Annotated in this window: 44 protein-coding genes and 2 tRNA genes; 23 read left to right on the forward strand and 23 right to left on the reverse strand. The window is 39.5% G+C overall.

Annotated elements, in window-relative coordinates:
- Positions 1-396, forward strand: a 396-nt coding sequence (locus FTV32_RS10755) for an IS5 family transposase (RefSeq protein WP_180028620.1), incomplete at its 5' end; no start/stop codon positions are given.
- A 3-nt stretch (positions 397-399) separates the two neighbouring features.
- Here the strand turns inward: FTV32_RS10755 and FTV32_RS10760 are convergent.
- Complete coding sequence (locus FTV32_RS10760; RefSeq protein ID WP_180028621.1) at positions 400-966, reverse strand: hypothetical protein; 567 nt, start codon at positions 964-966, stop codon at positions 400-402.
- Positions 967-1,019: 53 nt separating this feature from the next.
- On the reverse strand, positions 1,020-1,793 hold the full coding sequence (locus FTV32_RS10765; RefSeq protein ID WP_035264246.1) for a class I SAM-dependent methyltransferase: 774 nt from the start codon (positions 1,791-1,793) through the stop codon (positions 1,020-1,022).
- A 121-nt stretch (positions 1,794-1,914) separates the two neighbouring features.
- Between FTV32_RS10765 and FTV32_RS10770 the strand changes: the two genes are divergently transcribed.
- The 3 genes from FTV32_RS10770 to FTV32_RS10780 all read left to right on the forward strand — a co-directional run bounded on the left by FTV32_RS10770 (position 1,915) and on the right by FTV32_RS10780 (position 5,246).
- Positions 1,915-3,177, forward strand: coding sequence for a hypothetical protein (locus FTV32_RS10770; protein ID WP_180028622.1), 1,263 nt, complete (start codon positions 1,915-1,917; stop codon positions 3,175-3,177).
- Positions 3,178-3,481: 304 nt separating this feature from the next.
- On the forward strand, positions 3,482-4,174 hold the full coding sequence (locus FTV32_RS10775) for a TetR/AcrR family transcriptional regulator (RefSeq protein WP_180028623.1): 693 nt from the start codon (positions 3,482-3,484) through the stop codon (positions 4,172-4,174).
- A 118-nt stretch (positions 4,175-4,292) separates the two neighbouring features.
- On the forward strand, positions 4,293-5,246 hold the full coding sequence (locus FTV32_RS10780; RefSeq protein WP_180028624.1) for a 2-hydroxyacid dehydrogenase: 954 nt from the start codon (positions 4,293-4,295) through the stop codon (positions 5,244-5,246).
- 110 nt (positions 5,247-5,356) lie between these two features.
- On the opposite strand, the gene FTV32_RS10785 is transcribed toward FTV32_RS10780, so the two are convergent.
- From FTV32_RS10785 to FTV32_RS10795, 3 genes are all read right to left on the reverse strand, one after another.
- Positions 5,357-5,989, reverse strand: coding sequence for a hypothetical protein (locus FTV32_RS10785; RefSeq protein WP_180028625.1), 633 nt, complete (start codon positions 5,987-5,989; stop codon positions 5,357-5,359).
- Positions 5,990-6,363: 374 nt separating this feature from the next.
- A complete protein-coding gene (locus FTV32_RS10790; RefSeq protein WP_180028626.1) occupies positions 6,364-8,382 on the reverse strand; it encodes a CocE/NonD family hydrolase in 2,019 nt (672 codons plus the stop codon).
- Between the two features lie 476 nt (positions 8,383-8,858).
- Positions 8,859-9,242, reverse strand: coding sequence for a hypothetical protein (locus tag FTV32_RS10795; RefSeq protein WP_092766694.1), 384 nt, complete (start codon positions 9,240-9,242; stop codon positions 8,859-8,861).
- A gap of 100 nt (positions 9,243-9,342) precedes the next feature.
- On the opposite strand from FTV32_RS10795, the gene FTV32_RS10800 reads away from it, so the two are divergent.
- Positions 9,343-11,145, forward strand: coding sequence for an AAA family ATPase (locus FTV32_RS10800; protein ID WP_092766695.1), 1,803 nt, complete (start codon positions 9,343-9,345; stop codon positions 11,143-11,145).
- 51 nt (positions 11,146-11,196) lie between these two features.
- Here FTV32_RS10800 and glyS read toward each other — a convergent pair whose 3' ends face one another.
- Positions 11,197-13,266, reverse strand: coding sequence for a glycine--tRNA ligase subunit beta (glyS, locus tag FTV32_RS10805; RefSeq protein WP_180028627.1), 2,070 nt, complete (start codon positions 13,264-13,266; stop codon positions 11,197-11,199).
- On the reverse strand, positions 13,266-14,243 hold the full coding sequence (glyQ, locus tag FTV32_RS10810; RefSeq protein WP_035264216.1) for a glycine--tRNA ligase subunit alpha: 978 nt from the start codon (positions 14,241-14,243) through the stop codon (positions 13,266-13,268). Before glyQ ends, glyS begins: the two co-directional genes overlap by 1 nt.
- Before the next feature lie 314 nt (positions 14,244-14,557).
- Between glyQ and FTV32_RS10815 the strand changes: the two genes are divergently transcribed.
- Entirely contained in the window at positions 14,558-15,385 is an 828-nt protein-coding gene (locus FTV32_RS10815) for a transglutaminase family protein (RefSeq protein WP_180028628.1), read from the forward strand.
- Between the two features lie 198 nt (positions 15,386-15,583).
- Positions 15,584-16,693, forward strand: coding sequence for an HPP family protein (locus FTV32_RS10820; protein ID WP_035264211.1), 1,110 nt, complete (start codon positions 15,584-15,586; stop codon positions 16,691-16,693).
- Positions 16,694-16,761: 68 nt separating this feature from the next.
- Here the strand turns inward: FTV32_RS10820 and FTV32_RS10825 are convergent, their stop codons facing one another.
- The 3 genes from FTV32_RS10825 to FTV32_RS10835 all read right to left on the reverse strand — a co-directional run bounded on the left by FTV32_RS10825 (position 16,762) and on the right by FTV32_RS10835 (position 19,462).
- Entirely contained in the window at positions 16,762-18,171 is a 1,410-nt protein-coding gene (locus tag FTV32_RS10825) for a DASS family sodium-coupled anion symporter (RefSeq protein WP_180028629.1), read from the reverse strand.
- A 97-nt stretch (positions 18,172-18,268) separates the two neighbouring features.
- Positions 18,269-19,051: a sulfite exporter TauE/SafE family protein gene (locus FTV32_RS10830; protein ID WP_092766698.1), complete on the reverse strand. Its 783-nt coding sequence runs from the start codon at positions 19,049-19,051 to the stop codon at positions 18,269-18,271.
- Between the two features lie 147 nt (positions 19,052-19,198).
- Positions 19,199-19,462, reverse strand: coding sequence for a PspC domain-containing protein (locus FTV32_RS10835; RefSeq protein ID WP_035264203.1), 264 nt, complete (start codon positions 19,460-19,462; stop codon positions 19,199-19,201).
- A 270-nt stretch (positions 19,463-19,732) separates the two neighbouring features.
- Between FTV32_RS10835 and FTV32_RS10840 the strand changes: the two genes are divergently transcribed.
- Entirely contained in the window at positions 19,733-20,344 is a 612-nt protein-coding gene (locus FTV32_RS10840; RefSeq protein ID WP_092766699.1) for a hypothetical protein, read from the forward strand.
- 91 nt (positions 20,345-20,435) lie between these two features.
- Here the strand turns inward: FTV32_RS10840 and FTV32_RS10845 are convergent.
- The 4 genes from FTV32_RS10845 to FTV32_RS10860 all read right to left on the reverse strand — a co-directional run bounded on the left by FTV32_RS10845 (position 20,436) and on the right by FTV32_RS10860 (position 26,141).
- Positions 20,436-20,511 (reverse strand) — tRNA-Lys (locus FTV32_RS10845).
- Between the two features lie 19 nt (positions 20,512-20,530).
- Positions 20,531-20,606 (reverse strand) — tRNA-Lys (locus FTV32_RS10850).
- 130 nt (positions 20,607-20,736) lie between these two features.
- Positions 20,737-22,578 (reverse strand): long-chain-acyl-CoA synthetase, encoded by a 1,842-nt coding sequence (locus tag FTV32_RS10855; protein ID WP_092766700.1) that lies wholly within the window; start codon positions 22,576-22,578, stop codon positions 20,737-20,739.
- A 206-nt stretch (positions 22,579-22,784) separates the two neighbouring features.
- Positions 22,785-26,141 carry an Rne/Rng family ribonuclease gene (locus FTV32_RS10860; protein ID WP_180028630.1) on the reverse strand — a complete coding sequence of 1,119 codons (3,357 nt, stop codon included), beginning with the start codon at positions 26,139-26,141 and terminating at the stop codon, positions 22,785-22,787.
- A 758-nt stretch (positions 26,142-26,899) separates the two neighbouring features.
- Between FTV32_RS10860 and FTV32_RS10865 the strand changes: the two genes are divergently transcribed.
- Positions 26,900-27,865, forward strand: coding sequence for an RluA family pseudouridine synthase (locus tag FTV32_RS10865; protein ID WP_180028645.1), 966 nt, complete (start codon positions 26,900-26,902; stop codon positions 27,863-27,865).
- Between the two features lie 126 nt (positions 27,866-27,991).
- Positions 27,992-28,660: an HAD family hydrolase gene (locus FTV32_RS10870; protein ID WP_180028631.1), complete on the forward strand. Its 669-nt coding sequence runs from the start codon at positions 27,992-27,994 to the stop codon at positions 28,658-28,660.
- A 43-nt stretch (positions 28,661-28,703) separates the two neighbouring features.
- Here FTV32_RS10870 and hcaR read toward each other — a convergent pair whose 3' ends face one another.
- Complete coding sequence (gene hcaR / locus FTV32_RS10875) at positions 28,704-29,609, reverse strand: DNA-binding transcriptional regulator HcaR (RefSeq protein WP_035264195.1); 906 nt, start codon at positions 29,607-29,609, stop codon at positions 28,704-28,706.
- A gap of 681 nt (positions 29,610-30,290) precedes the next feature.
- Here hcaR and FTV32_RS10880 point away from each other — a divergent pair.
- A complete protein-coding gene (locus FTV32_RS10880; protein WP_180028632.1) occupies positions 30,291-31,412 on the forward strand; it encodes an MBL fold metallo-hydrolase in 1,122 nt (373 codons plus the stop codon).
- Between the two features lie 46 nt (positions 31,413-31,458).
- On the opposite strand, the gene FTV32_RS10885 is transcribed toward FTV32_RS10880, so the two are convergent.
- Both FTV32_RS10885 and FTV32_RS10890 read right to left on the reverse strand, forming a co-directional pair.
- Positions 31,459-32,979 carry a catalase gene (locus FTV32_RS10885; protein WP_035264193.1) on the reverse strand — a complete coding sequence of 507 codons (1,521 nt, stop codon included), beginning with the start codon at positions 32,977-32,979 and terminating at the stop codon, positions 31,459-31,461.
- Positions 32,980-33,405: 426 nt separating this feature from the next.
- Complete coding sequence (locus FTV32_RS10890) at positions 33,406-35,643, reverse strand: fatty acid desaturase (protein ID WP_257227619.1); 2,238 nt, start codon at positions 35,641-35,643, stop codon at positions 33,406-33,408.
- A 107-nt stretch (positions 35,644-35,750) separates the two neighbouring features.
- On the opposite strand from FTV32_RS10890, the gene FTV32_RS10895 reads away from it, so the two are divergent.
- The 6 genes from FTV32_RS10895 (at position 35,751) to FTV32_RS10920 (ending at position 44,137) form a co-directional block, all read left to right on the forward strand.
- Positions 35,751-36,770: an AraC family transcriptional regulator gene (locus FTV32_RS10895; RefSeq protein WP_218947405.1), complete on the forward strand. Its 1,020-nt coding sequence runs from the start codon at positions 35,751-35,753 to the stop codon at positions 36,768-36,770.
- Positions 36,771-36,921: 151 nt separating this feature from the next.
- On the forward strand, positions 36,922-38,571 hold the full coding sequence (locus FTV32_RS10900) for an acyl-CoA dehydrogenase family protein (protein ID WP_180028634.1): 1,650 nt from the start codon (positions 36,922-36,924) through the stop codon (positions 38,569-38,571).
- Positions 38,572-38,778: 207 nt separating this feature from the next.
- Positions 38,779-39,948 (forward strand): efflux RND transporter periplasmic adaptor subunit, encoded by a 1,170-nt coding sequence (locus tag FTV32_RS10905; protein WP_218947406.1) that lies wholly within the window; start codon positions 38,779-38,781, stop codon positions 39,946-39,948.
- The gene (locus FTV32_RS10910) at positions 39,948-41,861 is read left to right on the forward strand and encodes an ABC transporter permease (RefSeq protein ID WP_180028636.1); all 1,914 of its coding nucleotides are present in this window, start codon (positions 39,948-39,950) and stop codon (positions 41,859-41,861) included. The genes FTV32_RS10905 and FTV32_RS10910 overlap by 1 nt, the downstream gene beginning before the upstream one ends.
- Before the next feature lie 321 nt (positions 41,862-42,182).
- Complete coding sequence (locus FTV32_RS10915) at positions 42,183-43,742, forward strand: MBL fold metallo-hydrolase (protein ID WP_180028637.1); 1,560 nt, start codon at positions 42,183-42,185, stop codon at positions 43,740-43,742.
- 218 nt (positions 43,743-43,960) lie between these two features.
- Positions 43,961-44,137, forward strand: coding sequence for a hypothetical protein (locus tag FTV32_RS10920; RefSeq protein ID WP_180028638.1), 177 nt, complete (start codon positions 43,961-43,963; stop codon positions 44,135-44,137).
- 273 nt (positions 44,138-44,410) lie between these two features.
- Here FTV32_RS10920 and ptsP read toward each other — a convergent pair whose 3' ends face one another.
- Together ptsP and FTV32_RS10930 are read right to left on the reverse strand one after the other, a co-directional pair.
- Positions 44,411-46,705: a phosphoenolpyruvate--protein phosphotransferase gene (gene ptsP, locus FTV32_RS10925; protein ID WP_035264179.1), complete on the reverse strand. Its 2,295-nt coding sequence runs from the start codon at positions 46,703-46,705 to the stop codon at positions 44,411-44,413.
- 98 nt (positions 46,706-46,803) lie between these two features.
- Positions 46,804-47,274 (reverse strand): RNA pyrophosphohydrolase, encoded by a 471-nt coding sequence (locus FTV32_RS10930; RefSeq protein WP_035264177.1) that lies wholly within the window; start codon positions 47,272-47,274, stop codon positions 46,804-46,806.
- 183 nt (positions 47,275-47,457) lie between these two features.
- Here FTV32_RS10930 and FTV32_RS10935 point away from each other — a divergent pair, with 183 nt between their 5' ends.
- Both FTV32_RS10935 and FTV32_RS10940 read left to right on the forward strand, forming a co-directional pair.
- Entirely contained in the window at positions 47,458-48,108 is a 651-nt protein-coding gene (locus FTV32_RS10935) for an HAD family phosphatase (RefSeq protein WP_180028639.1), read from the forward strand.
- A gap of 184 nt (positions 48,109-48,292) precedes the next feature.
- Positions 48,293-48,544, forward strand: coding sequence for a DUF2789 family protein (locus FTV32_RS10940; protein ID WP_180028640.1), 252 nt, complete (start codon positions 48,293-48,295; stop codon positions 48,542-48,544).
- A 70-nt stretch (positions 48,545-48,614) separates the two neighbouring features.
- Here FTV32_RS10940 and FTV32_RS10945 read toward each other — a convergent pair whose 3' ends face one another.
- Positions 48,615-49,472: a LysR family transcriptional regulator gene (locus tag FTV32_RS10945; protein ID WP_035264171.1), complete on the reverse strand. Its 858-nt coding sequence runs from the start codon at positions 49,470-49,472 to the stop codon at positions 48,615-48,617.
- 131 nt (positions 49,473-49,603) lie between these two features.
- On the reverse strand, positions 49,604-49,840 hold the full coding sequence (locus FTV32_RS10950; RefSeq protein WP_035264169.1) for a DUF2061 domain-containing protein: 237 nt from the start codon (positions 49,838-49,840) through the stop codon (positions 49,604-49,606).
- 234 nt (positions 49,841-50,074) lie between these two features.
- Between FTV32_RS10950 and leuC the strand changes: the two genes are divergently transcribed.
- The 4 genes from leuC (at position 50,075) to leuB (ending at position 53,974) form a co-directional block, all read left to right on the forward strand.
- Positions 50,075-51,523 carry a 3-isopropylmalate dehydratase large subunit gene (leuC, locus tag FTV32_RS10955; protein WP_180028647.1) on the forward strand — a complete coding sequence of 483 codons (1,449 nt, stop codon included), beginning with the start codon at positions 50,075-50,077 and terminating at the stop codon, positions 51,521-51,523.
- 14 nt (positions 51,524-51,537) lie between these two features.
- The gene (leuD, locus tag FTV32_RS10960; RefSeq protein WP_180028641.1) at positions 51,538-52,188 is read left to right on the forward strand and encodes a 3-isopropylmalate dehydratase small subunit; all 651 of its coding nucleotides are present in this window, start codon (positions 51,538-51,540) and stop codon (positions 52,186-52,188) included.
- A 97-nt stretch (positions 52,189-52,285) separates the two neighbouring features.
- On the forward strand, positions 52,286-52,864 hold the full coding sequence (locus FTV32_RS10965; RefSeq protein WP_180028642.1) for a hypothetical protein: 579 nt from the start codon (positions 52,286-52,288) through the stop codon (positions 52,862-52,864).
- A 30-nt stretch (positions 52,865-52,894) separates the two neighbouring features.
- The gene (gene leuB / locus FTV32_RS10970) at positions 52,895-53,974 is read left to right on the forward strand and encodes a 3-isopropylmalate dehydrogenase (RefSeq protein WP_179998721.1); all 1,080 of its coding nucleotides are present in this window, start codon (positions 52,895-52,897) and stop codon (positions 53,972-53,974) included.
- A 115-nt stretch (positions 53,975-54,089) separates the two neighbouring features.
- Here leuB and FTV32_RS10975 read toward each other — a convergent pair whose 3' ends face one another.
- Together FTV32_RS10975 and FTV32_RS10980 are read right to left on the reverse strand one after the other, a co-directional pair.
- The gene (locus FTV32_RS10975) at positions 54,090-54,317 is read right to left on the reverse strand and encodes a hypothetical protein (RefSeq protein WP_180028643.1); all 228 of its coding nucleotides are present in this window, start codon (positions 54,315-54,317) and stop codon (positions 54,090-54,092) included.
- Between the two features lie 204 nt (positions 54,318-54,521).
- A partial coding sequence (locus tag FTV32_RS10980) for a transposase (protein ID WP_180028644.1) occupies positions 54,522-55,029 on the reverse strand: 508 nt, incomplete at its 5' end.

Below are 55,029 nucleotides of genomic sequence, written 5' to 3' on the forward strand. Positions count from 1 at the left end.
CGAGGTGGAATGACCTGTAAAATTCTTGCCTTAGTGGATAGTCTAGGTAACCTCATTAAGTTTCGATTAATGCCTGGTCAATATCACGATTTAGTAGAAACCAAACCTTTAATCGAAGATGTTGATTTTCAAGCATTACTAGCGGATAAAGCATTTGATGCAGATTGGCTCATCCAAGAACTCAATGAACGTAAAGTGAAAGTGGTGATCCCACCTAAATCTAATCGAAAAGTAATGAGAGCATTTGATACGATTATGTATAAATGGCGTCATCTCATTGAAAACTATTTCTGTAAGTTAAAAGAATTTAAACGTATAGCGATGCGTAGTTGTAAAACAGATACGAGTTTTGAAGCCATGATTCAATTGTGCGCGAGTTTAATTAACTCTCGGTAATTCTCAACAGACCCTAGTATTTTGACTCCAATGTTGGAGTTGGGCTTTCGCAGTATAATAATCACTCATATTTCGAATTGCATCTTTAGGATTTCGAAGCTCATCTTCGGGAGACTGTTCGAGCTCTTGATAGACCTCAATCTGATTTTCCCAGTATTGATAAAATAAGCCTTGAATATATCTACCTTGTTCCGTCTTAAGATCTAAGTCTTTCAACATATTGAGGGAGGACTGAATGAGATCTCGTTTACGCTGAAACTCCATATCCGCATTTAAATTGCCATCTGCTTTTAATTGCTGAAGTTCTGCGTCTAGCTCATCACTTAATTGCTCAAAACTTTGATCATATTGATTCAGCAAAGCAACGTCATGTGCGTCATTTGGAGTGGATTCAAACGATTTGATCGGCTGTGCTTCAATTTGTGTTTTCAATTCAACAGATGGATCAACGGATTCTTTTTGTTCGGTCTGAGGGTTTTGTTCTGTTTTTTGGCATCCAATGAGCATGAAAGGCATACTCAAGCAGAGTGCAAATATCGAAAGTCGAATAGGGTGAAGATTTGCCGTCATGAGAGTCAATCCTCTGTTGGTTTTTTTAATGAATGATCGAGATTAAGTTTAGTTTATCGCGCACGATAGTGATAGGCATAAGTGATATAAGGAAAGGAAACTTCATCATGGAGCATGAGTCCCGTATGTTCAAATACGATCGATTCAAATGCTGTCTTCATTTTTGCTTGGTCTGCCGCTGACATTGCCGCAATAAAACTGGTAGATAAGAGTCGTTTGCTGATGACCTGTTCAACACTGCCGACTTGATGCTGAGTGAAGGTGCTTAAACTTTGGAATTCAAATAATTCTTGCTGCTGAAATACATTTTGCCATTGGTTGCTATGAAAGCGTGGCGTATCGGACTCAAAAGGTGCGATGTAATCTGCCAATGCTTTGACCCAATCCACTGAGATATCTCGTTGGTTCCAGACTAGACCTAAATGTCCTTGAGGTTTAAGAAGGCGATGCATTTCTTGCAATGTTTGGCGTTCAGCAAACCAATGAAATGACTGTGCGCATAAAATAGCATCAACACTATGCGTTGATTGCGCAATTTGATGGCTTGATGCTTGTAGTGTCTTCACCTCAGGATGTACTATTTTCAATTGTTCGAGCATTGCTGGAATCGGTTCAACGGCGATTATGTTCGAGGTGACTTGTTTTAGATAGTGCAGGAATTTTCCTGTCCCCGAACCTAAGTCAATCGCAACTGCATCAGGATGAATATTCAACTCATCTTTCAACCACGTGACGATAGCCTGTGGATAATTTGGTCGGACTTGTTGATAAAGTTCAGCCGCAGAACTAAACCCATTTTCAGCAGCAGGATGAAGTGAATGTGTCATATTTTGCGCTTTTTAATCTGAACAGTATCTATAAAATATGACACCGACAATGTGATGTAAGCAAGTGAACGATTGATTCATTTTGCAAACCAAATGATGAGAACCCTTTTTCGGAATTGCAATGGATAAGCAAATAGTATTTGAAGACGAACACATCAGAGCAATTTATTTAAAAGGAACAACAGAAACATTGGTTCTCTCTTTTGGTGACTTGATCAGTCGTGCCAAAGGCAATGCCATTAATGCTGAAAAATCCTTAGCCAAATATGACTACAATGTCATAGGTATCATGCCAAAACAAAAGTCATGGTTCCCATCACAGAGCATGCACGCTTTAATCGAGCAAATATTGCCTTTGTTGAATCAATTTCAGCGTGTCGTGGCTTATGGTGGTTCTATGGGCGGCTACGCAGCGATTAAGTACAGTAAGTTATTGGGCGCAGCACGTGTGGTTTCAATGGTGCCGCAATATTCAATTAATCCTGCTGAAATTAAAGACCGCCGTTATACTGATTTTTACGATCCTAAGGTCAATGCTGACATGCAAATTGCCGCGACAGATATTGCGTGCGATGCAGAATATATCGTGGTTTATGATCCTTACTTTGATCTGGATCGCGAGCACTATGAAAAGATTAAGCCACTTATTCCTCAACTCAATACACTTCATTTACCTTATACGGGTCATGATGCGGTTGCTGTATTAGCAAATTCTGCGTTATTGCATGATTTTATTGAACATGAATTTGATGCAACTTACTTTTATCGCCAGATTCGAGCAGTTAAAAAGAACAGTAAATTTTACTATCGAAGCGTGATCGCACATCTGCTTGGCACCCACAATGAAGCATTAGGTAATATTTTAAAAACCATCGATCTACAACTAGACAGTAGCTTTTTTGATGCCAGTCTTAAACAGACGATTACCCGTATTTTACTGACCAACAAACGAGTAGATGAACAAGATCTACAAAAGCTCGGTATTTCGATTCATTTGCCGTTTGAAAATAAAACACAACTTCATGACAGCTTTGGCAAAGTGTTGGTCTTTAACGTGATCACCCAAAAACTAGAAAGCTATGAACAACATGTGATTGATATTAATGGTAAATATATTATTCCATTACATGTGGAAAGTACTGGATTGGCCCAGATTGAAATTAAAAAACAGCACTATCTCATTTGTATGAATGATCGCCGTGTCACCAAATTGATCAAAATGGATGATGCGCTCAGTGCGGATATGAGCCCTTTGATTGTGAAAAAGGGCGAAGGTTTCTTTAGCATCAGTTATAAGCATCTCTATATGCACTGCGATGAGTTAGGAAACTGTATTTTTGAATCAGACACTGTTGGTGAAGCAGAAAAATTTTCAGTGGAGTAAGGCTGAATTTTTCATAGTTATTGATCAAAGCGCTTCGGCGCTTTTTTATCTTTAAGTAAAAAAATATAGAGTGTGTGATAGGTCTCAATCTGTCGTAAAAAGCGATATTGTTTAAAATTTACCCGTGTTTATTTTGTAACGAAAGCGATGGAATGACTCTGTTTCATTGTTAAGATCAGGCAATATATAACGAATTTGAATGATTCAAATGATGATGTATTTATGAATATCGGAATATTCATGCATCTTTGACGTGTCTACTTGAGCACAAAAAACCCATATAAATGGAATTTAGGTGGGACAGATGAATAAAAAGAAAATTGTAAAAACTGAAACAGGAATGAATCCTCCAAAACAATCGCGTACACATCGCCGTGTTATGCAGGTGATTCAAACTGCTGAAAAACTTTTAGTTAAAATGGGCTTAGAGTCAATTTCAATTCCTGAAATTGCCAATGCTTCAAACATTCCAAGAGCGAGTATTTATCAGTTCTTTCCGACAAAATATGATCTGTTGCATCATATGGCACAGTTGCATTTGCAGAAACTGGTAAGCTTGCTCAAGGAAGCTGGTTTAAACGTCATACGCGAACATCCGCACGAAAGTATGGCGGCTTATGGTCGAATGGTGGCTGCAGCTGTGATTGAAACCACTGCCAAGTTTTATAATGAATCTGCTGTGGCCCGATTATTAATATTGTCAGGTCCACTGAACCGACAAGTGTATTTACGTCATCAAATGGAACTCAAACAGTTCAGTCAAGATTTAAGAGATGCACTTAAAGCAATTCGGGTAGATGATTATTTACCGCAACAACCTGACAGTATGTTGATCATTATTGAAATGATCTTTACTTGTATGAAACATGGTTATTACACAGAAGATCGGATTTCTGAACGTATCTGTGAAGAGGCGTATCGTTTGGCGACTGCATATTTAAATGCACTAAAAGAAGATCAATTTTCCCTAAAAGCACAGCGTGCAGCAACGACGTAATCTGAGACAAAAAACCAGTCAAATCAACTATTGTTGACCTACAATTAAGCTTACAATCAGTTGAATTATCATGAAAATCTTGCAGTCGAAATGCAGATCAATATTGCTGAGGTTCAACGTGAAAGCTGTTTTTTTGGATCAATTCTCTCTCGATCAGAATGATTTAGATTTTTCGGGGTGGTATCAAGTCTTTGATGAGGTAACATTCTTTGAGCGCACTGATCCAGATCAAGTGCTTGAACGCATTGCGGATGTAGATGTGGTGGTGACCAATAAAGTGGTGATTACGGCAGACATGATGCAACAACGGCCGCAGCTTAAATTAATTTTAATTTCAGCCACAGGCACCAATAATGTCGATTTAATCCAAGCAAAAGCTCAAAACATTGTGGTATGTAACTGTCAGGCATATGGTACTGCCGCTGTAGCTCAACATACCATGATGTTGATGCTGAACTTGGCAACGTCTTTTATTCAATATGATCGTGCAGTTCGTGCGGGTGAATGGAATAAAGCATCACAATTCTGTTTATTAGATTTCCCCATTGCTGAATTGAACGGTAAGACCTTAGGGATTTTGGGCTATGGTGAACTTGGTCAAGCAGTAGCGAAGCTGGCTGAAGCCTTTGGTATGAAGGTGATTGTGGCTCATTTACCGGGACGACCTGCAGCCGCTGATCGTGTCAGTTTAGAAAGCTTGCTGCGTCAATCAGACTTTATTAGCTTACATTGTCCCTTAACTGAAACAACACGCGACTTAATTGATGCAGAAGCATTCAGTCTAATGAAAGAAAGTGCATATTTAATTAATTGTGCCCGTGGTGGCATTGTGAATGAACAAGCATTGGCGGAAGCACTAATAAATCGGAGAATCGCAGGGGCAGCGACTGATGTATTGAGTATAGAACCGCCTCAGCAAGGCAATGTGTTATTGAATTCGGATATCCCTAATCTCATTATTACACCACACAGTGCATGGGGAAGTGTTGAAGCACGTCAACGTATTGTGCAACAAGTACAGGAAAACGCAGCTGCATTTAAAGCGGGTCAACCGATCCGTCAAGTTAACTGAAGTTAAGTAATAAAAAAGGTGCTGTGAGAAGCACCTTTTTTCTTGAAGAGATATAAATAAAATCAACCTAATAAATAAACTCCACTTAGGTTTGAATAAAACGACATGGTTTAACGTGGGACACCTGCATCACTGTCATCTACAGCTGGAATAGAGGTGGTAGCTCCACTATTAGGTAAAGCAACACTTTGACGCTGAATAGTCGGTTCTGCTTCAGGTGCTTGAGTTTGACTTGCTAGCGTGGTGTTGGCTGATTGCGCAGTTTCAAGGTAGACTGAATTTTCTTGAACGGGTAAAGCGACCGATGCAATGGTTTGAGCAGGTGAGGCTATGGCAGCAGGTGCTGTCGTTGGGTTAGGTTGACTCAAACTGCCTCTTTCGATGGGAACACCACCTGCACCGACGAGGTTCTGTTTAACATGCTGCACAGATTTAACAGTTGTATCTACGCCTTGACGAGCACCGTCACGTAATGCAATCGCTTTTTCATTGGTGAATTCTTTGGTGTTTTGCCAAGCTGAATCGACGGATGGTTTGATTTTAGCAATACCACGCTTGGTCGCATCATCAACGGTGTTGGCTGTATTTTGCAAAGTCTCTTGTGCTTTGACTGCAAGTACTTTGGCTAAATTTGGATTGTCACCGTAAGCAGGATTGTTGCCCGTTAAAGTAGAGTCTTGAGCAAATGTAGTTGCTGAGTATAGCGTAATACAACTTACCAGCATCGTTTTCATTATGTTCATGAAGGATCCTCTTCTCGGTTCTGTATGGGTGGCGCTGTGACTCAATCGCCTCATCTGTACAAAACTTTTGAATTTTTTATCAGTTTCCAAGCAAACTACATGAGCGATGGGGCTGTTTCAATGTTGAAATGTATCTGTAACGTTGTGCTTCGGCAGTTTTAATGATTAAAGCTACAATTTTTATTCATCTTGCATCGCTTAAAGGCTTTTAGGATACAACACTACATTGTGTGCATTGGATCGTGGACAACAAAATTAAAAGTAAAGTTTATCCTCCGATTCTAAGACAGGTGTTGATCAAACCAATATATTCAACATAAAAAAAGTCTGAGCATGGATTCATGCTCAGACGCTGTTTATAAGAAATCTAAAAATTAATGCTTCAGATATTGAGTCGGGACTTTTGGTAAAACCACGCTTGATGGGTATTGTGAATTCGAATAGATCGAAATCGATCCCAAAAGCGATGAAGTTAAACTTGGTAATGGGGCAACGCCTTTCCATACATCACTGGAAACCACCGAAATTTGAATACGATGTCCTTTAGGAATAAGCGCAGCAGTTGCTGGAATCTCAACATTGACCAAGACTGGCTTGTTTTTGTCTAAAGGTTGAATATCCGATGCTTTAAATGTATGCCAAGGTTGAATCATTTGTCCTTTGATATAACGAGAACGTGATTCGTCAACTTTACGCATGGATGCTGTGATAATACCCGTGCTTAATGTTTTAGCATTGCCCGTTCTTGGGTCCACATCGGATACACGTACGACTAAACCACTGTCTTTAGAGCTGGATGAAATCCACAAGTCAGCTTGCATCGGCCCATTTAAATAATAGTCTTCAGTTAAAGGTACTGAGTTAAAGACCGAAGCAGGAATATTCGCTAAGTTGCTATTTTCCAGACATGGGAAAGGTAGGATAGACGTTGCACCAATGAGAACTTGTTCAACAGTACTTGAGCATAAACCGAAAGTTGGGGCTTGTAATAAGTAGTTTTCACCAGAGCTTGACGTTGGTCGATCTTTTGCAAGATTTCCACGTGTATTTAAGAATAAACGATCTGGTTCTAATGCTACATGCGGCCAATCCGTACTGACGACATAATCTTCATAACCATGTACCCATTGTGTGACGTTAGGTAGAGTTTCAGCGCCAGTGTTGATACCTTTTAAATATTGATCAAACCATTGAAGTTGCATTTTGTCTAAACGCGGTACATTACCTTTAGGCAAACTTGGGAAAAGTTGTGCGGCTTGAATGTGTGCCCAAGGGCCAATAAAGGTTTTTACTGTGGTATGACCTTTTAATGCTTCATGCCAAAGCGGTTCACTGCGTTGGAACAAATCACGTGTTCCCCCGACAATAAAAGTCGGAACTTTAATATTATTGGCTTGTTCTAACAGCGATCTTTCTTGCCAAAAGTCATTATCAAAAGCATCAGCTTTGCCTTTTAGAGCATTGGCAAAAAGCGGTATTTGGAATTCTGTACTGTTAATAATTTTATCGAGTGCGGTCAGTTTTCCAGTAATCGGGTCTTGCACCAAGGTATCAATCGGTAAAGTACCCAACAGTGTAATTAAACTCATCCAAAGTGGAATGAAGTTAGTGTTTAGCTGCCCGCCATTGAAAAGAATATCGCGGTACGCATCACCCATAGGTACGATTGGGAACGCTGCCTTGATTGCTGGATGTTGTGTCGCTGCACCCAGCATCGCCGTGATTCCTAAATAAGAAACGCCATATAAGCCGACATTTCCATCAGAGAAGCTTTGTTTACTTGACCAGTCAATAATTTCATAAGCATCTTGTTGTTCGACTTTACCAAAAGCTTCCCACTTGCCTGTAGAGTTACCTGTTCCGCGAACATCTGCAACGACTGTTGCATAGCCACGTTTCACCATTTCAGGGTCTGCACCACCTGCTATTGCTGAAACCTTACCTGCAACCCCTGCGCTATAGGCCGTTTGAATAACAATCACAGGGAATTTTGCATTGATAGGACGACCTGACTCATCCGCAGGGAGCGTGACATAAGTGGCGATTCGCGTTCCATCACGCATGGTAATCCACTGTGCTGGCAAGGTCACCGACTTAGGATATTCAGCAGGTCGATCATACAATTGCCATTGAGCATTGGCATTGGAAAGTAATGGGACTTGAGGTTGACTCGGAGATTGTCTAGTTCCGAGTCGGGTGTTTTTTAATGCAACGGGAGTACCTGGGAGTGTGACATCTGGGGAGGTCACTGGGTCGGGTTGAGGACTTAAATAGCTTAAGTCTGGTGTCACATTTGGAGTTGGATTAATTGTTTTATTTGCTATGCCTATGGTGGTCGCAAGTATCGTGACACCGATGCCAACAGCAGCATAGAAAGAATTTAGCAACTTCATTACATAATTCCTTTTTGTTTTTCATTTTTTTAGTAGTGCTTGAGTGAAGAATGAAATATGCATAAAGCAAAATCGTTCCATTCATTTTATTTTTATGTCTCCTAATCTGATCAAAAAAGATAATTCAGATTAGGCTTTGATGTTGTATCACTGTTTAGTTTAACTAACAAGTTGGGGTCTTGCTGTTTGTCGGATTGGCAATGATGTTTTGATTAAGTACTTTATTTTTAATATAAAAAAAAATTGATTGGGTCAGTTTAAAAAAATACAACTGTATATAAATTAATCATAATTTAGAGGATATTTCTTTTATCTGATTTCTAAAGAAAATTATAAATTATGAGCATTTATGCCAATTAGGTACTGTGATTAAGAAATCATGAAGTAGCTTCATTACAATTAAAAAAGCACAGTCGGTTTTAGCCAATTGTGCTGTTGTAGTTTACGAATGATCAGATGAATGGTGTTTTAGAGCCTTAGAAATGTTCACATTGTTGAAGGTTTTGCGCTTTAAAGTGGTTTTTCAGCGCGTTGAAATTGGCTTGTTTCACCGAATCTTGAATATCAAATACGGTTTGTTTGTTCTCCACATCGGCATCTAAATTTGAATGGGCTGAAATCAGTTGCTCCCCTTGGAAGAACCAGTATTCAGTGGCTTTACCTGTTTCAAAGTTGCCTGTAAATTCGATGAGGCAGTTATTGCTTTGCTTAATAAGGCGTGCTGAGTTGCGCTTGGTTTTAGGCTCTACAGCAATGTTTTTATGTTGTTCTAAAACGATAGGGGCGTTTGGATTTGATGGAGCAGTTGAGCAAGCGCTAAGTAGTATTATGAAAACAGGGCACGAAATAATTTTGTTCATAGATCTGATTTATATCTAAAAGTATTAATAGCGATTTTAATATTGTTGAAGCTATGTTACAAAATAATAAATGTAAATAAATCATGGGTTTTAGAGAAAAATGTATTTAAAAAATCTCCATATTAGAAACATAGGGCCACTAGAGAAATTGGATATTGAGTTTGATGTTCAAGAAAATTTAAACCCAAAACCGGTAATATTGGTAGGAAAAAATGGTTCTGGAAAAACTTATACTCTCTCCTATATCGCAGATGCATTTTTTGAAATAGCTAAACAAGAATTTAGCGATATTGTTGCTAATACAGAAAGTACGAGTACCCCCTATTTTAGAGTAATTTCAGGTTTAGACATCAATACTAAAGCAAATAGTCAAAGTGCAGCGGCATATCTCAGATTTATTAATAGTAAAGACAATAAGGAAATACATTACTGTGAGAAAGTAGGAACAATTGAAGAAGTACAAAATCTTTTAAATTTATATGGCAATAAAATTAATGGGATTAAAGGCGGGATTGCGAGTGATAAAAAGCTTCTAGCTTCAAAGGAAGATTGCAATAATTTATTTTCAAATACCATTGCTTTTTTTCCAAGCTTTCGCAAGATTATTCCACATTGGTTGAATTTAAGGGCACAAACTCAAGAAATTTTTAATATTGAAGGTAAATATGGGGGACGATTGCATAAAGAAATAATGTGTATAGATACTTTTCAGAAAAATATTCAATGGATGCTTGATGTCATTTTAGACTCGGCAATTTTACCTGCTGAATTAGATCATATTATTGATGTAAATGAAAAAAATTTACTAATACAAAATAAGCATGCTATAAATAATTCATATAGAAATATGAATCGAATCTTTCAAATAATTTTAGATAATGATGAGTTGTATTTAAAGACAGGTTTTAGAAATGAGTCTCAGTCTAGATTGTCGTTACATAATAAAAATGGACTACTAATTCCCACACTAGAGCAATTATCTACAGGTCAATTAATTTTACTTAATTTATTTATTACTATTGTTCGGCATGCGGATAGGAAAGATTTGAATAATAGTATCAGAATAGAACAGGTTGAGGGGATAGTAGTGGTCGATGAAGTTGACGCTCATTTGCACACTAAACATCAGAGTGAAATTTTACCTAAGTTAATAAAATTATTTCCTAAAGTTCAATTTATTATGACTTCACACTCTCCTCTTTTTGTTCTAGGAATGGAGAAAGAGTTTGGAGCTGAAAATATTCAGTTAGTAGATCTACCATCAGGAATGAATATTACATCTGAAAGATTTGGTGAGTTTGATGAGTCATTTAAGTTTTATAAAGAAACAGCAAAATTTGAGGAAACTTTACATCAAAAAATTCAAGAAACACAAAAACCTTTAATTTTGGTTGAAGGGAAAACAGATATTAAATTTCTTAAGAAAGCATTTGAATTAAAAGGTAAATCTGAGTGGTTAGAAAATATAGAGGTTGATGAAATTGGTGTTACACAAAATGATGGGCAAGTTAAATTTGGTGGGGACAGTAGCTTAGATAAAGGGTTTGATTTTTTAAGGCATAATGAGAAAGCTATTACTAGAAAAGTTTTGTTTTTGTATGATTGCGATACAAAAACACAAAATCAAAAAGTTGGGAATATTATGAAAGCTAAAGTTCCTTTCAATGAATTTAATAAAAAAATTAAAAAAGGTTCTGAAAATTTATTGAAAGCAGAATTATTTACAGAAAATTTTTATACAACGAAAGAGAAAGAAAGTGATTATGGTGCTATATCTACCATTGTGGATTTTGAAAAGAATTTATTCTGTGATTATGTTTATGAAAATATAGATGATCCGACTAATTTTGATAAATATGAAGAATTAGTATTCCCAATTATTGAAGAGTTTTTAGCATCATAAATAAAAAAACCCGCTAAAAAGCGGGTTTTTATTCTATTTCAAATATTTAGCTTAGTGCTGTAACACTGAAATATCAGCGACTTCCGTGAACAAGTCACGAAGCTGAGCAAGCAAACGCAGACGATTTGCTTTCAAGTCTGCATCTTCCGCCATGACCATAACATTATCAAAGAAGGCATCAATTGGCGCACGTAATGCTGCAAGCTTAGATAACGCAGTCGTATAATCTTTGGCATCCAAAAGCGGTTGAACCACAGGAAGAAGATTTTGAATCTCTGCATAGAGTGCTTTTTCCGCATCTTCAACTAATTTAGATTCTATAATCTCACCTGTCGGTGCAGCTTCCTTCGCAAGAATATTTGCCACACGTTTATTCGCAGCAGCCAAAGCCGCAGCTTCAGGTAAATCACGGAAATGATTGACCGCATTAACACGCTTATCAAAATCAAGTGGTGATTTTGGTGACAAGGCTTGAACCGCTTGAATCACATCAACCGCAACGCCTTGGTCTTCATATTTGGCACGATAACGACCTTCCAAGAACGCAATAGCATCTTTTAAAGTCTTGTCATGATCTTTGATCACATCGCCATAAGCGTTTAGCGCCAGCGTGATCAATTGTTCAATCGATACATCAAGCTCGTTTTCAGTCACTAGACGTAAGATACCAATTGCAGAACGACGTAGTGCAAACGGGTCTTTAGAGCCTGTCGGCGCTTGACCAATACCAAAAATACCTGTGAGCGTATCTAAACGGTCAGCAAGGGCAATCGTTGTACCTGTTTTGGTTTTCGGTAAAACGTCACCTGCAAATTTAGGTAAATACTGCTCACCTAAAGACTCAGCCACTTCATCATTTTCGCCTTCAAGACGTGCGTAGTAAGTGCCTGCAATCCCTTGAAGTTCAGGGAATTCACCCACGAGTTCAGAGGTTAAGTCACATTTTGCAAGAAGTGCAGCTTTTTCAGCGTCTTCCGCTTTTGCACCAGTGATAGGCGCGAGTGCTACAGCGAGTTTTGCAATACGTTCAGACTTGTTCCAAAGCGTACCCAATTCTGCTTGGAAGACCATGTTCGCAAGTTTCTCTTTACGAGAAGCAAGCGGTTGTTTTTGGTCTTGTAAGAAGAAGAATTCAGCATCAGACAAACGTGGACGAACAACCTTCTCGTTACCTTCAATAATTTGTGTCGGGTCTTTCGACTCAATATTTGAGACAGTAATGAAGTATGGTTGAAGCTTATTGTCAGCATTCACTAAGCAGAAGTACTTTTGGTTGTCCTGCATGGTCGTGATCAATGCTTCTTGAGGAACAGCAAGGAAGCGTTCTTCGAAGCTTGCACGAAGCGCAACAGGCCATTCAACCAATGCTGTTACTTCGTCACGTAAATCTGCAGGCACAATCGCAATCGCATTCACTTCATCCGCCAACGCTTTTACTTGTTGGTCGATGATCGCTTGACGCTCTTCAAAAGAGGCAACAACGTAAGCCGCTTTTAACTTCGTTAAATATTCATCAGCATGCGTTAAAGTAATTGCTTCAGGTGCATGGAAACGGTGACCGAATGTCACGTTACCAGCTTTGTGATCTTGAATCGTTGCATCAACAACGTCGTTGTCTTTTAACAGAACAACCCATTTAACAGGACGTACAAATTCGGTACGGCTTGCCGCAGAACGCATACGTTTTGCAATTGGTAGGTTGTCTAAAGCTGCTTGTAAAATTTGCGGTAAAAGTGCATCAAGACTTTGACCTTTTACATCTTTTAAGTAGCAAACTTTTTCAACTTTACCCGCTTGGAAAGTAGAGATTTGATCTACGGTGATGCCTTGACCACGCATAAAGCCTTCAAGCGCTTTAGTTGGGTTGCCATCTGCATCAAACGCTGCTTGTTTTGCAGGGCCGTCAAAACGTTTTTGAGTATCCGCTTGAGCACCATCAACGTTTACAATTTTAAGTGCAAGACGACGTGGTGCTGCATAAGCTTCTATAGAATCAAAAGCCAAGCCTGCATCTTTTAAGCCTTTTACAGTTTCAGCTTGTAGTGCATCACGCAATTTTTTAAGGCTTTTTGGTGGAAGTTCTTCACAACCTAATTCGAACAAAACGGTATGTTTAGACATTATTTGCTCTCCTCAGATTTTGCTTCTGCTTCAACTTGTGCCTTTAACTGTGCCAATACTTCATCACGTAGTGCTGGTTCTGCCATTGGGAAACCAAGTTCCGCACGTGCAGCCACATAAGCATTTGCAATTGAACGCGCCAATGTACGTACACGTAAAATATAACGCTGACGTTCAGTCACAGAAATCGCACCACGTGCATCGAGTAAGTTAAAGCTATGCGACGCTTTAACCACTTGCTCATACGCAGGAAGTGGAAGTTTTGCTTCGATTAAACGTGTTGCTTCAGTTTCATAGAAATCGAAGAGTTCAAACAGTTTATCAACAGGTGCGTATTCAAAATTATAAGTGGATTGTTCAACTTCATTTTGATGGAATACATCGCCATAAGTGACTGTACCGAACTGACCTTTGGTCCAAACCAAATCATATACAGAATCAACACCTTGCAAGTACATTGCAAGACGCTCTAAACCGTAGGTGATTTCGCCAGTTACAGGGTAGCACTCAACACCACCAACTTGTTGGAAGTAAGTAAACTGCGTCACTTCCATACCGTTAAGCCATACTTCCCAACCTAAGCCCCACGCGCCAAGCGTTGGAGATTCCCAGTTGTCTTCTACAAAACGAATGTCGTGTACTAAGGGATCAATTCCGATCGCTTTAAGCGAGTCAAGATACAACTGTTGGATGTTGTCTGGGTTTGGCTTAAGTACCACTTGGAATTGGTAGTAATGTTGCAAACGGTTTGGGTTTTCACCATAACGACCGTCTTTCGGACGACGTGAAGGTTGAACGTATGCAGCGTTCCAAGTTTCAGGCCCTAATGCGCGTAGGAAAGTTGCAGTGTGGAATGTACCTGCACCCATTTCCATGTCGTAAGGCTGTAACACGACGCAGCCTTGCTCCGCCCAGTAGTTTTGTAAGGCAAGAATTAAGCCTTGGAAGGTATCAATATGCGATATGGCGCGACTCATGGTCATCCACTTAAAATTAGAGAAAAATTGTGCTTGATTATAAGGATTTTACAGGGGAGTGGCAAAGGGTTAATACGCTGAAAATATTTTGGAAAAAATTAAAATGGTCTTGATTCATGCCAGATTTTGCGCGGCTTTGCTGCAATTTTATGCTAGATCAGCAATGGGGTGAGATCTAAAAATCAGGAATAAATCAGATGTATAGCATCCTGTTCACTGAAGCGCGATAAAGTTAAACTGATCTCATACGATTGCGGTCTTAGAATTAGTTAAATCTTCACACAATATAATAATGCCTAATAATAAGGAACTTCATGACCACTTACCAAATTCAGTGTCATTTGAAATACAAGATTGTGCAACCTACCGAATTTATTTTTATGGTTCAGGTCGCCCATCATCCCGATCAGAATATTCTCGAAGAACAGCTCACCATGAATATGCCGGTCAAATGGCATGAATTTCGGGATGCTCAGCATCAAAACCGTCATATCCGGTTGCAACTCGAGCCTTATGAGGCATTTGAACTGAATTATAGCGCGACAGTTACCCGTCAGCCGTGCATTCCTGTTGATCTGAGACAAAACCTGAATGAAGTCAAAATTCCAGACCTGCCGGATGAAGTACTACCTTATTTGCTGGCCAGCCGCTATTGCAATTCAGATTTATTACTAGAAATGGCGAAACGCTCATTTGGCTGGATGACACCCGGCTATACGCGTGTAAAAGCCATCGAACAGTGGATTTATAACAATATTTTTTATGTCTCTGGCTGCTCTGACCAGTTTACGACTGCGACGGATGTACTGATCCACCGGGCGGGGGTATGCCGTGACTTTGCCCATTTAGGCATTGCGCTGTGCCGTGCTTTAGGAATTCCGGCACGCATGGTAGTCGGTTATGTGGAAATTGAAAATTTTTTACCTGATTTTCATGCCATTTTTGAAGCCTATCTGGAAGGAGGATGGGTGCAGTTTGATCCGACCCGTTTAGCTCCAGTCGACGAGCTGATTCGCATTGGCACCGGGGTAGATGCCGGAGATGTGGCATTCTCAACCTATTATGGTCAGGTCGAGCTGCTTAAAATCGAGCCTCTGATTAAACCTGAATGCGATAGCGGCGCTGAGGCTAAAATTACCTGACATGAATGATCTTATTGAAAATCCTATGAGGAGTTGAACCGTAAAAGAGAACTAGATGGATGACTGTTGCCTGGAGAGAGACTTGGCTTTTTAAACAGCATCCATTTAAGTGTAATTAAAAGATATAAAATGAATACATCTTTAAAGCGACTAGTTTTATAATGCGCAAAATCTGTAAACATTAAAATCAGGCGCGCCGTGTTCCATTCCAATCTTGACTGGCTCAATACCTTAAAACCGAATTTTAAAGTTCTTCCACTCAAAGACCGTTTACTCTGCGGTATTGGGGCACTACTGGGTCTCACGGTATCGTCATTACTGAGTTTATGGATTCTGGGTGATTTTGAAGCCTGGTATATTGCGCCGATGGGGGCCTCATCTGTGCTGCTGTTTGCAGTTCCGGCCAGTCCCTTGGCACAGCCCTGGAATATTCTGGTAGGTAATACTATTGCTGCGGTAGTGGGTGTGACCTGTGCCTTGTTTATTGCCAGTCCGACTGAAGCTTTTAGTCTGGCGGTGGCCTTGGCCATTATCCTGATGATGACCACAGATTCCCTACATCCACCCAGTGGTGCTGTCGCCATTACGGCGGTACTCGGCGGCAATGCGGTCCATGAACTCGGCTATGCTTTCGTTTTCTATCCGGTGCTGCTGAATTCGATCTTATTGATGGTAATTGCGATCGTCTTTAATCGAATGATTGGCAAGCGTTATCCGCAGCAGGCGCAATTGAATACCCGTTCCAAAGATCCGACCCCGACCCAGAAAGTCACTATTCAGCCGCAAGATATTCAGGAAGTACTAGATCAGCAAACCGAGCTGCTGGACATTAGTGAATATGACCTGCAAAAGATTATTCTGGAAGCGCAGGACCGAGCCAATGCCCGTGCGGTCAACCAGTTTACTTGTCAGGACATTATGACCAAAGACGTGGTGACCTTGCATGCCAATGATGATATTCAGCATGCACTGGACAAGTTTAAGCAGATGAACCTGATGAGCCTGCCGGTGGTTAATGCGGAAGGCAAGCTGGTGGGAACGCTGGCCATGTATCAGGTGGTAGAATGGTTTAAACGTGCTGCAGATGTGCGCAGCAGCTGGGAACATCAGGTCAAACATATTATGACCCGCAAGGTAGTCACAGTGCAGCCATTGCAGCCGATTCAGGATCTGGTGCCCTATTTTGTGGAACGTTCTTTTAACTATATCCCGGTAGTGAGCGAGCAGCGTCTGGTCGGAATTATTAGCCGTGCAGATATTATCGCTGCCCTGAATCAGGAACTAAACCATTTTAAAATGAGAGCTTAAAACTGTTTTAGATTGTCCTAAAAAGCACCCAAGGGTGCTTTTTATTTGGAATCTGGATTTATTTAAACTTAGATAAAGAACCAGTAAATAAACAGGGAAACCAAGAAAATACACATGATATTCAGGACAAAGCCGACTTTCATCATTTCACTTTGTTGAATATGGCCAGTACCAAACACAATCGCATTCGGTGGTGTCGCAACAGGAAGCATAAATGCACAAGAAGCACCAATGCCGATCACAATAACTAAAATTTCCTTAGGCATGCCCATTTGATCTGCAATCGCTGCAAATACTGGTACTAACAGTGCAGCTGATGCAGTGTTACTGGTGAATTCAGTCAAGAAGATAATGAACGTAGCGACGACGAAAATAATGAGGAGTGGGGAGGCATCACCAAAGGCATTGGCAAGCGTTTGACCAAGCACCAATGAACTGCCTGAATCTTTTAAAATTGCACTGAGGGTTAAACCACCTCCAAATAGAAATAAGACGCCCCAATCTGTATTTTCAGCGACTTGTTTCCATGTTGCAGTACCGATAATCACGACCAAGCATGCTGCTAACACAGCAATCCAGGTATCAGGTTGAGTGATACCAAAAGTATCGGTGAGCTTTTTACTGAAGATCCAAGCGATAGCTGTGCAGACAAACAATATCATTGTTGCAATTCGGGTGCCTGTCCAAGGGATATCCTCAGTCACAAATTGCACTTTATGATTGAGCTTAGGTCTAAGTACCAGATAAAGACTCAAGAGCATGGCAGGTAAAATAAGAAGCATCATCGGTAAACCGATTTTCATCCAATCTGCAAAATCATAGTCTAAAGCTTTTGCTGCAATTGCATTTGGTGGAGAGCCAACCATGGTCCCTAAGCCACCAATACTTGCAGAATAGGCAATACCTAACAGGATAAAAACAAATGTTTTTCGATCTCGACTGACATCTAAATGTGAAAGTAAACCAAGGGCAAGTGGAAGCATCATTGCTGCAGTCGCCGTATTTGAAATCCACATAGATAAAAGTGCTGTTACAGCAAAAATCGCTATTACAGAGATGCCGAGATGACCACCAGACATAGAGATGATCCACATCGCAATTTTTTTATCGAGCTTTTGAATATGCAGCGCGGTCGCTAATGCGAAGCCACCAAAAAATAAAAAAATCACAGGATCTGCAAATGTAGCTAATGCCGCTTGTGTTGTGATTGGTATAAGCTCATCGCCTTTAGCCATAGGCATCGCGAGAAGAACTGCGAGTACGGGTACCAATAGGGCGGTAATCGTGATGTGGATGGCCTCAGTCAGCCATAAAATGCCGATAAAGCAGAGTAATGCCAAACCTTTATTGGCGTTTTCATCATAGGGTAAGACTTGATAGAGTCCATAAGAAATAAAAGCGGCGATCAGTATCAACCCCCAACCTTTGATCAGCCCTTTTGGCATCATGTTGGTCGGGGTCGCGAGTTGTTCCGTCATATTCGCTCCTTTTGAATATCGCTATAGGTTTTATAGTTGCATGTATTAAACTTCTTAATTCTGAAGAATGAATATCCTTATCACTTTTCAAAATATACTATTCAAACAATGAAATCGATTGTTCTAATAAATTATAGCTTTGCCACAGGGCTTGAATACCGAGCAAAAGTAATAGGATCAATACTGTATTTTTAAAAAACTGTTGAGAGATGTGTTGCCTGATCAGTCCGCCGATCCATACCCCAAATATTGCAAAAACACAGATCAACATGACTAAAAGTTGTTGATGCTCATCAATATTGACCAAAATTGGGTAAAGTAGAAGGAGTTGTATCAATTTGCTGGCGATAAAGCTTAAATTACTCACGATCACAATATCGGTTTTACTCAGCTGACAGCTGAGTAAATACATCATTAGAAATGGTGCCATTGCATTGGTAGCACCACCGATAATGCCTGCTAACAGACCGAATATCAGCATATTGAGCACTGACGGGCTGACGGTGAATGAATGTTGTCGTAATTGATCAATCACATACAGCACCATCACCATGCCAAGTAAAAGCTTTAAATAACCTTCATTGAGCCACAATAAAAGTTTTACCCCAAGCAGACTGCCAACTAAGCTACTTAGAATAAGGGGGAAAAATCTTATGCTGTAGTGTTGAATGCTCTGCCATATTGAATACTGAGGGTGAGCAGTTAGCAGAATTAAATTTAAAATGAGGCAGGGAAGAATGACCAAAGTGACAGCGAGGCTGAGCGGGAGTTGAGTAGAGAGTACGGCGGTACTCATCATGGGAAAGCCGAAACCGCTCAGGCCATGTAATAATGCGGCCAGTGCGCATAGCCACAATACCATCCATTCCGACTGTGCCATTGATTGTCCATATTTGTTGTTTTGTTCAAGTTAGCGCTATTTTGAGAAAGATGCAAAATGAGAATAAAAAAAACACGATAATTGGGGGAAATTATCGTGTTGAAAAACTCACCCGAGGTTGTGTGGGTGATTGAGGGTAAACTCAAGTTAAAGCGGTGATCTGTCCTGATGTACAGTGCGCATTGGACGATCATAAGTATCTGAATGTTCGTGCTGAACTTTATTTTTTGGCATCACTAACCAAAGCACTAAGTACACTAAAATTCCTGGAAATGCAGCGCTCATCACTGACACTAGAACAAAAATAATTCGTAATAAATTCGCATTCCAACCAAAACGTTCAGCAATACCGCCCATCACACCAGCAATCATGTTAGAGCGGTTTGAGCGATATAAACCAACATTGGCCATTGAGTTCTCCTTTAGAACCTAAAATAGTCATGAAATAGACTTCGCAATTTCTCTTTAACGTTTGTCTATACATTTTATATGGAGAATAATTTTTAGTTTTAAAGGAGATTATTCACAAAATATCGTAATTTTATGTAATGAAAAAGATAAAACCTTGATGTGGTATAGGTTCTGGATAATTAGACAGAACATGCTAATACTTGTATATCCCTATTTTATAAGGATAATATTTTTATACATCGCAATTTATGAAATGGCTCAAGATATAAAATGATGAATTTAAATTTTAAAGTTCATTCAATCTCAATGTTCAGCATTATCGCCATCATGAATATTGCACTTGCAGCATGTAGCCAGAATGAATCACCACACATTGAACACATCAACCAAATTCAGGAGTCGCATACGCCTGAGTCTTCTAACTCATTAACGAATGTCGCAGGTAAGGCACGGCCTCCAATTCAAGAGAAAGCGGATACAACACCGCAGTCTGTTGCTAAAGAATGGCAAAAATTTGTAGGTCGTTACCAAACCACGATGCAATGTGATGATGGCTTTGCTCGTTGTGATAAGGGAGAAGCTGAGTTTATTATCAATTTATTGGCTGATGGCACAGCTCATCGTATTTTTATGCATCGTGGTAAGGTTGAATTTACAACGCAACGTCAATATCGCCAAGATCGTTGGTTGTATGATCCACATCACCATCAAATCATTATTTTGAGAGAGAGTGGGGTTCAGTTTTTTTACGATTTGGATGAGCAGGGTAATATGGTCATGGATCTTGATAAAATTGCCAATGCAACGCAAGTGAACCAAACTTTCTTTAAAGACAATCCGCTTCCGTCACGTGCATATACTTTGCAACGTCAAAAGCTTTAAAGACATAAGAATTGATACTCTATAAGGGTAGCTTGTATTATATTGCAGGCAATAAAAAAGCCTTTCAATATGAAAGGCTTTTTTAAGAATCTGGTGGGTCGTCCGCGACTCGAACGCGGGACCAACGGATTAAAAGTCCGCTGCTCTACCAACTGAGCTAACGACCCATAGGGGTTTCAAAATAAGTGGTGGGTCGTCCGCGACTCGAACGCGGGACCAACGGATTAAAAGTCCGCTGCTCTACCAACTGAGCTAACGACCCATCTCGTTTTGATGTTGCGTATTTTAGCAAGTTATTTGAGTAGCGCAAGTAAAAAATATAAAACTTTGTTACGTTTGGCTAGAAATGACACAATTTCGTGTTTTCTAGCCAAAAAACAATCGATTTTAGCTTAAAAACGATATTTATACTGTTCAATATTTTTCAGAATCTCTTCATTTAAATCGCAATATGCATCTTCATTTGGTAATAAAACCAAAATACGATCTGAAGTTTTGTCTGGAAAATAAGCTTCTTCCTTTAACTTACTCTTTTGATATTTAAATGTTCCTGTGGTTTCGAGTGTTTTCTGTACACGTAAGAACACTGGAACTGCATAGCTAGGCAAAGACTTCTTAAAGAACTGAGCCATATCGGATAAATCTTGCTCATTTAGTTCAGCACCTTCTGCTAAAGTGATGGCTGCCATACCTGCACGACCGTTAGTATTTGGAATCTCAACGCCGTATACCACTGCTTCTGTGATCTTTTCATAATCACTACAAATATTTTCAACCTCAGTTGTAGAGACATTCTCACCTTTCCAGCGGAAGGTATCACCGAGACGGTCAACAAATTGAGCATGGCGGCACCCGATATCTCGCACAAGGTCACCCGTGATGAAATAAGAATCTCCTTTGGTAAAAACATCATGCATGATCGAGGATTTATTCTTTTCTGGATCGGTATAACCATCAAAGGGCGAGCGATTGGTAATTTTACCAATCAATAAGCCTGTTTCACCTTTTTTGACTTTAATACAATGACCTTTTGCATCGCGAATAGGAGCTTCTTTTTCCTTGTCATATTGGATAATGGCATAAGGAATAGGAGAGAAACCTACGGTGTTGTCGAAGTTTAAAATATTGGAAAAGCCGACATTGCCTTCACTTGAAGCATAAAGTTCGAGTACTTCTTCAATGCCAAAGCGATTTTTAAATTTATCCCAAATATTTGGACGCATGCCGTTACCAATCATCTTGGTGACGCGATGATTGCGATCTTGGTGTGATTCAGGTGCATCTAGAAGATAGCGACATAGCTCACCAACATAACCAATTGCTGATGCATTAAATTTTTGAACATCTTTCCAAAAAGAAGAGGTTGAGAACTTACGACGAATCGCTAGCGTCGAACTACCAGCAATTACACCACACCAGCAAACCACCATGCCTGTGGCATGATAAAGCGGTAAAGTGACATACATAACGTCATCTTTATTTAGATTGAGGACATGACCATATGTGCCATACGCTAACATCCAACGACTATTGGTAAAGACTACGGCTTTTGGTAAACCTGTTGTACCAGACGTATAAATATAGAATAAGCCGTCAGCACCAGTCACCTTATGTGTTTCAGCTAGATTATCTTTAGATTCAGATAAAATTTCTTGTGCAAGATTATGATAGCCATCAGGTGCTTGACCAGCATTTTGACGTGTATTTTGATCAGCCAGCCAATAGAGCTTATCTTTTGCGACAGTCAGTTGTTCGCGTACTTCATCGACAGCTTCACGGCATTCTTCACCGACAATTACACCGATTGGTTTAACCAAATTAATACTATGGGTAAGTACCTTACCTGTTTGAGACGTATTGACGAGCGCTGAAACAACCCCAATTTTTGCAAGACCAATGACGGTGGCAATAAGTTCACTACGGTTTTCAACAATGACCGCAATCACATCACCTTTTTTTGCACCCTTAGCGATGTAGTAGTGTGCAATTTGGTTTGCCCAATCATTTAGTTGTTGGTAGGTATATTTCTGATCTTCACATAACAGCGCAATACCTTGAGGATTTTTTTGCGCTGCACGCTCAAAAGCGAGGGCAAGACCTGCTGGCGTTTTAGGAGTACGTAAATAAGCCTGTTTGAGCCCGACAAGAATATTTGGCAACTTCGTGACCAAATGTGGGAGTCGTGCTGCTACGTCTTTGATTCCAATGAGATCGTTTTGATAAGTCTGGCTCATACTGGTCCTATTTTTTGTGATATTCCGTTTAGTCTTTAATTTTTCGCAAGTTTTTTTACTTGGTTTTGTCACTGAATATCTTATCCATTTTGAAAAATTGATCAATTCTGAACAGGATTTTTCAGTCAAAACTTTAAAGACCATAACAAAAAAACCTAGCCACCGTAATGACTAGGTTTGTCAAAAGCTAATGTAGTTTAAGCAAATTACTCAGCTGATGGTGTTGCTTTTTTAGGTGGGCGACCACGAGGGCGACGCGGACGAACAGGTTTATCTTCTTCCTGCTGTTCTGCATCATCCTTATCTGCTTCAGCTTGTGCTACGGCAACTTCCGCCACTTCAACTTTCGCAGTTTCTGCTTCTGTAGGCGCTACTTCAGTTGATTCTGAAAATTTTTCTTCAGGTTGCTGTTCTGAAGAAGTTTGAACTTTTTCTTCAGTCTTCACTTCAGATTGAGTCACTTCAGCTGTCTGTGTTGCTGTTTCTTGATGTGCAACTTCAGATGTTGCATCAGCTGCTTGTTGAGCATCCGCAACAGGTGCTTCAACTTTCACGGCTTCTTGTGCTGCAACTTCTTCAAGACGCGCTTGTTTTGCTTGCTCTGCAGCAAGTTTAGCCAGACGGCGACGCTCACGTGGATCGTTTGCAACACGCTTATCAGACACTGGTTTTGGAGGTGTTAAGTCCAACACAGGTGCAGGCTCTTTTTCAGCTGGAGCTTGTTGAACAGCGACATCACGTGTGACTGGTTTTTTCTCAGTAACAGGTTCAGCAGATTGAGTATTTAAACTCGCTGCATACTGTTCAGTGAACTTTTGCAATGCGCGATTGAAGGTTGGAATTAATCCAAACTGCTCAATCAATACAGAGCAATCCGCACCATAAACATGTTGAATTAAACTTAAAACCGTATGTTGTGCTAAAGCTGGCACTTGTGAAGGGCGAAGCTTCGGCGCATCTGATTTTGCTTTCTGGTCATGTTGATGCTTGTTACGACGACGTTGACGTGGGTCGTTACTTGCACGTTGTGGTGCTTGTTGAGGTTTAACCTCAGCTTCAATGACAGGTTCATCAACCGTAATTTCCACTTGAGGTGCTGACACTTCAGCGTCTGTCACAACAGGTGCTGGAGCAGTTGCTACAGGTGCTGCTACTTCAGGCGTTAATGCAACAATCTCACTTTGTGCTTGATCAACATTAACCACTAACGCTGTTTTAAGCTCATCATTACGAGGTACATCAATTAAATCAACTTTAACTTGAGCTTCTGGAGCAACAGGTGCTGAAGATTGCTCTTGATTTAATACACTTTGATCGCGGTGACGATTTGGACGATTTGGACGTTGTGCATTACGGTCACGACGTGGGACAGCTTGTTCAGTTTGTGCTTCGAAAGCTGTCTCGTTTTGTTGAGGGCGCTTTTGATGACGTTTCTGATCACGCTGTTCTTGGCGTTGCTCATGACGGTTTTCATTGCGTGACTCATGACGATTGTCTTGACGTTGTTCATGGCGAGGTGCCTGTACAACTTCTTCAATCACATGTTGATCTGCGTTAACTTCGCGTGTGTCACGTTGCTTATTGCGATTTTTCTTGTTATGACGTTGTGGCCGCTCGTCTTTTTCAGCTTGACGTTCTTGGTCGCGTGTATCATTTTTCGCAACAGGCGTATGTGAAATATACGCATTTGTTTCAACTGGTGCAGATGCTTCAATTGCCACAGGTGTCACAGGTGCAATTTGACCGAATTGACCACGACTTACTGCACCACCGTTCACCATTTGTTCAATTGCAGCCGCTGCAGAATTGGCTGTACGAGATTGATCAATCGTACTCGCTTGTTTTTGAACAAACAGATTTTCTAACCATGCGCATGGGCTAGTTGCTGGAGCAGCTGCTGGTGCAGTTTTTTGCGCTACCGCAGGTTGTGTAGCATTTTGGTTATTTTTATGACGCTTATTGCCTTTTTCCTGCGTTACAGGGGCATGCGTAGGTGGAGCTGTATGCTCTTCTTCTAAGTGCCATTCTGAAGACTCATAACCCAACTCTTTTTCACTAGAACGAGTCGCTTCAGTACGTTCATAGCTGGTTGGTGCAAAGCCTTCCGGATTATACGAGATTTCGTAATGTGGCGTTTCTAAATGCGGGTGTGGGAGTACAGTCACACGTACATTTGAAGTTTGCTCCAAATACACGAGGCTATGACGTTTTTCATTGAGAAGGAATGCTGCAATTTCAACAGGAACTTCTACTTGAACTTCACCTTGACGCTCACGAAGTGCAATTTCTTCAACTTTACGCATGATCGAAAGTGAAAGAGAGCGTAAGTCACGAACCATACCTGTGCCATGACAACGTGGACATACATAGCCAGTCGCTTCTTCTAAAGAAGGGCGTAAACGTTGGCGACTCATTTCCATTAAGCCGAAACGAGACAATTGACCGAACTGGATACGTGCACGATCACTTTGAGTTGATTCACGCAGTTTCGCTTCAACCATACGTTGATTACGTTCTTTGGTCATATCAATGAAGTCAATCACGACCAGACCACCGATATCACGTAAGCGAAGTTGGCGAGCGATCTCTTCTGCTGCTTCTAAGTTAGTACTAAGCGCAGTTTCCTCTACATCGTGACCACGAGTAGATTTTGCAGAGTTAATATCGATCGAAACCAATGCTTCTGTTTGGTCAATGACAATTGAACCACCAGAAGGAAGTTTCACTTCACGCTCGTAAGCTGTTTGAATTTGACTTTCGATACCAAAATGAGCAAATAAAGGCTCATTCAAAGTATATGTTTTTAACTTGTCTAATTGGTTCGGCATCACGGCTTTAACAAAGTTATAGGCTTCGTTATAAGCTTGTTCAGAATCAATTAAAATTTCTGCAACATCATCACGTAAATAGTCGCGAATTGCACGAGTAACTACACCAGCTTCCTGATGAACCAACATTGGAGAAGGGCCAGAATTTGCTGTACTTTGGATGCGTGCCCAAAGATCGAGAAGGTGCTGAAGATCAAGTTGAAGCTCTTCTTGTGAGCGACCAATCCCTGCAGTACGTACAATCACGCTCATCCCACGAGGTACATTTAAAGACGCCAACATTTCTTTCAATTCTTCACGAACTGAACCAGAAATTTGACGACTAATACCACCACCTTTCGGGTTGTTTGGCATTAAGACCAAGTAACGACCAGCAAGGGAAATAAAAGTTGAGAGAGCAGCGCCTTTGTTGCCACGTTCCTCTTTTTCAACTTGAACTAAAAGCTCAGTACCTTCAGTGATTAACTCACGAATGTTTGAAGTTTGACGAGGGTCAGCTTTGTAATATGAGTTTGCGATTTCACGCATTGAAAGGAAGCCTTGACGGCCTGCACCATATTCTACAAACACAGCTTCAAGAGATGGCTCAACGCGAGTCACATGACCTTTGTAGATATTGGCTTTCTTTTGTTCACGAGTACGATTTTCTAAATCGAAATCGTAAAGACGGTGACCAGTGATGAGTGCAACGCGAACTTCTTCGGCATGTGTTGCATTGATCAACATACGTTTCATGGGTGTAACACCTAATAGTGATACACAAGCAAAACATCGCGATTTACGTAGCGAACATCAACCCGCATGGATCAATTCCTAGATCACCATAATTAGATTGATCTAAGTGTATTACCGGCCTTTATTGATCGGCTTCGGTATTTTGATTCACGTATTGATGATGGCAATACGGCTTTAATCCTGTCACTGATTAAAGAAGCCTGAACATTCACTGGCGGACTAACGGTGCATTGGATGTTCGTTACTTTCACTGTCACATTGCTCGAAGATCATCTCTTCAATTTTTTGATAGAGTGTCTTGATACGGAATTATCGTCGTATCTTTACAAATTGTGCAGATCCAATGCATCTAACGTTATAGCCTGAATGAGAAATCAGGTTGCGACCATTCTGATGTGTATCAGTTAACGTTTAAAAACCAACATAATTTGTTGGCGACATATTTTTTTAAACAAACTGATTTATGTGCAAAAGCACAATTAAACGCAACAGTTTGTCTTTTTGCCGATATAATAAGCCTTCGGCGTTGGCATATTCTTTTGGGACCATTCCGAGTTTATGCTAAACAAAAATTTAGTTTGAATTTCAAAATTTTGAAATCTCTAAACAAATGTTCACTTACGGCGGTATCCGTGCGCTGACTATAGCAAACCTTAGATCATCTGCCTATGGGCTACACAGACATTTCTAGTCAATTGGGTAGTCTAAATGATCAGTTTTTAATCGAATTTAGTATTTTTTTAGGTCAACGTAACTGTATGAATTCTACGCAAGAATGGCAAAGCGTCACTTGGTTTGAAGTGGATGAGCACCAATTGGGGCAACGCATCGACAATTTTCTATTCGCTCGTCTTAAAGGAGTACCGAAAAGTCGAATCTATCGTTTAATTCGTGAAGGTCAGGTGCGGGTCAACAAAAAGCGTGTGAAAGCGGAAACTAAATTGAATATTGGCGATCAAATCCGTGTTGCACCGATTCGTTATGAACAAAAAGATGAATCTCAAGCTCCAGTATCAGACAAAGTCGCGCAGGGCTTGTTAAGCCGTGTGATTTATGAAGATGAAGGTCTTTTAGTGGTGAACAAACCTTCTGGGATTGCGGTGCACGGTGGAAGTGGTGTGGCGTATGGCTTAATTGAAGGCTTACGCGCAGCGACAGGGAAAAAATATTTAGAATTGATCCATCGTATTGACCGTGATACTTCAGGCTTGGTGATGATTTCTAAAAAGCGGAGCGTGTTAAAAACACTTCAAGATATGCTTCGTGAACACAAGATTCAAAAAACTTATGCTGCTGTGGTGAAAGGCCAAGTAACACTAGATTCCCAATTAATCGATGCACCATTACATCGCTATGAGCTAGCCAATGGTGAACGTCGAGTACGTGTATCTAAAGAAGGAAAACCTTCAAAAACCCAATGGAAGGTAGCAGAACGCTTTATGCATGCATCACTTGTGTATGCGTCACCACTTTCTGGTCGTACACATCAAATTCGTGTACATGGATTCAGTATTGGTCATCCCTTGGTGGGTGATGAAAAGTACGGGCATGAGACGGAATATCGTGGACCTAAACCACGTCGTTTATGTTTACACGCAATGCGTTTAGAGATTCCAGGATATCCAGTAATTGAAGCACCATTGCCTGAGGATATGCAAAGTTTGGTTGCACAACTTCGCGCACAAAAAACGGATAAACCTGTAGTGCAGTCTCAACAAGACTGAGTGCGTCTCAGTGGTTGTGTAAGGATTGAATGATTGTGTCATGACGAGGTCATGCAACGATGAGATCTTAATATGTCATTATGATATTTAAATGGCATCCACCCGATCAAAATTAGGATACAAAATATGACATCAGCGGTAAAACTCATTATTTTTGATTGGGATGGCACCTTATTTGATTCAGTGGGTCAAATTGTTAAAAGCTTAAAATTTGCTGCCAAACAATTTAATCAACCTTTGACTGATGAGGATGCTAAAAGCATTATTGGCTTAGGATTACCTGAAGTTGCGCAGGTTTTATTTCCTCAGGTTCCTGATTTACACGAGGCAATTTTACAGTCTTATTCAGCGCATTATGTTGAACACTCGAAACATGATCGTTGGTTTGATGGTGTGGCTGAAATGTTGCATGATCTCAAAGAATCAGGAATTCATTTGGCTGTTGCGACAGGAAAAAGTCGTAAGGGGCTAGATCGAGTACTGGGGCAAACTCAGAGTGTGAGTTTGTTTTCAGCGACACGTGCAGCCAGTGAAACAAAATCAAAACCAGATCCGTTGATGTTGGCTGAAATTTTAGCCGAAACTGGTTTTAATGCAGATCAAGCGATAATGGTAGGAGATACTTCATACGATCTTGAAATGGCATTGAATATTCGTATGCCAAGTGTAGGGGTGACGTATGGCGTTCATGTGCCTGAGGTATTACAGCAATATCATCCCCTTGCGGTTGTGGATTCCATTGATGAATTACATCAACTTTTAAAAAATTTGATTAATCAGTCAGTTGCTTGCTAAATCACATCGATAAAAAACCCGCTCAATTCAGCGGGTTTTTTATTCACGTTGAACTTTGATTAAAGTCTAAATAAAAGACTTTTGAAAGTAACTCCATAAATTTTTGCACAGCAATACCAGTGGCATTCTTGCGATAACTTACAAAGAGATCCAGAGAAGGTAGCTCTACATCGAGTGGACGAGTCACACTATTTTCCAAGAGAAGTGGCATAATATAGCCAGGAAGAATCGTACACCCTAAGCCAATACCAATAGAGTTAATGTTAAACAAGATATTGTCAGCTTTTTGAACAATTTTAAAAGAAACGCCATTTTGTTCAGCGAAGCCTAAAATGGTGTCATGCAGGGTCTTAGATTGCTCATCTGAAGGAATAACAAAATCAATGCCATCAAGCGCTTTTACAGGAATACGTTCGTACTTTGCCAAAGGGTGGTCTTTAGGCAGAATAAAAACTAAAGGTTCACGCAGTACAAAGCGACTCTCGATCTCTTCAGAATCTAAACGTTGACGAGTAAAAGTAATGTCCAATTCACCTTTCTTTATGCCTTTGAATTGCTCAATATTATTTAAGCTTTGTAATTCAATTTTTAATTCGGGATTTTGAACACGTAAGTTAGGTAATACATAAGGAAAGATTTTCATTTCTGCAACTGGCACAAAACCAATGCGTAGCATTTTTTGTTTTGCTTTAGACACTTGGCGCGCCATATTAATTGCTTTTTCTGCTTGAGCAATGGTGAGTCTCGCCTGTTCCAGAAACACAGCGCCTTCTTCGGTCAATTCAACTTTTCGTTTGGTACGATTTAGTAAACGCACACCAACATCTTCTTCTAAATCTTTGATTTGTTGGCTGAGTGAAGGCTGTGCTGTGTAGAGCTTAAGTGCAGCTTTGCTAAAATTAAGCTCTTCTGCAACTGTAATAAAATAGCGCAAATGCCGTAATTCCATATAGCCTTCCAGAGAATAATCTAAAAAATGTCTTAATGTTGCTAAAGATGAGTATAAGTGAAATTGATCAATAAGTAGATGTATTTTGGTATTTAGTTAGTGAATGAAGCATTTTTATGTATTTTAAAATTTACATGCATTTAATTTCTTACTTAGATAGAAATTTTACATTTCAAGATCGAACTCTCATCGTGAATGAGTGACTGATTTGTATAGGTTTAGAAAAGATTGTATCTATTAAAGTTGAAACCAATTGTTTCGGCTTTAAGTCTATGAAAAATAATAATGTAGAGAAAAGTACGTTGAAGCTTTGGGAGATCAGTTGTTCAGCGTTAAGTCACATCCTAAACAAAATTTAACTTCCTCTATTTAAGATTTCTGTGGGTGATTAAAAAAACATCAAAAATCAGAAAAAAACAACAAAATCATAAACAAAAAGAAAGTCTGAGTTGTATATGATGAATAATAGAGGGATGATTGGTGTTCTATTTCACAATTTATTGATGAAATTATAACCACTTCATGGGAATTGAGATTGATGTTGTCTTAAATGAAACACGAACAGTGTATCTTTTAAAAACATAATTTAAAAATGCGAATAGATGATGAACATAATCTATTTATATAACTGAATAATCAACTATTTCAAAATCGCTTCGGTTTAAGGTGCTTACATTTATTATGTCTAATTTGACTGATATTCCAACGACGACTTCGAGTAATCCAGAGTCTACACTTGTTGTTGGACGGAAGCCGCAAGATTCTAATCTGCACTATCAACTAAAGACTGAAGATTGTATTCGGCATGTGTGGTTTAAACCAAAACTTAAATTGGTTTCACTGGATCACCATAATGGGCGAAGATTCGTTAATCAGGAACCACGTCCTGCACAGCTCAACCAATGGAATTTATATAAATGGTTGATGGCTCGTAAAAGCTTTACCTGGCAAGGTGATTTCGCGAAAGAGCAACAGGACTTTATTCAAACCAAACGTGCTAAGCCTGAGGCTCGTCCGCATGCAGATTTAGAAGATTGGCAAGTATGGTTTGTTGGTCATGCTACGGTTTTAATTCAAATTGGTCCATATAACTTCTTAACCGACCCTGTATGGGCGGATTATGTAAGCCCAAAGCACGGGAGTGGACCGAAACGTGTTATCCCTGCAGGGATTGCACTTGAAGATTTACCACAGATTCACGCAGTATTACTCAGTCATAATCACTATGATCATATGGATTTAGCGAGTTTGAATTGGCTACATCAAAAATTTGCTATGCCGATCTATACAGGTCTAGGAAATGCAGCCTATTTGCCGAAAGCATTTCATGTGATTGAGATGGATTGGTGGCAGTCTGCCTTATTCAAAGATTTTAAAATTGTCTACACGCCTGCCCAACATGGTTCTGGTCGAGGGCTTCGTGATCAAAACCTTGCATTATGGGGTGGTTTTTCAATTTTATCTGAGCATGGTCATTGTTACTTTGCTGGTGATACAGGCTATGCACAACATTTTAAAGAGATTCACCAGCGCTTAGGTGCACCAAGGATTGCTTTACTGCCAATCGGTGCATATGAACCAAGAGTATTGATGCAATATCTACATATGAATCCTGCTGATGCATTCCAAGCACATAAAGATTTACACGCAAAACGTTCACTAGCGATTCACTATCGTACTTTTCAGTTAACAGATGAAGATCGGAATCAACCTGAGTTGGATCTGCACCAAGCGATGAAAAATGCATCTAAATTTATCAGTCCGTTTTATTGTATTCGGGAAGGTAAAAAACTAATTGTTTGAATAAAAAAAACCGCTGATAACAGCGGTTTTTTTATGGAGATATTAATTAAAGTAAGCCTGGATTTCCTTGTGCTGGGTCAGTTGCACGTGCAGCCTGTGCATCAGCTACGGTCATGCCTAATGCTTTTGCAACACCCTCGCCATATGCTGGGTCACAAGCATAGCAGTTACGAATATGACGATACTTAATGAAATCTAATGCATCGCCCATTGCTGCGGCTGTATTGTCAAATAAAGCCTGTTTTTGCTGATCATTCATGAGATTGAATAATGCGCGTGGTTGACTGAAATAGTCATTGTCATCTTCGCGGTAATCCCAGAAATCTGCCGCACCAGAAATTTTTAATGGTGGCTCTTTATATTGTGGCTGTTCCTGCCATTGGCTGAAACTATTTGGTTCATAGTGTGGCAAAGCACCATAGTTACCATCAGTACGACCTTGACCATCGCGACGGTTTGAGTGAACAGGGCAACGTGGTGCATTCACTGGAATTTGATAATGGTTAACACCAACACGGTAGCGTGCAGCATCTGCATAGTTGAACAGACGTGCTTGAAGCATACGGTCAGGTGAGAAGCTGATGCCTGGCACTAAGTTACTTGGGGCAAAGGCAGCTTGTTCTACGTCTTGGAAGTAGTTTTCAGGGTTACGATTAAGTTCGAATTCACCGACTTCGATCAAAGGATAGTCCCCTTTAGGCCATACTTTGGTTAAGTCAAATGGGTGATATGGAACTTTCTCTGCATCTAGCTCAGGCATGATTTGGACGTACATTTTCCATTTCGGGAAATCACCACGTTCAATCGCATCAAATAAGTCAGTTTGAGAACTTTCGCGATCTTTCGCAATAATCGCTTCAGCTTCTGCATCAGTTAAATTCTTAATGCCTTGTTGCGTGCGCATATGGAATTTAACCCAGAAGCGTTCGTTGTTGGCATTGATAAAACTGAAGGTATGGCTACCAAAACCATGCATGTGACGGTAACCATCTGGGATACCGCGGTCTGACATGACAATCGTCACTTGATGTAATGCTTCTGGAAGTAAAGTCCAGAAATCCCAGTTGTTGGTTGCACTACGTTTGTTGGTTTTAGGATCGCGTTTTACTGCTTTGTTTAAGTCAGGGAACTTACGCGCATCACGTAAGAAGAAAACTGGAGTGTTATTACCTACTAAATCCCAGTTACCTTCTTCAGTGTAAAATTTCATTGCGAAACCGCGGATATCACGTTCAGCATCTGCTGCACCACGTTCGCCAGCAACTGTAGAGAAGCGCACAAAAATATCGGTTTTTTTACCGATTTCAGAGAATAATTTAGCGCGAGTATATTGCGTAATATCATGGGTAACAGTGAAGGTACCAAATGCCCCAGAACCTTTCGCGTGCATACGACGCTCAGGAATCACTTCACGAACGAAGTTACCTAGTTTTTCATTCAGCCATAAATCTTGTGCAAGTAAAGGACCACGTGCACCTGCTGTCATACTGTTTTGGTTGTCTACTACAGGAGCACCAGCATCAGTTGTTAAGTGGGTGACAGGACATTTTTTTGAGTCATCGCTCATATTCATTCTCCATTTATAATATATGTCTTTCTTGATGGTTGGCTGAGCATTCACTTTTATAAGATCTAGCGCTTCCAATACCAGAGACATGAACCGTTTTGTTCGATCATTCTAAAGCAACATTGTGACAAGAATGTGTGTTTTATTGAGTTTACAAATTCATCATAAATCATGATGCGTTCAATTGGAGAGTTTAATTTGTAAATAAAATTCCAATTACCCTCATATAAATTAAGGGTTTATTTGAATATTCACCAATAGAATATTTGGTTCAGGTTAAAAGGATTTAACGATGATTTACAGTAAGGTTTTGGTTGTGCAATTCTTGGATATGAATCATAAGTTTGGTTGTTTAAGTGTTTGAATCTTACTGTCATGAAGCATTGCATGATTACTTCATGACGGCGATTAACTTAAGAATCTTTGTTAAACATCAAGCACAATGATTGGTGAGCGAGCCACAGTGTTGCATAGCGTAATGCGATGTTGAATAGTGGATGAATCAACTTCTAACTGAGTTTGACCTTCCAATTTAGTGCATACACAGGCTTTGCATAAACCTTGTTGACAACCGCTTGGCAGTTTTAAACCAGCTTGACGCGCGGCTTCAAGTAAAGTGACATTCCCTTCAATGTCGATACTTGTATTACTTTTTTTGAAAATTACTCGACGTGTAACACCATCAGACTCAAAACTGAGAGGAGCAGGTTTAAAATTTTCTGTGTGAAATGCTGCTGCTTTAACGCCTGCTTGAATAAGTTGTTGGCGAGCAGAATCGATTAATGCTTGAGGGGCGCAGGCATATACGTGTTGGCATTTAAAATCTCGAATATAAGGTTGGAAAATTTCAAGACTAAAACGTCCTTGTCGTAAATCAGATGCCGACTCGTTCTGAACTTTGGAGCAGATGAAGTGAACATTCAAATTCGAATGCCCCGAGATTTGACGAATCTCATTTTCAAACAAAATAGAATTTTCATCGTGGTTAAAGTAAAACAAATGAGCTTCAGCTTTACTTTCGATACGCTGATATTTTCTTAACATACTTAAAATTGGTGTAATACCGACTCCTGCTGCGATAAAGATTAACTTCCGCGGAAGGGTGTCTAAAACAAAATCAGGTGTAGATTGTGGTGGACTTACAATCGTCACCTTTGTATTTACAGGAACATGATCATGAATATAGTGAGAAACAATGCCAGCAGGTGTACGTTTCACTGCAATTTCAAAATAGCCATCTGCGGTTTGGCTTTCATGCAATAAGCTGTATTGACGAATATAAGTTTGCCCATTTATTTCAAAGCTTAATGAAATAAATGCACCTGCCTGCCATTTTAAATGTTCCCAGCCTTGAGGCTTGCTCATTTTAAGTGTTTTGACTTGACTATTAAGCTGTATTTCGACTTGTACAACTTTTGCCGACGCATTATAGAACTGTGGCTTGTGTAAATATGTCATGGTTGAGGGTGGCTGATATTGAATTCCTCGTTTGATACGTTTTAATAATTCTTTTGGTCGAATGAGTAATTTGAAAGGGTTATTTTTTTCTTGATTACCAAAAGGTAGAGTTCTTTTAATGAGGCTGAGCGGTATCGCTGGAATCAGCTTTTCCATGGGTGAATTGTGATAAGGCAATTGATATTTTTCACAAATACTACGTACTACAGCTTTGATTTGTCTTTGACGATTACATGCTAAATCTGGAAATAAATGATGTTCAAGATGTGTATCTAATCCGCCATAAAAGATTTCGAATGGAGGTGGATTTGAATACGGGACCTCTTCATCAAGGATCTTTTTGAGAAACTGATCCAGCGGTGCATATGGGATAAAATTGGTGGTACTTTTAATCTGTCGTATGAAATATTCTTCTTGCGTCTCATCAGGTCCAGGATCTGAATAAAGCTCCAAATTTTCAGCGTGATGTTCTAAGAAGAGGATATGAAGTAAAAAACCATAGCCTATCGTTGTTGTAAGATAATTTCCGATAAAAACAGGTAATTTTTTTGCCCATTTTGCAGCGACTGGTGCTTCAATAAACTGTTTTTGAGCATGAGCTTTTATGAGACGAAGTGATTGAGTAAAGGTTTCTTTGGAAAGGATCTTTCGACCTTCTGTACGTGCTGCTGATGTGGCTGTATAGAGTGTGAAATAGTAGGATGGAGTGATCATCAGCGCACTGTAAATCAGCAATTGAACACTGTGATGCCCGTACCAGCTTTGACCTGCCAAGCTTCTTAAAAAGGAATACCCTAAATCATGATCTTTGCCAACGATGTTGGTAAATGGATGATGATTTTGATGATGCATGACGCGCCATTCACGAGGATCAGTCACAAAGTCCCATACCCAGCGTTCTGAATGAAACTCGGTTGCTTGGGGGAGGTGATCATAACTTCCGTGCATGATGTTATGACCGAGCTCTGAAAATTCGAGTAGGGTGTGTAAACAACCCAGAATAATGCCCCGTCCCCAAGATTCTAAACTTATACATTCACGAATAAGTTGCTCACTGCGTAATTTTATAGCCTTTGAATATGCAGCAACATTTCGAATATGATCAATATCTTGGTCGTTCATCTCGGCTTTGGTTTTTTGATATAACGCCGTGAGTTCATTGACCAGGCTTTGCTGTTCCTCAGCAAGATTGGCATACATGTTCATAAAAATTCCATTTTCTTTTATTTATGAATATAAGAGATTGAATTCACTTGTAGAATGATAATTAAACAGTTAAATTTGACATTAGATGACAAATAAAAACGCGAACAATGATGCTTAATTCATGGAAGTTTTTAAGGGAAGCGAATACAGCTCGGGTACTATGTCATGTTGCTGAAAGCTACGGTATTACTTTTGAGCAATGCCTAGAAAATACACAACTGACGAAACAGGATCTTTATCGAGAAAATTTTGAAATCCAAGAGCGAAATGAATTACAGATCATCAGAAATATTCTGAATCTAATCTCTGATGAACATCCCATTGCGCTCGAAGCTGGTCTTCGACATCACACCACCACATTAGGGGCTTGGGGATTTGCAATTTTAAGTAGTCCCAATGTCAGAGAAGCGTTGTTGATCGCGATACGATATCTAAAATTAGGCGCAATTTTTTCTGATGTGGCTTTGCAAGAAGATGGTGAATTTACACATTTAAATTTATTTCATCATGACCTAAGTGCTGATATGCAATTATTTATTTTAGAAAGAGATATTGCGACCATCATCACACTTCAAAATGACATTCTTGGTGCTCAATTACCATTTCAGATAGATTTAGCGATGACCAAGCCTTGCTATGCAAATCAGATAGAAGAATTAACTGGTTATCCTATTTTTTATGAGAAACCACAAAGTCGAATCACGATTCAATCTGAATTGTTGCTTACCCCATTGCGTCAAGCTGATGACTTCACTTTTATCCGTTACCAAAAAGAGTGTGAGCATGTATTTCGACGCCGAAAAAGCTTAGGGGACTATAGTAAAAAAATACGCGAGTTTTTATTAAAGAATGCATCACAAATGCCGACGATTGAAGATATATCCAAAGCTTTAGCTGTCAATGTTCGTACCATTCAGCGCAATTTAGCCAATGAAGGGATTACGTTTCACCAATTGGTTAAAAATTTACGTGAGGATTTGGCAGATGATTTATTGCTGGGTACTGATCTCACAATAGATCAAATTTCTGAACGGTTGGGTTATGCAGAAGTATCTGTTTTTTCTAGAGCATTCAAGCGCTGTAAGGGTATGCCACCAGCAAAATATAGAAAGATGATGCAACAATAGCAGAACACAATACTGAGATCATATTAAGACGTTAATAAAAATTTAATGACAATTTAGGTCATCATTTGCACTAGATAATCTACTTTCAAAAGCTATACTCGATAATATAAATAATGAAGTTATAGATAAAAATTCCAAAGAGGGTGCGTTTATGTCGGCATGGATGACACATCAAATACATAATCAATTTGATGAGCTTCAAGATTACAATCTATATACAACAGATCCAATCTTACAAGAAATCTTACAGCGTTATGGCAGTAGAAACTCAGTCCATTTAAGTGAGTTTGGCGCAGTCGTAGGTTGTGAAAGCTTTTATCACCATGCTGATCTTGCCAATAAACATCCTCCTATTTTACATAGTTTTGATGCTCGAGGCAGGCGGGCAGATTTTGTTGAATTTCATCCTTCATGGCACAAATGGATGGCGTTAAATCGTAAATATGCGGTTCATGCACATCCTTTTCTAAATTTTACTCAAGAATCTGGTTGGGTGGATTGGGCAGCAAAATTCTTCCTCAGTGGTCAAGTGGAGTGTGGAAACTTATGTCCAAATTCAATGACCTTGGGCAGCATTCCATTGATTCAAAAAGAACCTGAGCTGTGGAAAAAGCTAGGAGATAAACTTTTATCCACTGAATATGATGAACGTGATTTACCAATTGCTCAGAAAAAATCGATTTGGATTGGAATGGGCATGACTGAAAAGCAGGGTGGTTCTGATGTGCGTGCTAATGAAACGACAGCTGTTCCAGTTGGGCAGTCTGGAAGAGGACAAGCTTACTTACTAACTGGGCATAAATGGTTTTTTTCAGCACCTATGTGCGATGCACATTTGGTTGTTGCTAAAACTGAGCATGATGGCTTGGCATGTTTCTTTGTTCCGCGATGGTTGGAAGATGGCACAAAAAATGCGATTCATATTCAACGACTCAAAGAGAAGGTTGGAAATCGCAGCAACTCCAGCTCTGAGGTCGAATTTAAAGAGGCTTGGGGCATTATGATGGGGGAGGCTGGACGCGGCATTCCAACGATTATTGAAATGGCAAACTATACCCGATTAACGTGTGCGGTAGGTTCAAGTGGCATTATGCGTCAGGCCCTAGTACAAAGCATTGCCTATACACGTCAACGTCAAGCATTTGGTAAGAGACTCATTGAGCAACCATTAATGCGGTCGGTGCTCACAGATCTTGCTTTAGAGACTGAAGCGGCAATGCAGTTGAGTTTCCATTTGGCTCATTGTTATGAACATGACAGTGAACTTTGTTTGGCATGGAAACGTATCATGACACCAGCAGCAAAATTTTGGGTTTGTAAAAGAGCAGTAGAAATGACTGGTGAAATGATGGAAGTCTTTGGTGGCAATGGCTACGTTGAACATGGCATCATGGCTCGTCTCTTTAAAGAAGCACCTGTGAACACCATTTGGGAAGGGTCAGGTAATGTCATGTGTCTCGATGTGCTTCGTGCTATTTCACGTGATCCTGAATCAATCGAGCATTTATTTAAAGATTTAGCATCTACTGCAAGTCACGACAAAATACTTAATGAAGAGTTGCAGGGACTGTTTAGATTATTTCATCAGGAACCTGATGATTTACAATTTATGGGGAGAAGCTTAGTCAGTCGTTTGGTTGTGCTCTCTCAAGCAGTATTGCTGAAACGTTATGCGCCAGATTTTATTGCCAATGCTTTTATTGCGACGCGTTATCAAAAATTTCATGGTCAAGTGGTGGGAATGCTTGATCCTAAACAAGTAGATGTGACCTCAATTTTAAATCGAGCATTTGCCGCTTAATTATTTTCCAAAACCCTTTTCTGATAGACAGCCAACACATAGATGCGGTTGGCTGTTATCGATACATAAAAATAAATAAGTACGACAGTGTGAAAAAATAGAATTCACTAGAATCGTGTCATTAAAAATTTTTAAATTTTGATCATATTAAAGTGAATAAAACATGTTGATCAAAAGTTATCTCCTCAATAAAGATTATTCGTCATTATGCACATGCAAAAAAAATCAAAAAAATTAAAGTATTTTTTGGTCTTAGTGGTATTGGTTGCTTTAGCTCTTTCTGTTTATTTCTATATTCAGTCACAAAAAAAGCAGCCAGAACCGCAGACCGTTGAAGTCACTCAAGGTGATCTAACGCAGATTGTTAAAGCCACAGGTGAAATTTATGCATCTGATATTGTCTCCGTGGGTGCACAAGTCTCAGGTCAAATTCAAAAGCTGTATATCAAGTTAGGACAGGATGTAAAAAAAGGCGAATTAATCGCTGAAATTGACTCGACAACACAGTTGGACAAGCTCAATACCAGTAAAGCCGAACTTGAAGCTGCGAAGGCAGACTTGGCAGCGAAACGTGTCGCTTTACAAACTTTAAAACAAAACTATCAGCGTAAATTAACCTTATACAAAGCTGAAGCAGGCTCTCGTGAAGAGCTCGAACAGGCGAATAATCAGCTTAAACAAGCGATTGCAGATGTTGAGTCAAATGAATATCGGCTGAAACAATTACAGATTAATGTGAATACAGCACAAACTGAATTGGGCTACACACAGATTCGCTCTCCATTGACGGGTACCGTGGTTTCCATGCCTGTTGAAGCTGGTCAAACCATTAACTTTGCACAAACGACACCTTTGATCGCGACGATCGCCAACTTGAATAAGATGGAAATCCGAATGCAGGTCGCAGAAGGTGACTACACTAAATTAAAAGAAAACATGCCAGTTAAATTTAGCACCTTGGCAGACCCCAATGTGAAATTAGATGGTGTGATTCAAAGTATTGATCCTGCTTTAACGACCCTGACCAAAGGAACTTACGACGATAAAAATGAAAATGCGAATGCAGCAGTGTTCTACTATGCAAGAATGTTGGTGGACAACCCTGAGCGTAAACTCAGTATCGGTATGACAACCCAAAATGACATTATTGTAAATCAAAAAAAGAATGTGCTGAAAATTCCGAAAACAACGGTGATTGGATATGGATCAGATGCCATGGTTTACCTCTATCAACCTGATACAAAACCTCAACCAAGAAAAGTCGTGACTGGAATTTCTGACTCAAATGATATTGAAATCAAGTCTGGTTTAAAGTTGGGTGAAAAAATTTTGGCAGAGGCACCTGACGATAGTGCGAATACATCAGGCGATACTTAATGAGTTTGATTGAACTAAAAAAAATAAATAAATTTGTAGGTCCAGAAAATAATCAACAACACATCCTAAAAGATGTCAGTCTCAGTATTGAACAGGGTAAGTTTATTTCGATTATTGGGCAATCAGGTTCAGGTAAGTCTACTTTAATGAATTTACTTGGATGTTTGGATCAAGCCTCTTCAGGACAGTTTCTGTTTCGTGGACAAGATATTTCCTTATTGAGTAATGATGAGCTTTCATCGTTACGTTTAAAAAGTTTTGGGTTTGTGTTCCAACGCTATAATTTATTGAATGCTTTATCTGCTTTAGAGAATGTCGCCTTGCCCGCGATTTATTCAAATTTGAATGCAGAAAACCGTGCAGATCGAGCACTGCAACTTTTAGCTCAGCTCGGTTTAGCTGATAAGAGTGACAATAAACCCAATGAAATGTCGGGTGGACAGCAGCAACGAGTCAGTATTGCCCGCGCGCTTATGAATGGTGGTGAGGTTATTTTAGCCGATGAACCCACAGGCGCTTTGGATTCTGAAAGTGGTGAAATGGTCTTGCAAATTTTGGAAGATCTACACCGTCAAGGGCATACGATTATTTTAGTTACTCATGATAAAAGTATTGCAGAACGTGCAGATCGTGTCATTGAAATTAAAGATGGACGCATTCTTTCGGATACGCAGCGTAAATCTTTAGGGCAAGTTTCTCCATCAAAAGTTTTTCATGCGGACATGAAATTCAGCTTTGTTTCCCAAGTGTATGAAGCGATGAAAATGTCTTTGCACTCAATTTTCGCCAATCGTTTAAGGTCATTTTTGACCATGCTAGGGATTATTATTGGCATTTGCTCAGTCATCATTGTCATTGCCATTGGTAATGGCGCAAAAGAAAAGTTTTTGAATGATTGGGGAGGATTGAAAACAGCAACACTTGAGATTTATCCGGGGGGAACAGCTTTAGCTGCATCTGCCAGCCGTTTAAATATGGATGATTTAAATGCTCTCAATGAGATGAAAGAAATTACCCATGTTTCTCCACATGTCAGTTTAAGCGGGAACATGATTTATCAAAATCGTAATATTGATGTGAGTGCAACAGGTGCAGATGGTTTTTATTTAAAAATTAGAAACATGAAAGTTCAACATGGTCGCTTTTTTACACAGAGCGATGTTGAACAGCGCTCCCAAATCGTAGTGATTGATAAGCAAGCTGCTGAAAAATTATTTGGACAGCAAAAATTAGCTTTAGGTAAAACAGTCTTATTTAATAAGCGTTCTTATGAAGTTGTTGGAATCGCTGAACCTCAATATAGCTCAGGTTCTTCACAAATTTGGATGCCTTATAATGTATTGATGTCGCAAATTTCAAGTAGTGATAATGTCAATCTGCTGACTGCGGTACTACATCAAAATACTGACTCAGTGAAAGCCGAAAAGAAAGTGAGGCAACTATTGATTGCTCGTCATGGTGTGGAGGATTTTGATATATACAACAGCGATGAGTCTATGAAGTCCTTTGAAAAATATTTAGGAACGATGACTTTCTTTATTTCTGCAGTAGCCTTTATTTCATTGGTCGTAGGTGGCGTTGGTGTGATGAATATCATGCTCGTTTCTGTGACCGAGCGAATTAAGGAAATTGGCTTACGAATAGCAGTTGGTGCTCGCCAAAGTGATGTGCAGGCTCAGTTTTTGATTGAATCTGCAGTTTTATGTTTAATTGGTGGCGTAATTGGTGTTGCGATCGCCTTGATCGCCAGTTTTATTTTTAATGCGATTAGCTCAGATTATAAGATGGTATTTTCATGGTCAGTTGCTATTATCGCACTGCTATTTTCAACGCTGGTTGGTTTGATCTTTGGTTATATGCCCGCTAAACGTGCTGCAAACTTAAAACCAATTGAAGCCTTAGCCCATGAATAAGAAAAAATTAGAGATGGCTGTTCAGTGAGTATTGTCTGTATTAACAGGTATTCAAAGTTCAAGATACTAAAGTTAACATTTTTTATCGTGGAATTTATTGTTGCAAATCAGTCTAATATTTTAACTGCAAATTCAATTTTTTTACTTACTAAACCGTAAGTACTTCTCATCCTTCTTCTGCCTCAATAAGCTTTTAATTCGCCTTGTTGCACTGCCACATCCGCAGTATGACGAGGGGGAATATGGCACTTTTGCTTTAAAGCTTATTTAAAAAATAAAGATCAATAAGAACCATAGATAAATTTATCTCATGAGGCTGATATGACAAAACTCCTAACCACTAGTTTATTTGTGACCACCATTGCTTTAAGTGGCTGTAATGATTCTGATGATAAAAGTCCAAAAGATTCATCAAATCCATCTCCACTCACTTTGCAGACTTATACTCCTGGAGAGGATGCTGTTTTTGCCGTTGCATCAACTTTAATTTCAGGAAAAAAAGATGCTATTTTGGTCGATGCTCAATTTCAGAATCAATACGCTAAAGACGTAGTCAATCTGATTAAGAAATCAGGTAAAAATTTAAAATATATTTATATTTCCCATAGTGACCCTGACTATTATTTTGGAACCAATGAAATTTTAAAAGCATTTCCAAATGCTAAGGTTGTTTCAACCGCGCAGACAGCTTATTTGATACAAGCCTCTAAAGAAGATAAGTTATCAGTTTGGCAGCCACAATTAGCAAAAGGCGATGCCCCTGAAAAGATTATTATTCCTGAAGCCTTAAATTCAGGATATATGGAATTAGATGGGCAAAAGATTCAAGTCCAACTTGATCCAGAGGATTCCGCACATAGTTTCTTATGGATTCCAAGTTTAAAAACAGCATTGGGTGGTATTTCGGTCGCTTATGATGAGCATTTGTGGATGGCCGATACCAATGGTGTGCAAGGGATCGATCTTTGGAAGAAGCAAATTGATAAAATACTGAGTTTAAATCCTGAAAAAGTGATCCCAGGTCATTATGTAAAAAGTGACTTTTCACCTAAGCCATTGGATTGGATTAAAGGGTATTTAACGAACTTTAAAACAGCAGTTACTGAAAATCAAAGCTCGGAGGGGATTTTGGGATATATGAAAGCAAAGTATCCAGATCTTGAGTCGAGTGAAGAAGTGCTAAAAATGTCTGCACAAGTATTTGCCAAAGAAACCGATTGGAAAGTTGCATCTCCTTATCCGCCAATAGGACAAAAAATTCAAGTCGATTTTACGAGTTTGAAATTTGATCTTGATGTCAAAGACCATCAGAACCTAACTTTTACAGGTGCTGGTGGCGCAGTTGGGCCAGATCTTTCTGAAGCGGTAAAATATACACCTGTTGAGATTGCTAAAAATATTTTTATGGTTTATTGGCATGAGGATAAATCAGGAGATAATGTCGTTCATATTCAAGATTATAATCGAGATATCGTTTACACCAACATTGCTGGGAATGATGGAACAATTCATCTTAAAGGCAAAATACTAGGCGTCAAAGGTGTAATCAAGGACATCGGTTTACAACAAGCATTGAATAAACCATTCTTCGCTATTGGACAGACTTTGGCGTTAAACATCAATGGTCAAACGCAGCGTCTTGAATTCAAAGACCAAGGTCTTTTAAATATCACATCAGGACAAAATACATCTGCCAATATTGAATATGTAGCCACACAGGTTGGACCTGAGCAGTTTATGGTGTATTGGACAGATGATGCGACTAGAGAAAATGTTGTATTAGTCATCGATCAAAAGCAAAAGATCGTTTACCAAAATATCGCAATGCCAGATGGAAAATTTAATCATCATCGAGGTACATTTAGTCTTCTACCGAAATAATGATGATTTAGTCCTTTCTATGCTGTGTAAGAGCACCTTTGGGTGCTCGAGTTATTGATCAATTTAACATAGAAAAATGGCAGAGCTAATCTTAAACATTGTATACCTTCGATGTAGGTCATTGAAAAAACCATTATCAAGTTGCTTGTATAATGTACAAAAAAGCGTAATATCGCTTTCCCATCATGAAGGATGGATAAACTGAAGGTGATTAAAAAATGGCAAAGAAAAAAGCGTTGCCAGAAGTTGTGATTCACAACTTTGTGGCAAAACATATGCATGAAGTCAACAAAAGCCAAGTTTTTGTAGATCGTAAGAAAAATGCAAAACGTGGCTACAGCAAGCATAAAAAAGGGAGATATTCGAATGACTATCTCCCTTTTTTATATGCCTAAACACGTGAAGATTATTCTGCTCCACCACTACTTCCACCATAATCTATATCTACATATGATGATTCGCTCATTTGGTGTTCAGAATTCATCGTTCAACCATGATCTAGCGTATAATTTGAAATAGGTTTATTGGGTCTTGAACTACTTTTTAATTTACTAACATATAAATGAAATAGAATTACCGAGATCGCTACGATCAACATGAAGATTAAAAAAAAAGCCAATTGATCATGTTGTTACTCAGCTGTATCTCTGCTTAAACGGGGATTCGTATTAAGCATTTACAATACGATTCGATTTCACCATATCCGCTAAACCATGGTGACGGAAATAATATTCCATCCAACTTTTCACAATGAGTGGATTACTCATTTTCACCACTTCATCTAAAAGCGTTTGCGCATCTACCATTGGAACATGACAAATTGCTTTACGGACTCTGAGAATATTGCTCGAACTCATTGAAAGCGTATTAAAGCCCATTGCCATCAGTAAAATTGCTGAGAGTGGATCGCCAGCCATTTCACCACAAATACTGACAGGTTTGTCATATTTATGACACTCTTGAACTAAGCGTTGCAATGCTCGAAGCACTGAGGGATGGAAGTGAGAATAAACACTCGATACACGTGGGTTATTACGGTCGACTGCCAACAAATATTGGATTAAATCATTCGAACCCACAGAGAAGAAATCAACTAATTCTGCAAACTCACCAATTTGAAGTAAAACACTAGGTACTTCCACCATGATGCCAATTTTAGGACGATTAATTTTAACTTGTTCTTCTTCCTGAACCGCAGCTAAGTCACGCTCAATAATATAAAGCGCTTCTTCTACTTCACTGACGCTGGTGATCATTGGCAGCAAAATATGCAAATTATTCAAACCAACACTGGCTTTTAACATCGCACGAATTTGTGAAGAGAAAATCTCAGGATGATCCAAGGTAAAACGAATCCCTCTCCATCCTAATGCTGAGTTTTCTTCTTCTATTTCGAAATAAGGTAAATCTTTATCTGCACCAATATCCAAAGTACGCATCACGACTGGTTTATTGGCAAAGTGACTAAGTTGTTGACGGTAAATCGCCCGTTGCTCTTCTTCACCCGGGAAACGATCACGCAACATAAATGGAATTTCTGAACGATAGAGTCCGACACCTTTGGCACCACGTTGTACACCACGCACGACATCAATCATTAAACCTGTATTCACAAATAAGCGTACTGCAACACCATCAGGAGTGATGGCATCTTTGGTTTCATACTGTTTAAGATCTTTGGCAATTTGTTCTTCTTCTTTTTGGATGTCACGATAACGTTGACGTAAACGACGTGGTGGATTGATAAATACACGTCCTTGATAGGCATCAACAATCATTTCCACATCATCAAGTGTGGTTACTGGTAGCTCGGTGACCCCAACGACTGTCGGGATACCCAAAGCACGTGCCACAATCACCATATGTGAATTGGCAGCCCCTTCAGACGTCACAATCGCTGCAATCTTATCGACAGGTAGTTCAACCAATGCTGCCGTACTGATTTCCTCACCCACGATGATACTGTCATTACTCAGTTCACGATGACTCAGATCATCTTCTTGAAGTGCTGCTAAAATACGACGCCCAAGGTCTTTTAGGTCTGCAACACGTTCTCGTAAATAATCGTCTTCCATTTGTGCAAAGATTGCCACATGACGATCAATAACGTGTTTAACTGCACCTTGAGCCCAGTGACCATCACGGATTAACTCTTTGATTTCAGCAGGCAGGGCATTCTCATCCAACATTCTCAAGAATACGCTAAATAATGCACGTTCCTCAGACATCAAAGAATCTTGCATTTTATCATCAAGTGATTGAATTTCTTGGCGAACTGAATCAACCGCATGATCAAGTAATTCAAGCTCTTCGCTGATATCTTCAGCTTCGCGGTCAGGTACTGAACCTAAATCTGCGGGTGGATAAAGAATAAGTGCACGACCTAATGCAATACCACCTGCACCTGATGATCCTTGAAATGTTTTATAGGTTGGAGAATTATTTGGCTTACGGAAAACATCAATATTTCCAACTGCATGCGCATGCGCGATAACGCCAGAAAGTTGCGCACAAAGTGTGACTAAAAAGGATTCAGCAGCTTCGCTAAAGTCTTGTGGTTCAGTATTCTGAACCACGAGAACACCCATGACTTTTCGACGATACATAACAGGAACGCCAAGGAAAGAGTTATAAATCTCTTCACCCGTTTCTGGGAAATACGCGAAACGCTCATGTTTAAACGCATTCTCGATATTGACGATTTCCTCGCGTTGCCCAACAAGTCCGACCAAACCCTCACCCAACTGCAGTGAGACATTGCCAATGGATTCAGCGTTTAAGCCTTTGGAAGCCATCAGAACATAACGTTGGTTACGTTCATCAAGTAAATAAATAGAGCACACATCTACATGCATTGCTTCAGAAATTTGGTTGACCATAATTTCTAACGAATCATGCAAACTGACAGACGCATTGATTTCTTGGACAATGCGCCGTAAAGAGTCTAATTGCATGTTCGACATGTAGCGGTGCTCCTCTTAAAGGGATGTAATTATGGTGATTATTCAAATAGTCGAAATAAAAATCAAACATTTAAATTCAATGTTTAATATAAATCATGCTATGGCAGATGCATACACAATTCCAACATGGCACGACGGTAAACATCTTTTTTGAAGTTCACCACTTGGCCTAGTGGATACCAATAGCTGACCCATTGCCATTGATCAAACTCTGGCGGATCATTTAAGTTCAACTGAATATGATTCGTTGACGCGACTAATTTCAATAAAAACCATTTTTGCTTTTGTCCGATACACACAGGATCAGAATCTGATCTGATGTAGCGAAGTGGCAAACGATAATGTAACCAACCTTCGGTCTGAGCAATTATTTGGACGTGCTCCGGCAATAACCCGACTTCTTCACGGAGTTCCCTGAAAAGTGCCTGTTCTGGAGTTTCACCAAATTGGATGCCTCCTTGAGGAAATTGCCAAGCATTGTGACCAATGCGTTTTGCCCATAAAACTTGTCCAATATCATTTGCCAAAATGATCCCGACATTCGGTCGGAAACCTTCTGAGTCGATCATTTGGCACCTAAAATTTATTAAATTCGTTGACTTTGGGTTCGGGGGCATCCACTCTCTATGCCCAACTCGAAAAGTTCAAAGTAATAATGTTTTAAAATTGCTATGATCTTAACGAATTTCTATCGACTAGCGGAGATAGATTTACATTTTTTTTCTTAAATTTCAGTTTGAACGAGTAATTTCATGAAATTGGCGTTGTTTGATTTAGATCACACCTTGTTAAATACCGACTCTGACCATTCTTGGGGCGAGTTTTTAGTCAATGAAGGCTTGGTTGATCCAGTTCGACATCGTGCCATGAATGATAAATTTTATGAAGATTACAAAGCGGGACAACTTGATCCAATTGCCTACAACGAATTCGTATTTGAATTTTTAACACAACATGACAATGAGTATTTAACCGACTTACATCAGCTTTTTATGCAAAAAGTCATTCGTCCACAAATGCGCCCAGAAGGGTTTAAAGCCATTCAGCGTCACAAAGATGCTGGGCATCAATTAGTAGGGATTACCGCAACATCAGATTTTATTACTGCACCTATTTTTCGTGAATTTGGTATTACAGAAATTATTGCAACCAATGCAGAAGTGGTTGATGGTAAATATACGGGTAAAGTCATTAATATTCCGTGTTATCAAAAAGGTAAATTGGCACGATTAGATCAATGGCTTGAGGGACGAGACGTTACTGAATCATGGGCATATTCAGACTCTATTAATGATCGATTCTTATTGGAATATGCGGATCATGCGATTGCAGTCAATCCAGATGATCGTCTTGAAGCATTGGCTAAAGAGCAGGGTTGGGATATCCAAGACTGGTCCATTTAAGACAATTTTATTCTCAAAATTCAAAATTGCTAAAGCCATTGTATCAATGGCTTTTTTTCATTTATTAGAATTGAAATAACTTGAGATGAAATTCAGCATAAATTTACAGACGCTTTCATCGCTTGTTGATATCTTATGCGGAAACAATTAACTTAAAATTAATCAAAATCATAAGGAATACAGGATGCTAAATACAGAGCCAAGAATGACCAACTTATTTGAGCAATTAGGATTGGATTCTAGCGAGCAAGCTATTGCAGAATTTATTGAAACACATCAGTTAGAAGCTGAAACCTTTTTGACTGAAGCAAGTTTTTGGTCTGAAGGTCAACGTCAATTTTTGAAAGAAAAATTATGTTCAGATGGTTCATGGGCATTAATTATCGATCAGCTCAATGAGTCTTTACATGAAGATTCATTGAAGAAAAAAGCTTAAGTAGCTCACTTGTCTTAATAAAGTAAAAAGTCATCTTATTAGATGACTTTTTAAATATCGAGTGCCGAAATTATTTCATTAAATCAACCAGTGCCTTGGCTGCCTTAGATTGGGTGCGTCCCGGATGCCAAACCATACCCAATTGACGCTGCATTTCTAAATTAATATCCAGTCTGACCAAGTCTTGATTGACTAAAGTACTTGGCAGGACAGACCAACCTAACCCAATAGAAGCCAACATGCGAATGGATTCAAGCGGATTATTGCTCATGGACACTTTAGGTTTTAATCCATTTTTTTCAAATTCTGCAAGGGTGATCTGCGCTGTATATGTTTGAGCTGCAGGTAATAAACTTGGGTACTGCATGAGATCTTCAAGGCTTAAATTTTTCATATTTGCCAATGGATGAAAAACTGCAGCAACGAAAACCAAAGGATCACTCCATAAAGGAACATATTTTAAACGTTCATCTAGGACAGGGGGTAAGGTTAAGAATGCCAGTTCAAGGTCACCGGCTAACACTTTTTCATGCGCTTGTTCTGAATCTACAAAATGCACATCTAATGTCACATCAGGATATTGCTGAACATAGCTTTTTAAATGTTGCGGTAAATGATGTAATCCAATGTGATGGCTGGTACCAACTTTGAGCTTTCCTTTAATCTGATTTTGGTCGTGGCTTAAGGTGTGATGAATATCACCTAGTTCATTTAACCAATTTTTAACTTTAGGAAGCAGGGAGTGAGCCGCATGCGTGGCTTGTACACCTCGGCCAGCAGATTCAAATAATTTAACACCAAAATAATCTTCTAAACTATGGATACGTTTGGTGACAGCGGGCTGAGTGATAAATAGTTGATCAGCTGCCATAGAAATCGAACCCGTTTCCATGACTTTTATAAAAGCTTCAAAGGCAGCAAGATTCATAATTTAAACTCGGTTATGAAAATATTATTTAATTATAAAATAAATTTATATCTATTGCGAAGTAATTCTTCATAAACTGTTGCAAAAAAAGCCGCATAGTGCGACTTAGATGAGGAGGATCACAGGTGAAACTATGCGACGATATTTTCTTCCTGTTGTATCGTTTTTTTCTCCCACACGCGTTCGTGAATGAAATAAGCTACGGCTTGTACAGTAGGCTCAAGTAAACTCAAAGTAATTGCCATCCAAATGCTGCCTGTGACAAGGTAGCCTACAATCATGGCTACCGTAATGTGCATAATGTAGTAGCTTAATGTTTTTTTGAACATGCGTTGATTATCTTCAACAAATTTTTGAATATGTGCCATGTGAACATCCTCAGTTGGTGGTGATCTTGGAGATGTTTAAATGATAAGCATTCTTATTTAATCTGTAAAAGCGAATATTATTTTTAAATTAATCGTTTTTATAGATGGTTTTGGTGTTTAAATTGATTCTAAAAAGTTTTTAAACTAATAAAAATGATAAATTAGATTTATGTGAATAGGCCGTTATAATCGTAATTAATGACAGAATTACCCAGTCCAGTGGAGCAAATCGACATGGCAGGCGAAACCCAAAAAGCAGAAACTCAAACAAAAAAAACGTTGTACGATAAATTGTGGGACGATCATTTAGTTAAACAACGCGATGATGGTTCTTCTTTACTTTATATCGATCGTCACTTGTTGCATGAAGTGACTTCTCCACAAGCTTTTGAAGGCTTACAACTTGCAGGACGTAAACCTTGGCGTTTAAGTGCAAACGTGGCAACTCCTGACCATAACGTACCAACGTCTACGAAAGAGCGTTCTGAAGGGATTGCGGGGATCGAAGATGATACTTCACGTATCCAAGTGCAAACTTTAGATGATAACTGTAAAACATTTAATGTTGCACAGTTTGATATCAACGATGTCCGTCAAGGGATCGCACACGTTGTTGGACCTGAGCAAGGTTTAACTTTACCAGGTATGACGGTTGTTTGTGGTGACTCTCATACAGCGACGCATGGTGCATTTGGTTGCTTGGCACACGGTATTGGGACTTCTGAAGTTGAACATGTATTGGCAACGCAATGCTTAGTTCAAAAGAAAATGAAAAACATGTTGGTACGTGTTGACGGTAAATTAGGTCAAGGCGTAACACCAAAAGATGTGGTTTTAGCGATTATTGGTAAAATCGGTACAGCTGGTGGTACAGGTCATGCCATCGAATTTGGTGGTCAAGTATTCCGTGATATGTCGATCGAAGGTCGTATGACGGTGTGTAACATGGCGATTGAAGGCGGTGCCCGTGTAGGTATGGTTGCTGTTGATGAAAAAACCATTGAATACGTAAAAAATCGTCCATATGCACCGAAAGGCGAGCAGTGGGATCAAGCGGTTGCGTATTGGAATACTTTGCATTCTGATGAAGGTGCACACTTTGATACAGTGGTTGTATTACAAGGTGAAGAGATTGAACCACAAGTGTCTTGGGGTACATCTCCTGAGATGGTGATTCCTGTTTCTCAAGCAGTACCGACTTTAGAACAAGCCAAAGATGATGTGCAACGTAACGACTGGACACGTGCTTATCAATATATGGGTTTAACCGCGGGTCAAGCATTGTCTGATATTAAATTGGATCGCGTATTTATCGGTTCTTGCACCAACTCTCGTATTGAAGATATCCGTGCGGCAGCTGAAGTTGCAAAAGGCAAAAAAGTTGCAAGCACGATTAAGCAAGCGATGGTGGTGCCAGGTTCTGGCTTAGTCAAAGCACAAGCAGAAGCTGAAGGTTTGGATAAAATCTTAATAGAAGCTGGTTTTGAATGGCGTGAGCCGGGTTGCTCAATGTGTTTAGCAATGAACGCAGATAAATTACAACCGGGTGAGCACTGTGCGTCTACTTCAAACCGTAACTTCGAAGGTCGTCAAGGTAATGGTGGTCGTACACATTTAGTGAGTCCAGCGATGGCAGCAGCAGCGGCAATTGCGGGTCATTTTGTTGATGTACGTTCATTCTAAGAGGAGCAAACAACATGAAAAAATATACTGTTGAACAAGGTATCGTTGCACCTTTAGACCGTGCCAATGTCGATACAGATTTAATTATTCCAAAACAGTTCTTGAAATCAATTAAGCGTACAGGTTTCGGCGCGAATTTGTTTGATGAGTTACGTTATTTAGATGAAGGCTACTTGGGGCAAGACAACTCAAAACGTCCTTTGAATCCAAATTTTGAGTTGAACAAACCACGTTATCAAGGTGCTTCAATCTTGATTTCACGTGCCAACTTTGGTTGTGGTTCAAGCCGAGAACATGCGCCATGGGCTTTAGAAGAATATGGTTTTCGTACCGTAATCGCACCAAGCTATGCAGACATTTTCTACAACAACAGCTTTAAAAATGGCATGTTACCAGTGATCTTGTCTGAAGAGATTGTGGATCAATTATTCAAAGAGTGTGCAGCTCAAGAAGGTTATCAGTTAACGATTGATCTTGAAGCACAAGAAGTACGTACACCTACAGGCGAAGCATTTAAATTTGAAGTTGATCCATTCAGAAAGCACTGTTTGTTGAATGGTTTAGATGATATTGGTTTAACGTTACAAGCGGCAGAAGACATTCGTGCTTATGAGGAAAGAACTAAAGCTGTTCGCCCATGGGTATTCCAAGAAATCAAAGCGTAACTGATACTTAAAGCTATAGTGCTCTGATTCAAGTCTTGCTAATATCGGTGCAAAATTATTCTTTTAGTTTTGCGCCGTTTGGTGAGGTTGGGCACAAATGAAGGCAAAAGTTTTATTACGCTACGCGTTTTTCGGATTGTCTGTCGCCGTTTTATCCGCTTGTCAGACCGTAGACCGATTACAACTGAAAAAGATTAAAGAAACGCCTGAAACCAGAAATCATGCTTTGATTTATTGCTCAGGAACGTTGAATTGTGAGTTTGAAAGATTCGATGAGCATCCCATTGTTGATGCTCAATCTCGAAGATTAGATCAGCGTGCGATCAAGCAAGGTATCGTGCGATTAAATGCTGACTCTTTGAAAGATCCGCAAGCCTTATATCTTTCAGTTCCTGCTGGACTGCATGAAGTGGTGGTTCGCTTTTATCCGATTTCAGAGGAAAAAGCAGAAACTATTAATGTTATCCATCGCTTCGAAGCAAAAAAAGATTACCGATTTGTAATGTTTAGAGATCGAAGCAGTGGGAAAAAAAGTTTACTTGATGCTTCTGCACCAGAGCCATTATGTGTTGACTTGTTGCAAGAGCAACAAACCATTCGTCGTTTCTGCAAACCCTATAATGTTCTCAATGGACTAGGTGAGTTTGTGGAACAAAAAAATTTAAAAACACGTTAGTTCATACTAACTTTATAAATGGAAAATCTCATGTCTAAACAAATCTTGATTTTAGCTGGTGACGGCATTGGTCCTGAAATTGTAAAAGCAGCTGAACAGGTCCTCACCCGTGTCAATGAAAAATTCAATCTAGATTTAACATGGGAACAAGGTTTATTGGGTGGCGCTGCAATTGATGCGCATGGTTCACCTTATCCAGAAGTTACCTCTGAACAAGCAAAAAAAGCAGATGCGATTTTGTTAGGTGCTGTTGGTGGTCCGAAGTGGGATACAATTGAGCGCTCAATTCGTCCTGAGCGTGGTTTATTGAAATTACGTAGCGAACTTAACCTTTTCGCTAACTTGCGCCCAGCGATCTTGTATCCTCAATTGGCAGATGCTTCAAGTTTGAAACCTGAAATTGTTTCAGGCTTAGATATTTTAATTGTCCGTGAATTAACTGGTGGTATTTACTTCGGTCAACCACGTGGTATTCGCGAATTAGAGAATGGTGAGAAGCAAGGCTTTAATACCGACGTATATGCAGAGTCAGAAATCAAACGTATTGCTAAAGTGGCGTTTGAAATGGCGAAACTACGCGGTGGTAAAGTGTGTTCAGTGGATAAGGCAAATGTTCTTGAAGTCACTGAGCTTTGGAAACAAACAGTAACTCAGTTACATGCTGAACAGTATGCTGACATTAACTTGTCACATATGTACGTTGACAATGCAGCAATGCAATTGGTTCGTGCACCTAAACAATTTGATGTGATCGTAACAGGTAACTTGTTCGGTGATATCTTGTCTGATGAGGCTGCGATGTTGACTGGTTCAATCGGTATGTTGCCATCAGCTTCATTAGATGAAAATGGTAAAGGGATGTATGAGCCTTGTCATGGTTCAGCACCAGATATCGCAGGTCAAAATATCGCAAACCCATTGGCAACAATTTTATCTGTTGCAATGATGCTTCGATATACGTTCCGTCAAGAAGCTGCAGCAAAAGCGATTGAAGATGCAGTAGGGAATGTTTTAGATCAAGGTTTACGTACAGCTGACATTATGTCTGAAGGCATGAAGAAGGTCGGGACAATTGAAATGGGTGAAGCAGTTGTTGCAGCGCTTAACTAATTTCAGTTGATTCATTCAAAACGCAGCCTATGAGCTGCGTTTTTTATTGCCGAGCTTTCGAAAGCGATATTTTTTTTAAACTAAAAACACTTGAGCAAGTCATTACGTTACCGTATCACAGCTTTGCTGAAGCTGCACGTACAGGAATCATAAAATCATTTTCATCTCTCATCGAATTTCCCATTGGAATCGAGGTGTTGACTATACGTTCAAAAGTGAAAATTGCCCGCTCAGCTTGAATCACAAGATTAGACTTCAGCTTAATGTTAAAAGAATTCAAATCGGTAGTTTCACGCATATGTTGTATATCTTGCCCTACAAATTGTGAAACATAAGTGTTCATATTTTTTTGTTTTGAAAATTTGCTGTTTGGCACGCCGTAAATAGGAAAAGTGTAAATATGCAGATGAGCAAAACCACAATTTATTTAATGCGCAAAATAGTGGGGCAGTACGACGATTTTTTAGATTGAATGTGCAAATGGGCTTTGTTGGTATATATGATTGGATAGTAAATGAATAAATAGTGAGTTAGGACTTACGCACTATTATTTATAGATTCTCTGTGGTAGCAGATGATTTTTATCGAGAATAAAGTCATCAATGAAGTTTTTGATAACTGGTCTAAATAATTTCTTCTGCCAACGATATACATTTTCAAAGATCCGCTCAAACTGGTTCTTTTGTATCTCGACGTAGGCCATCAAGGCTGAAAAAATATGATTCAAAATCAGTTTAGATCGTCTTACTTGAAACTTTTCAATATGACAAACCTGTTTAATTACTCGATGATATTGTTCTATTTTCCAATGACTTGAATGTAATTCATAAAAACCATCAAAGGACAATAAATCATCTTCATCTTGATGCACAATATAAAATCTCTGCTGTTCTTTTAACTGAGTCTTAAATAATTGTACAAAGCCAACATCTTTGAGCCAGACCACTTGACCCTGATGAAAATTTGGCAATAAACGCAGTTGAAACCATTGTCCTTTTTCTGGGGAAACCTTACGGTTACAGTCGATACCAAACATAAATCGAATACCATATTTT

Source organism: Acinetobacter sp. YH16032, from assembly GCF_013417345.1.
In the GTDB taxonomy this organism is placed as follows: domain Bacteria; phylum Pseudomonadota; class Gammaproteobacteria; order Pseudomonadales; family Moraxellaceae; genus Acinetobacter.

Bases quoted from the DNA above. Each gene is read 5' to 3' on its own strand.
- FTV32_RS10890 (WP_257227619.1), bottom strand. From the start codon at position 35,643: ATGAACATGTATGCCAATCTTGCTGAGGAACAGCAAAGCCTGGTCAAT.
- FTV32_RS10860 (WP_180028630.1), bottom strand. From the start codon at position 26,141: ATGAAACGTATGTTGATCAATGCAACACATGCCGAAGAAGTTCGCGTT.
- leuB (WP_179998721.1), top strand. From the start codon at position 52,895: ATGTCTAAACAAATCTTGATTTTAGCTGGTGACGGCATTGGTCCTGAA.
- FTV32_RS10840 (WP_092766699.1), top strand. From the start codon at position 19,733: ATGATGAATTTAAATTTTAAAGTTCATTCAATCTCAATGTTCAGCATT.
- FTV32_RS10865 (WP_180028645.1), top strand. From the start codon at position 26,900: ATGAATTCTACGCAAGAATGGCAAAGCGTCACTTGGTTTGAAGTGGAT.
- FTV32_RS10815 (WP_180028628.1), top strand. From the start codon at position 14,558: ATGACCACTTACCAAATTCAGTGTCATTTGAAATACAAGATTGTGCAA.
- FTV32_RS10950 (WP_035264169.1), bottom strand. From the start codon at position 49,840: ATGGCACATATTCAAAAATTTGTTGAAGATAATCAACGCATGTTCAAA.
- leuD (WP_180028641.1), top strand. From the start codon at position 51,538: ATGAAAAAATATACTGTTGAACAAGGTATCGTTGCACCTTTAGACCGT.
- ptsP (WP_035264179.1), bottom strand. From the start codon at position 46,705: ATGTCGAACATGCAATTAGACTCTTTACGGCGCATTGTCCAAGAAATC.
- FTV32_RS10830 (WP_092766698.1), bottom strand. From the start codon at position 19,051: ATGGCACAGTCGGAATGGATGGTATTGTGGCTATGCGCACTGGCCGCA.
- FTV32_RS10795 (WP_092766694.1), bottom strand. From the start codon at position 9,242: ATGAACAAAATTATTTCGTGCCCTGTTTTCATAATACTACTTAGCGCT.
- FTV32_RS10800 (WP_092766695.1), top strand. From the start codon at position 9,343: ATGTATTTAAAAAATCTCCATATTAGAAACATAGGGCCACTAGAGAAA.
- FTV32_RS10775 (WP_180028623.1), top strand. From the start codon at position 3,482: ATGAATAAAAAGAAAATTGTAAAAACTGAAACAGGAATGAATCCTCCA.
- glyQ (WP_035264216.1), bottom strand. From the start codon at position 14,243: ATGAGTCGCGCCATATCGCATATTGATACCTTCCAAGGCTTAATTCTT.
- FTV32_RS10900 (WP_180028634.1), top strand. From the start codon at position 36,922: ATGTCGGCATGGATGACACATCAAATACATAATCAATTTGATGAGCTT.
- glyS (WP_180028627.1), bottom strand. From the start codon at position 13,266: ATGTCTAAACATACCGTTTTGTTCGAATTAGGTTGTGAAGAACTTCCA.
- hcaR (WP_035264195.1), bottom strand. From the start codon at position 29,609: ATGGAATTACGGCATTTGCGCTATTTTATTACAGTTGCAGAAGAGCTT.
- FTV32_RS10825 (WP_180028629.1), bottom strand. From the start codon at position 18,171: ATGACGGAACAACTCGCGACCCCGACCAACATGATGCCAAAAGGGCTG.
- FTV32_RS10770 (WP_180028622.1), top strand. From the start codon at position 1,915: ATGGATAAGCAAATAGTATTTGAAGACGAACACATCAGAGCAATTTAT.
- FTV32_RS10935 (WP_180028639.1), top strand. From the start codon at position 47,458: ATGAAATTGGCGTTGTTTGATTTAGATCACACCTTGTTAAATACCGAC.
- FTV32_RS10940 (WP_180028640.1), top strand. From the start codon at position 48,293: ATGCTAAATACAGAGCCAAGAATGACCAACTTATTTGAGCAATTAGGA.
- FTV32_RS10885 (WP_035264193.1), bottom strand. From the start codon at position 32,979: ATGAGCGATGACTCAAAAAAATGTCCTGTCACCCACTTAACAACTGAT.
- FTV32_RS10790 (WP_180028626.1), bottom strand. From the start codon at position 8,382: ATGAAGTTGCTAAATTCTTTCTATGCTGCTGTTGGCATCGGTGTCACG.
- FTV32_RS10930 (WP_035264177.1), bottom strand. From the start codon at position 47,274: ATGATCGACTCAGAAGGTTTCCGACCGAATGTCGGGATCATTTTGGCA.
- FTV32_RS10965 (WP_180028642.1), top strand. From the start codon at position 52,286: ATGAAGGCAAAAGTTTTATTACGCTACGCGTTTTTCGGATTGTCTGTC.
- FTV32_RS10920 (WP_180028638.1), top strand. From the start codon at position 43,961: ATGGCAAAGAAAAAAGCGTTGCCAGAAGTTGTGATTCACAACTTTGTG.
- FTV32_RS10785 (WP_180028625.1), bottom strand. From the start codon at position 5,989: ATGAACATAATGAAAACGATGCTGGTAAGTTGTATTACGCTATACTCA.
- FTV32_RS10905 (WP_218947406.1), top strand. From the start codon at position 38,779: ATGCACATGCAAAAAAAATCAAAAAAATTAAAGTATTTTTTGGTCTTA.
- FTV32_RS10880 (WP_180028632.1), top strand. From the start codon at position 30,291: ATGTCTAATTTGACTGATATTCCAACGACGACTTCGAGTAATCCAGAG.
- FTV32_RS10760 (WP_180028621.1), bottom strand. From the start codon at position 966: ATGACGGCAAATCTTCACCCTATTCGACTTTCGATATTTGCACTCTGC.
- FTV32_RS10835 (WP_035264203.1), bottom strand. From the start codon at position 19,462: ATGGCCAATGTTGGTTTATATCGCTCAAACCGCTCTAACATGATTGCT.
- FTV32_RS10975 (WP_180028643.1), bottom strand. From the start codon at position 54,317: ATGAACACTTATGTTTCACAATTTGTAGGGCAAGATATACAACATATG.
- FTV32_RS10910 (WP_180028636.1), top strand. From the start codon at position 39,948: ATGAGTTTGATTGAACTAAAAAAAATAAATAAATTTGTAGGTCCAGAA.
- FTV32_RS10855 (WP_092766700.1), bottom strand. From the start codon at position 22,578: ATGAGCCAGACTTATCAAAACGATCTCATTGGAATCAAAGACGTAGCA.
- FTV32_RS10765 (WP_035264246.1), bottom strand. From the start codon at position 1,793: ATGACACATTCACTTCATCCTGCTGCTGAAAATGGGTTTAGTTCTGCG.
- leuC (WP_180028647.1), top strand. From the start codon at position 50,075: ATGGCAGGCGAAACCCAAAAAGCAGAAACTCAAACAAAAAAAACGTTG.
- FTV32_RS10895 (WP_218947405.1), top strand. From the start codon at position 35,751: ATGATGCTTAATTCATGGAAGTTTTTAAGGGAAGCGAATACAGCTCGG.
- FTV32_RS10870 (WP_180028631.1), top strand. From the start codon at position 27,992: ATGACATCAGCGGTAAAACTCATTATTTTTGATTGGGATGGCACCTTA.
- FTV32_RS10915 (WP_180028637.1), top strand. From the start codon at position 42,183: ATGACAAAACTCCTAACCACTAGTTTATTTGTGACCACCATTGCTTTA.
- FTV32_RS10945 (WP_035264171.1), bottom strand. From the start codon at position 49,472: ATGAATCTTGCTGCCTTTGAAGCTTTTATAAAAGTCATGGAAACGGGT.